This window comes from Vibrio sp. 03-59-1 (assembly GCF_013114135.1).
Lineage (GTDB): Bacteria > Pseudomonadota > Gammaproteobacteria > Enterobacterales > Vibrionaceae > Vibrio > Vibrio cortegadensis.
In genome coordinates, this window is sequence record NZ_VTYA01000010.1 from 1 (window position 1) to 57,671 (window position 57,671).

Below are 57,671 nucleotides of genomic sequence, written 5' to 3' on the forward strand. Positions count from 1 at the left end.
TGTAGTACAGATAGCAGCAGTTAGAGTTGTTTTACCGTGGTCAACGTGGCCGATAGTACCAACGTTTACGTGCGGTTTCGTACGTTCAAATTTTTCTTTAGACACGAGCGTGTTCCTTCCTAGTTATGATTCGCCACGATCATTATTGATCGAGACGCGCCAGAATTTGCTATTTTATGCGCCAACTCTCGTCAGCGCAATATTTGGACGTATGGATTCTTCAAAAAATTGGAGAAATATACATCCTGCTTGTTTAACCACGCTCTGCAATGATTGCATTTGCAACATTTTTTGGCACTTCGGCGTACTCACTAAACTCCATAGAGTAAGAAGCACGACCTTGTGTCGCAGAACGTAAATCAGTTGCGTAACCGAACATGACAGACAACGGAACTTGTGCACGAATTATCTTCAGGCCAGCTGTTCCCTCGTCCATACCTTCGATGAGGCCACGGCGACGGTTAATATCGCCAACAACATCACCCATCCAGTCTTCTGGAGTAGTTACTTCAACTTTCATCACAGGCTCAAGCAGAACTGGTTGAGCTTCGAGAGCGCCAGTTCTGAAAGCCATAGAGGCAGCGATTGTAAACGCCATCTCACTTGAATCTACTTCATGGTAAGAACCATCATACAGTGTCGCTTTAATATCCAATACAGGATAACCAGCAAGAACACCATTGTTCATCTGCTCTTCAATACCTTTCGATACTGAGCTGATGTACTCTTTCGGTACTGTACCATTGGCAATTTCATTTACGAAGACAAAACCTTCACCCGTTTCAGACGGTTCTAGTTTCAGCCATACGTGACCGTATTGCCCTTTACCACCGTGTTCGCGGATAAATTTACCTTCAGCTTTCGCTGTGCCACGGATAGTTTCACGGTAAGCGACTTGTGGATTACCAACATTGCAGTTCACGTTAAATTCGCGCTTCATGCGGTCAACGATGATATCCAAATGCAGTTCACCCATACCTGAAATCAGGGTTTGACCCGTTTCGTCGTCCATATCAACGCGGAATGATGGATCTTCTGCTGCAAGTTTGCTTAACGCAATAGTCATTTTATCTTGATCAGCTTGAGAGCTTGGCTCTACAACGATCTGAATAACTGGATCTGGGAACTCCATGCGCTCAAGAACAATCTTATGGTTCTGATCACACAGCGTTTCACCAGTAGTTACATCTTTTAAGCCAATAATAGCCGCGATGTCACCTGCTCGCACTTCTTTCACTTCTTCACGTTTATTTGAATGCATTTGAACAATGCGCCCTAAACGTTCACGCTGTTTCTTCACCGAGTTGTAAGCGGTTTTTCCACTTTCAACCACTCCAGAATAAACACGTACGAAAGTTAAAGTGCCAACAAATGGGTCTGTCGCAATTTTAAATGCAAGAGCTGAAAATGGTTCATTGTCGTCTGCATGACGTTCAACTTCATTTTCATCTTCATCCAAACCTTGAATTGCTGGAACATCAATTGGAGAAGGCAAATATTCAACAACAGCATCAAGAACAGCTTGTACACCTTTGTTTTTGAATGCACTACCACAAGTGGCCAGTACGATTTCATTATTCAGAGTACGAATTCGTAACGCTTCCTTGATCTCAGCTTCTGTTAATTCACCTTCTTCAAGGTACTTATCCATTAGCTCTTCAGTTGCTTCCGCAGCCGCTTCAACAAGGTTATTATGCCACTCATCTGCCAATTCCTGCATATCAGCTGGAATCTCCTCGTATGAGAAGGTCATGCCTTGATCGGCTTCATTCCAGTTGATCGCTTTCATCTTGATAAGGTCAATTACACCTTTGAAATTCTCTTCCTCACCAATATTTAGGTGAATAGGAACAGGATTAGCACCAAGACGTTCTTTAATTTGTTCTATTACGCGCAGAAAATCTGCTCCGGTACGGTCCATTTTGTTAACAAACACAAGACGAGGAACGTTGTATTTATCAGCTTGGCGCCATACGGTTTCAGATTGAGGTTCTACACCAGATGAACCACAGAAGACGACAACTGCGCCATCAAGTACGCGTAATGAGCGTTCTACTTCAATGGTAAAGTCTACGTGTCCTGGGGTATCGATGATATTGATTCGATGATCTTGGAATTGCGCATCCATACCACGCCAGAATGTAGTAGTCGCAGCTGAAGTGATAGTGATACCACGTTCTTGCTCCTGCTCCATCCAGTCCATGGTAGCCGCACCATCGTGAACTTCACCGATTTTATGAGAAAGGCCAGTATAGAACAGAATACGCTCAGTTGTGGTTGTTTTACCTGCATCTACGTGCGCACAGATACCGATATTACGGTAGCGCTCAATAGGAGTTTTACGAGCCACGATTGTATCCTCATTATGTAGGGACTATTAATATTAAAAATGTAATTTAACAATCACTTTAGAAATATGAATAAACCCTATTTTCTATCTCTTTTTAAATATGGTTTTTAAAAAGGAAAGCTTAGAAAATAAAGAAGTGCTGCAGGCAAGCCCGCAGCACTAAAAAGGTATTACCAGCGGTAATGTGCGAATGCTTTGTTAGCATCAGCCATACGGTGAACGTCTTCACGTTTCTTAACCGAAGTACCTTTGTTCTCAGACGCGTCTAGCATTTCAGCAGCTAGGCGTTGAGCCATAGATTTTTCACCACGCTTACGCGCAGCTTCAACTACCCAACGCATAGCAAGAGCGTTACGGCGAACCGGACGAACTTCTACAGGTACTTGGTAAGTTGAACCACCCACACGGCGAGATTTAACTTCTACCGCAGGACGAACATTTTCAAGAGCTTCTTCAAATACAGCTAAGTGATCTTTACCAGATTTCTCAGCCATAACTTCTAGTGCAGTGTAAACAATTTTCTCTGCAGTAGATTTCTTTCCGTCAACCATAAGGATGTTAACGAATTTTGCCAGCAGCTCAGATTTGAACTTAGGATCTGGAAGGATCTTACGCTGGCCTATAACGCGACGACGTGGCATGGATATTCTCCGTTGTCTTCTTCAGGTTTTTTCCAAAACTTTTCAGAATAATAAATAAAATAGTGTTTGGCCTTACTTAACGCTTTCTTTTTAAAAAAGACGCATTAAGACTTAGGACGTTTAACACCATACTTAGAACGACCTTTCTTACGGTCGTTTACGCCAGCACAGTCAAGTGCGCCACGTACAGTGTGGTAACGCACACCTGGTAAATCTTTAACACGACCACCACGGATAAGAACAACACTGTGTTCTTGAAGGTTGTGACCTTCGCCGCCGATGTATGAAGTAACTTCAAAGCCGTTAGTTAGACGAACACGACATACTTTACGTAATGCTGAGTTCGGTTTTTTTGGAGTAGTAGTATATACGCGAGTACATACACCACGTTTTTGTGGGCACGCTTCTAGTGCTGGCACGTTGCTTTTAACAACTTGCTTTGCACGAGGCTGGCGTACCAACTGGTTAATAGTTGCCATTAAATAGCTCCTGAATTACTTGAAAGTAAGCTTTGTGAAAAATCTAGCCCTATCGATACTTAGTATAAATAGGGACGCAAAATTCTATTCAGCAGTGAGGGGTGTGTCAAGAAATATACAATCAAGATCGCATTTATTTTAGCCATCTAGCAGTGTGCGAGAAATTAGAGTTGGAATTACTCCCATGTCATTGATTGTTCATGCGCAACAGTTAGCTCAACAAACCCTTCAAAATCAACATGTTGAATAAATTCATTTATCGATAAAGTCAAACCTCTGGCCAATGCATCGTTCGAAAGAAAAAAAACTGAAGCTGGACAATTTTTCAACAAAAAATGCGCAAAATGACCTTCATTAATCGCATAAATTGAATCTTCGACCAAAATCACGGCATCTTGATCCGATAAATACGCTAAAACAGAAGGTAATTGATGGGGGGTTTTCACGATATGAAGCATAATTTCATCTCTTAAAACTAGAAGGTAAGGATCTTATTACAACGCTGAAGTTTGGCCGTAATTTCACTTTTGGATAACCACTCAGGTTCTAAAATTGTTGCCGTTTTTAACAACCCCATATGTTCATAACTTTCCTGACAGGCATAGATATTTTCAATCTCGTATAATTCCATCAGTTTGAACGCGCTGATGTAATCTCGTCCTAAAATAACTTCCGGTTGCTGATTTAAAATAAGCTGAGCAACGCCCTCTGCGATAAAAAACACATGGATGTTCTCACTGTATGCAGAGGCCGCCAATAAAGCATCTAAGCCTTCACGCCCTTTGCTTGTCGTATGAGGAGAGCTTTTAAACACAAACGCAATCGACTTCAAAATTGCACCACTCTATCTTGCATCAATAATGCTTCTGCTAATGAGCCTAAGCCACTTTGATTAAAACGACTGGCTAAGTTGTCGGAGTCTAAACCGTGTTGCTTAGACTCACTCTCGCTGACAATACCACGACGTAATGCCGCCGCTACGCAAGTCTCTAACCTTACTGAATGTTGCTCAGCTAACTCTTGCCAATGTTTGACGAGATCAAATTCATCATTCGCTGGCACAGTAAGGCGAGAGCCGTTATTAACACCATCTTGATAAAAAAAGACACTGACCAAATGGTGCCCTTTTTCGAGCAATGCTTGAGCAAACAGATACGCTGTTCTTGCGGATTGACTCCCATAAACTGAGCCATTAACAACCAGTGTATATGTGAGTTTTTCAGCCGCTTGTTGCGCTTTATTTTCAGAGGCCATTACGCCTCTCCATCTTCAACTTTACGCTGGCGAATATACAAATAGACGGTATGTTTTGAGATGTTCAAGCGATCCGCAACACGGTTGATAGCATCTTTAATATCAAAAATCCCTTTGTCGTAAAGTTCCATTACGATTTGGCGATTCTTAGTATTATTCGATACCGATTTATCGGCATTAATATCTTCAATTGTGCGCTCAACCGTTTGGTCAACCAACTCTTCAACATCACTTGCGAAGTTAACTGAAGACGCGGCTTCTTCCGCTTCTTGTGTTGGCATAAACGACTGTAATACTTGGGAGAATGGCGCGTCTAAATTAACGTTAATGCACAATAAACCAATCACTCGCTCTTCACCGTTACGTATTGCAACTGTGATAGATTTCATTAGCACCCCACCCTTTGCACGGGTGAAATATGAACGAGAAAAGTTACGTTTTGAGCCTTCAATATCCTTTAACATTCTCAGCGCTAAATCGGTGATGGGTGATCCGACTTGACGTCCTGTATTTTCACCGTTGGCAATTTTAATCGCCGATGTATTTAGATCTTCTAAAGAGTGCAAAACAATTTCACAGAATGGCCCAATGAGACTGGCAATTCCATCGACCACGGCTTCATAAGATTTAAGAATGATTTTGTCATGCTCACTAAATGGCATCACGGTAACGGATTCCATTTCGAGCAACATATCAGCATTTACTGTTTCTGTGGTTGTCACTTTAAATTAGCCTTAGAACGAAAAATCAACAAATTGATGTAAGTTTATCAGAAAATTTTAATTGCACATCAATGTAACTGGCTAACTAGTGATTTAAAACAACTAATCTCTTACAAAATTAGCGCTATAACCTTTATCTTCCTGCATAAAAAAAGCCTGAATCGCTTCAGGCTTTATTAGAAATAGTGTTTAGATATTACTGAACTGCAGTTTTAGTTCCGTTATCAATGCTCAATAATTCCACTTCAAATACCAGTGTTGAGTTTGCTGGAATCGTTGGCGTATCTTGTGCGCCGTACGCTAATTCTGAAGGGATAACAAACTTGTATTTAGAACCCACTTGCATCAGTTGAACACCTTCAGTCCAACCTGGAATTACGCGGTTAAGAGGGAAGGTTGCTGGTTGGCCACGATCATAAGAGCTATCAAATTGAGTACCGTCAATCAATGTCCCTTTGTAGTGCACTTCAACAGTATCAGTATCTTTTGGTGATTCACCTTCAGCTTTTGACATTACTTGGTACAGCAAACCTGATTCTGTTTTCGTTACGCCTTCTTGTTTTTCGAAGTTCGCACGGAAATCATCGCCCGCTTTCTTTGCTGCTGCTGACTTTTCTGCAGCTTGTGCCTGCATTTTTTCTGAAACGCGCTTGTCTAAAGATTCCAACGCGGCACGAGTATCTTCTTCACTCATTTCAGGGTTACCTGCGAAAACGTGCTCGATACCTTTAAGAACCAACTCTTTATTTAGATCAATACCAATTTCACTCGGTTTATCAATACTTGTGCTCAAGTAGTTTGCGAATGACACGCCAATTGCGTATGCCGCTTTATCATCTTCTGTTTTAAAGTGAACGGTTTTGCCGGCTTCTGCTTGAACTTGCTCTGCTGGTGCCGTTTCTACTTTTGGTGCTTCTTCTTTTTGGCAACCCACTGCTAGCATTACTGTTGCTGCAAGTAGCGACACTTTAAAAATCGATTTCATTTATTTCTCCAAAGATGGACTAGCCATTTGTTATGGTGCACAAATCTCATGTTTAGATGGGTGCATTAAATTGTTGTTCCAATATACTAGTTATATGTCTTTAGACACAAACTGGATTATGAGAGCTGATGCGAATAATTTCTCACTCAATACTATGTGCCATTGTCATCACCATGTTAAATGGGTGTTTTTTTTCGAGCAAAGATGAACAGCGTTGGGAAATTGAACCTCAAGGCTCCACCAGCTTTGCGCTCAGCCGTGATGGGCGGTTTGCGCTACTCTATTCAAAACAGAGCCATTTACTCTTTTGGGATCTTGTTGAAGGAAAGCAACTGGCTCAACTTGGCGAACAAGATCCACAAGCGAATACCGTATCTCGTATTCGCATTTCTGACAATGGCCGTTTTGCGATAACCGCCAGTCAAATAAACTTTGCCGTTTGGGATTTGGCTTGGAGCCAATCTGAAGGGCTATGGTCTATCTCTGATGGTTTAATTCGCGATGTTGATATCGCCAGTAATGGTGACCAAGTTCTACTAGGTTTATCAAATGGTAAAGCTATTTATGTGGACTTAGTCACCGGAAGACGCATAGAGTTCCTTGCGCATAGAGAAAAAATTAATTCTGTTGCGATTTCACCGAATGGTCGCTTTGCGCTTTCTGGAGGGAACGATTACAAAGCCTACCTATGGGATACCCAATCTGGTTTAGTGCTGCGCACCTTTGAACATGATCAGCGCGTGAATCGCGTCGCGCTACAGAGAGATGGCAAACTTGCCTTTACCTCTGATGGCGGAAATGGTGCATTTGTGTGGAATTTAGAAACCGGTGAGAAGGTGTCAGCACTAAGTAGCTTATCACGCCAGCTTATTTTTTCTGCCGCTCGATTTTCTGATGATGGCTCGCAACTCATAACAGGAACGCCCTCTGGCCGAGTGATGGTTTGGGATACAAAAAGCGGTAAACGCACTGATGGTTTTGAAGTCGAACCGCTAAAAGATGCTCGTCCTCCACGCGCAGTGGTGTATGATGCAGCCTTCGATTTACAGCAACGTGTGATAACAGCCACGTCTGCTGGCATAGCTCAAGCTTGGAAACTAGACGATTAATCATGACTGATAAAAACATTCAACAGCTCGAAGACCGCATCAATGATCTTGAGTGCAAACTGGCATTCCAAGAGCAGACGATTGATGAACTCAACGATGCTTTAAGCCAACAACAATTTTTGATCACTCGTATGCAAGATCAGATGAAGTTTGTTGTCGGAAAAGTGAAAAATATGGACTCTTCGAATTTAGCCGATCCAACGGAAGAGACACCTCCACCTCACTATTAATGTGATGAGTCTTGTCTTTACTCCCTGAGTTCTCGATTCGATAAGAAGCTTATTTTATTAGATAAGCTTCTTACATCTAGAGTCAGTAGGGGGGAACAACAAGGAAAACTAAGTCCTATTCATCTGCGTAAATTTTGACACTGAACTTCCCATCGACATCAATACTCGCGCGATACATTCCTGAGCTATTCATTGCAAAGTGGATATCCCCTTGCGCATCAACCGCGATCAATCCGCCCTCTCCTCCCATCGCTTTTAGATCCCCCTGAATAATATTCTCACAAGCCGTGTGTACATTTTCTTTCAAATAACGCATACGAGCAGCCACATCTCCGGCCACCATTTTACGTAAGAAAAATTCGCCCATCCCCGTTGTAGAGACCGCGACATTACCGTTTTCAGCAACCGTACCCGCCCCTATTATGGGTGAATCGCCAACACGACCATATTTTTTATTGGTGATGCCGCCCGTACTCGTTGCGGCCGCCAAGTTACCTTGCTGATCCAGTGCGACGGCTCCAACGGTGCCGTATTTATTATCATCAGGATACGCTGAAACAGTTTGGCTTCCTGTAAGAGGCGATTCTAATTGCGGCTTCTGTTGTTCAACAGAGTGTTCATAAGAGGCTTCTGAAAGCGCAAACAAGCCTTTCTCTTTCATCGATTGAAGCTGCTCATAACGACGGTCGGTAAGGAAGTAATCTTGTTCGGTATATTGGTAGCCCTGATCGAAAGCAAACTGCTCAGCCCCTTCGCCCATCAGTAACACGTGATCACTTTTTCTCATCACATCGCGGGCTAATTCAATCGGATTTCTTATATGGCGAACCCCAGCAACGGCTCCAGCATCCATCTTTTTCCCATGCATCACTGAAGCGTCCATCTCGATGAATTCTTGATGAGTTAACACTGAACCTTTACCAGCATTGAAGTGTGGGCAATCCTCCATCACTTTCACCGCGGCGACAACCGCATCCGCCGCATCACCTTCCGTTTGTAAAATATCATAGCCAGCTCTCACCGATTTCTCTAAGGTGGTTAAAATACCCAACTTTAGCGCGTCACTCATCTGCTCACGCAAAATCGTACCCGCACCACCATGTATCGCGATAGAAAATGGTTGACGCATAAAACACCCTTTTATGTAGAAATATAGCGTTCCGCTCAGTATCAGCAGACTATTCATTAGCACTTAATATCCGTGCCAGCCTGTCATTAGTCAACCTGTCAGGTCAGAAAGGGCCTTAAATTAAAGGCATAAAAAAACCCTCCGAGCTGGAGGGTTTTAGAAATCATTTCAATGCGGAATTAGTGAGAACCACAACCGCCGCCGCCACAGCAGCCTTCTTTCTTCTCGCCGTGGTCGTGATCATGGCCTTCGCCGCCACAACAACCGCCTTCATGGTCGTGGTCATGACCGTGGCCACCACAACCGCCTTCTTGGTGTACATGGCCGTGTTCAGCTTCTTCTGCAGTTGCTTCACGAACTGCTACAACTTCAACGTCAAATGTTAGAGTTTGGCCAGCAAGCATGTGGTTACCATCAACAACAACTTCGTCGCCATCAACTTCTGTTACTTCTACAGGAATTGGACCTTGGTCAGTATCCGCTAGGAAACGCATACCCACTTCAATTTCTTCAACACCTTGGAATACATCAGCAGGAACGCGTTGTACTAGGTCATCGCTGTGTTCGCCGTAAGCATCTTCTGGAGATACTGTCACTGAGAATTTATCGCCTGCAACTTTACCGTCTAACTCTTTTTCAAGACCAGTAATTAGGTTGTTGTGACCGTGAAGGTAATCTAGCGGTGCTTCAACTGTTGATTGATCGACAACCACACCGTCTTCAAGTTTAACTTGATACGCTACGCTTACTACTACGTTCTTTTCAATTTTCATGTGTACTCCAAGGGAATAAAAGCTCTAGATAGTGACAACTAGGCCTAAAGAAGATCATGCTCTTAGGACGAAATAAAGGTCACATAAGAACTTATCCCCACATTATGGGGATGAATTGGCGAAACTCAATCATTCTGGTTTAAAAATACCGATCATTTCTTGTGTCGCATGTTCAGTTTTATCTACAGATTTAGGCTTACGCTGCTCAGTGAAGTCACATTCGACGCACTCAACCAACTCAATATTGTTTTCAATCCACCAGCGAAGGGTGTCTTGCGTTTTACAATTTGGACAACTTGCTCCTGCAATAAAGCGTTTTCTCTGTTTCACGTCTGGTTCCTTTTTCTATTCCCAATAGTTACGAGACTGGCGATCGTTCTCCATCTCATGACCAAATATCTCTTCCAACTCTTTCCGCGCTTCTTTCGATCGCAATGCGAGCTCTTTATCTTCACTGTGCTGAGGCAGTAACTCTTTAAGCATCGAGTTATCTAGCTTTCTAAAATGTGCTTCAGCTCGCTTTGCTTGATAAGGGTGCATACCCAACTCAGTAAGAGCCTGTCGCCCTAAATCAAGTGCCCCTAAAAAGGTCTCACGAGAGTAATTATTAACACCATGATTCATTAATTGGTAAGCCTCTACACGACTGCGAGCACGAGCTAATATTTTTAGACGTGGAAAATGCTGTCGGCAGATATCAACAATTTTCATGATTTCATCAGGAGAGTCAGTACACAGCACAATCGCTTCCGCTTTATCTGCCCCTGCAGCTCGTAATAAATCCAACTGAGTCGCATCCCCATAAAACACTTTATAGCCAAACTTACGCAATAAATGAATTTGGCTCGCATCACTTTCTAATACGGTAATACGGATCTTATTGGCGTACATCAACCGACCAATAATCTGTCCAAAACGACCAAAGCCTGCGATGATCACTCTTGGACTACGATCAACCACATCAGATTGCATCACATCTTCACTGATTTGATTAAGTTCGCGAGCGAAAAACCTGTCTTGTAGTTTAAGCATTAATGGCGTGGTGACCATAGATAAGCTCACCACAACCAATAAGAAAGAGACCTGCTCCCCCGACAAAATACCTTGCGCACTGGCAGCAGTAAAAATCACAAAGGCGAACTCACCACCTTGGCTTAAAATCATCGCCATTCGGCTTCGAGCTTTGGTTTGAATGCCAAAAATACGAGCCAATCCATAAAGCACAAAGCCTTTAAATACGACTAAAGCGGTGACGGCAACCAAGATAGCCAGCGGACTCTCTGCCAACAAACCTAAGTTAACCGCCATCCCTACGGAGATAAAGAACAGCCCCAACAGCAAGCCTTTAAATGGCTCGATCGCTATCTCTAATTCATGACGATATTCACTCTCGGCCAATAGCACACCCGCTAAAAATGTCCCGAGCGCCATCGATAAGCCAATCTTCTGCATCAATACCGCAATACCAATCACCAATAACAGCGCCGCAACGGTGAACAGCTCACGCACGCCACTCATCACTACATACCGAAACAGCGGTCGCAGCAAAAAGTGCCCACCAATCAATAACCCAAAGACTCCGCCGAGCATCCACAACATGTCAGCCCAACTGCCTCCGGTACTCCCTGCTAATAATGGGAGCATAGCCAGCATTGGGATCACCGCGATATCTTGAAAAAGCAGCACAGCAAAACCAGACTGTCCTGCCTCTTTACCACTCAGTTCACGCTCTTCGATAACACGTAGCGCAATGGCGGTAGATGACAAGGCTAATCCCATACCAATCACTAAACTGGTTTGCCAACTTAAGCCGAACATATAAGCGATAGCCGCAATCAATAAGGTCGTAATACAGACCTGTGCGCCACCAAGTCCGAGAATAGGCCCTCGCATCGTCCAGAGTTTTTTAGGGTTCAACTCCAAACCAATTAAGAACAGCAGCAGTACCACACCAAATTCAGAGAAATGAAGAATGGCTTCCACATCACTAATTAACCCTAATCCCCAAGGGCCAATAGCAACTCCGGCTAATAAATAACCCAGAACAGAACCAAGCCCTAAACGCTGAGCAAGTGGAACCGCCACCACCGCGGCAGAAAGAAAAATCACACTACTCTGTAGAAACTCACTAGCCATCCGCATCTCCATCTGTCGCTGATAGTTGTTCAGAAAGCTTGCCTAATGGATCTTGTAGCCAGTGGCGATATCTATCGGCGTGGTGCTCTCTCTCCTTGTCATCAATGTTTCGAGCCCAATGCAGCACTAATGGATCTAACCAGTGCATACGGCATAGTGATGCGGTTAACTCAAATGGCTGTAAAATCTCTTCCAGTGGATACTTGTTGTAACCCTGCGCACCAAACGCGCCTTCTTGACCGCCAGTCGTAATGACACTGCGCCAATATTTACCCTCTAGTGCGCATTCATGGCCAAACGCAAAGCCTTTAGATAGAACGCGATCAAACCACTCTTTTAATAAAGCAGGACATGAATACATATAAAGAGGATGCTGAAACACGATGACATCATGCTCAAGTAGTAACTGGTGTTCGAAATTAACATCGATAAAGAAGTCAGGATAGGTGGCGTAAAGATCGTGCACACGAACATGCCCCAAAGGTTCAATCGCTTTGATCATGGCCTGATTGGCTATCGAACTATGCGGCTCGGGGTGCGCGTATATCACCAATATCTTAAGCGGTGATGCAACTTGAGGTTGGGTATCACTCATTCTTTAACCGTTCTTCCTTGGGTGCTTAGCCTCAACTCAGGATAATTGAAGCCGCTCAGTACTACTCTTTTCGCGCCTAACCGCGTTAAAATCACCGCAATAGACAAGCTACTGACTTGTGATTTTGCCTTGTTATGCATCTAAAATTGCAACACTGAGCAAATAAATCGACTAACCATTTAAAATTAATAAGCTTTTAGACTTTCTTATCCAGAGTTGAGGCTAGTTATCAAATTGTTATATGATTTCTGCATCATAACCCAATTTGTATAATGATCGACTTTTATCTGGTTTCATCCTACTATGCTCACCGCCTAATCACCTCCAATCTCAATGCGATTTTTATGATTACTTTCTCTGATATTCAACTGCTTCGCGGCGGAAAACCATTACTCGACCAAGCATCCGCTACGATTCATCCTGGCGATAAAGTCGGCCTTGTCGGCAAAAACGGTTGCGGTAAATCCACCCTATTCGCTCTATTAAAAGATGAGCTGTCTATAGATGCTGGTACCTTCCACCAACCAAGCCACTGGGAATTAGCATGGGTAGCGCAAGAGACTCCGGCTCTAGAGCGTAAAGCCATAGAGTATGTGATTGATGGAGACAGAGAATATCGCAGCCTCGAAAATGCATTGCTCGAAGCCGAACAAGCCGACAACGGCACTTTGGTTGCAGAGCTGCATGGCAAAATAGAGACGATTGGAGGTTACAGCATTAATGCTCGCGCGGCAGAACTACTCGATGGCCTTGGTTTTAGCCAAGAGCAGATGAGTTGGAATCTTACTCAGTTTTCTGGTGGTTGGCGTATGCGTTTGAACTTAGCCCAAGCTCTGCTTTGCCGTTCAGACCTTCTGTTACTCGATGAACCGACCAACCACTTGGATTTGGATGCGGTCATGTGGTTAGAGCGTTGGTTACAGAGTTACCCTGGCACCTTGATCTTAATTTCTCACGATAGAGACTTCTTAGACCCTATCGTAAACCGAATTATTCATGTCGAAAACCAATTACTCAATGAGTACACTGGCAACTATTCGTCATTTGAAACACAACGTGCTCAAAAGCTGATCTTGCAGCAATCCATGTATCAGAAGCAGCAGAAACAAATGTCGCACATGCAGAGCTACATCGACCGTTTCCGTTACAAAGCGTCGAAAGCTCGCCAAGCTCAGAGCCGAATCAAAGCCTTAGAGAAGATGGAACAAGTGCTACCTGCGCAGTTCGATAATCCGTTCAGCTTTGAATTTAGAGAGCCATCCGCTCTGCCAAACCCAATTTTGATGATGGATGAAGTGTCTGCGGGTTACGACAACAACCTTATCCTCGAAAAGATTCGTTTAAACCTCGTTCCGGGAAGTCGGATTGGCTTATTGGGTCGAAATGGTGCAGGAAAATCAACGCTGATCAAATTACTTTCTGGTGAACTTGAAGCGCAATCTGGCGAATTTAATTACTCTCAAGGTGTGAAGATTGGCTATTTCGCTCAGCACCAACTTGAGACCTTGCATCCAGAAGAGACGCCACTGCAACATATGATGCAGATTGCGCCACAACATACAGAACAACAACTACGAGATTACCTCGGCAGCTTTGGTTTCAATGGCGAAAAAGCCCTTGATAAAGTCGCGCCATTTTCTGGTGGTGAAAAGGCCCGTTTGGTATTGGCACTATTAGTCTGGCAAAAACCAAACTTACTACTGCTCGATGAGCCAACCAACCACCTTGATTTGGACATGCGTCAAGCGTTAACCATGGCTCTGCAAACCTTCGAAGGTGCGATGGTGATTGTCAGCCACGATAGGTATTTACTGCGTGCCACGACCGATGACCTGTATTTAGTTCATGATCGTCAAGTTGCGCCTTTTGATGGTGACTTAGTTGATTACTACAAGTGGTTAACCGATCAACAAAAACTAGAGCGAAAAGAAGCACAAGCTCTCGCTCCAGCAAAAGATAGCGCAAACAGTGCGGCATCAAAGAAAGATCAAAAACGTCGTGAAGCTGAATTTAGAAAGCTGACCGCCCCTATCCGCAAAAATTTAACCAAGCTTGAAGCGAAAATGGATAAATTAGGCGAACAGTTAAGCGAAGCAGAACTACAATTATCAGACACATCACTTTATGATGCAGAAAATAAAGCTAAACTTACTCAAGTACTCGCGCTACAAGCATCAAGTAAATCGGAATTGGAAGAGACAGAGTTAGAATGGATGTCTGGACAAGAAGACCTTGAGTCCATGGAAAAGGAATTTAGTATCGAATGAGCCAAGAGCACGTAAACATATCTTTGACCTTAGAACGCTTATGGCAATTTAGCTTGCAATATTACAGTGTGCGAGAAGTTAAAGAAGCGTGCTTAACGCTCCAAAATCAATTCCACGGGAATGTGAACCTGCTACTACTGCTCAAATGGCTCGACGAACAGCAGGTTGCCTTCCAAGAAAGTGAATGGCATAAGGTACAAGAGTGCCTTGGCCGTTCAGAGTCACTGCTTCATAGTTACCGAGAACTTCGTCGCCATCTCAAATCCCACACACCTGACTCACTCTACCGAGAAGCGTTACAATTCGAATTACAGCTAGAACGACAACAACAGTCTGATCTCGTCGATTGTATTAATGCACTTCGCCTACACAATAACTACAGTGAACCACTGACTCTGCGTTACTGCCGTCAACTCGGCGGTGAACAACTCTATCCCGCCTTTTCAGAACCCGCGCCAAAAATCGCAAATAGCTAGATCCATAACCCATAACCCATAACCCGTGACATTACTATTACCAGATAAACACCACACAACTCGCGGTTAAAGTCCCCATACCGAGGTTAAATCGTTGCCATGCTTTCGGGGTTGATAGCCAACGCCTAATGAATGCACCAAACCCAACCCACACCGATGACGTGTGTACCTGAACAAGTAGAAAAATGATAGATATCGCAGCAATCGACCACCAGTAGTCCTCGCCCGAATACGCAAAGGATCCAACGGCTGTAATCGACATCATCCAAGCTTTAGGATTTAAGTATTGAAACAGAATCGCCTCCCAACAAGTCATCGGTTTGTTTGCCTTACCTTCCCCTTTGCTCATCGCGCTGGAAAAAGCGATTTTCCACGCTAAGTAGAGCAAATAAGCACTGCCGAGGATCTTCAAAGCATCTTGGATCGCTGGATAGGTTTGAAACAATACACCAAGCCCGAGGCCATTCAGCGAAATCAAACTGATCAAGCCAAACCCAATACCGATAAAGTGAGGGATAGACCGACGATAGCCAAAATTAGCACCAGAGGCGGTCAACATGACATTATTTGGCCCTGGCGTGCCTGTCATCACCAATGCAAATAATGCTACCGATAGAAAAAATTGCCACTCCATTGAACACCCCTTGAAATTGTATCGATACAATTATCCATTTAGATAACTAATTGTTGAGTTTTTGTTTCACTTTGCACACAATAACCATAACAATGCGTTTTATTATTAGCAAAAGGTTTATTGTCACCATGACAATTCAAGAAATGACGCTGTCTAAGCAAAGTACAACACCGATGTACAAACAGATCGCTGATCAGCTTTCTAAGCAGATTGATCATGGTGATCTCAAAGCCAACCAAAAATTACCGACTCAACGTAAACTTGCCGACCAATTACAAGTGACGGTTGGTACGATCACTCGTGCCTATGCAGAAGCAGAACGACGCGGGCTTGTCGAAGCAAGAGTAGGATCTGGAACTTTTATTGCCGATAAAAACAAAAGCAGTTGGAGCTTTGAAGAGAGCACCAAAGATCCAGATGAGTGCAATTTTGGCTACAACATCCCGCCAAATATTGAGCGAAGCAACATGCTTAATCAGGCAATGGCGACCCTCTCGCAATCCCCCCAACTGATTGAGCAACTGATGCTGTACCAAAAACCTCATGGATTAGAGTCTCATAAGCAGCAGATTTGCCACTGGCTCGATAGCAAAGGCGTTCACTTATCTCCACAGCAGCTACTATTTAGCTCAGGCGCTCAACATGCCGTTCAAATTGTGATTGATGCTTTCACTCGCGCAGGGGACACCTTACTGGTAGAAAAAAGTACTTATCCCGGCCTCCTCAGTTTAGCGAGGCAGAAACAGCTATCGGTCAAAGGGGTCGAAATGGATGAACAAGGGATAACACCTGCGGGATTAGAAGCGGCTTGCCGACAATATCAAGCACGCTTTATCTACCTTACCCCAACCTTTCAAAACCCGACGACGGCCATCATGTCTCAACAGAGACGACACGAGATACTCGAAGTCTGTAAGCGATATGATCTGCTGGTCATTGAAGATGATGTAAACGGATTACTTGCCGCTGAAGTTTACTCTCCAATGGTGAATCTCGATCCTGAGCAGGTGATCCACATTGGCGCTTTTTCTAAATGCTTAGCCCCCGGATTACGAGTGGGCTACTTACATGCCCCGAAAAAACTCTATCAACCTTTAGTTTCAACCTTGCAAAACCACAGTTGGATGGTGAGCCCTCTATTGACCGCTTTAGCGTGTGAAATGACCGCCAATGGGGATGCAGACAAAACGCTTGATATTATTCGTCAGGAAATGGAGCAACGACTAGCGATAGCCCTTGAATATCTCTCCCCTTTCCAGCCTATGTATAAGCGAGATTGCTTCCATTTATGGTTACCACTCCCAGAGCACTGGCGATTGAGTGATTTCGTCGCTCAAGCCGCTGAAATGGGGGTTGTGGTCAAATCTGGAGAACTCTTTTCCCCTCCAGCAGGCAGTATCTCCCCAGCGGTAAGGCTTGCACTTAGCTCGCCAATCAACCAAGCTCAACTAAAGAAAGGGCTCATTGCGCTTCAAACGCTACTCCACTCCAATCCAATGAATGAGTTTGATTTATGACCATATTCACAGCAGCTAAAGGGCTAAGTAATCCTCACCTGCAGACATTAATGCCGCGCTTTATTCGAAAAAAAGCACTATTTGATCCGCTTTGGCAAACTCTTGATACGCCTGATGGGGATTTTCTTGATCTTGCATGGAGTGAAGACTGGACGACTAAGCAAGCCAAAACGAAACCGGTGTTCATTCTTTTTCATGGACTAGAAGGCTGCTTCAATAGCCCATACGCCAACGGGTTAATGAATGCTTTTGCTCAAGATGGCTGGATTTCAGTCATGATGCACTTTCGTGGTTGCAGCGGAAAACCGAATCGACTAGCAAGAGCCTATCACTCTGGCGAAACAGAAGATGCGCGTCTTTTCTTAAACTATATTCAGCAGCAATTTCCCAACCAACCCAAAGTGGCCATTGGGATCTCATTGGGCGGCAATATGCTAACCAATTATTTAGCCACCTATCGAGATGACCCTATTCTTGATGCCGCAACCATCGTTTCTGCGCCTCTTGATCTTGCAGCTTGTTCTTCACGCATTGAGCAAGGTTTTTCCAAGGTTTATCGAAACTACCTACTCAATTCACTCAAACACAATGCACTCAAAAAGCAGCACTTGTTGAGTGAAGAGATCGGGGTAACCGACAATTGCATTAAACAAGTCTCTCGCTTGTACGACTTCGATGACTTGATCACCGCACCTCTTCATGGATTTAAAAACGCCGAAGACTATTACCAGCAGTGTTCAGGGATCCATAAGATCAAACAGATCACCATTCCAACTCAGTTTATTCATGCCAAAGATGACCCATTCATGACCGATGCGGTGATCCCTCGTTTTGTTCTACCAGAGAATATTGACTACCGATTATTTGAACGGGGTGGTCATGTCGGCTTTTTAACTGGCCACGCACTCAAACCGACCTTTTGGCTAGAAGAGGCCATTCCTGCGTATTACGAAAGCTTTCTAAACCAATCATAAGGCAAACACTGGGATCCGCTCGATCCCAGATAAATGAGTGAAATGTAAATACGGTATTGGTTTTTGGGATCAACTTGGGTATAAAGCCGTCTCGCTTCATATCCTAGCATCCCGCTCCCAACCAAAAATTCAGAGGTATGTATGATCATCCCGTGGCAAGAGATCGAACCTGAAACGTTACAGAACTTAATCAAAGAGTTTGTTCTTAGAGAAGGCACAGATTACGGCGAGTTTGAGTTTTCACTGCAAGATAAAGTGGATCAGGTCATTATCCAACTTAAGTCAGGAGAGGCAAACGTCGTATTTTCTGAACTGCATGAAACCGTTGATATTCAGATTCGAAATCGAGTTTAACCGCATAGCAGACCATGACAGTTCACATTTACGTGTTATAGTGTTACCGATTGCTAACAAGTACGTTACTTCAAGACAAGGTTTGTCATGTCCGCAAAACACCCAATAATCGCAGTGACTGGCTCTTCCGGTGCCGGTACCACAACAACTTCTGAAGCCTTTCGCAAGATGTTCAATATGATGGATGTCAAAGCGGCATGGGTTGAAGGAGATAGTTTCCACCGCTTTACGCGCCCTGAGATGGATGTGGAAATACGCAAAGCCCGAGAACAGGGCAAACACATCAGTTATTTCGGCCCTCAAGCGAATAACTTTCCGGCTTTGGCTGAGTTTTTCAGAGAGTATGGCAATGAAGGCGTTGGCCAAGTAAGGCGTTACCTTCATACATTCGATGAAGCGGTACCCTACAACCAAATGCCCGGCACTTTTACCCCATGGCAGGACATTTCATCTGACTCTGATGTGTTGTTCTATGAAGGATTGCACGGCGGAGTCGTGGATGGCGACATCAACGTTTCACAGCATGTCGATTTATTGATTGGCATGGTACCAATAGTCAACCTAGAGTGGATTCAGAAATTTGTTCGTGATACACGAGATCGTGGCCACTCCAGAGAAGCGGTAATGGATTCGATCGTTCGTTCAATGGATGACTATTTGAATTATATTACCCCTCAATTCTCTCGCACTCATATCAACTTTCAGCGAGTGCCAACCGTTGATACATCAAACCCATTGAATGCAAAAGGCATCCCAAGTTTAGATGAAAGCTTTGTTGTCATTCGTCTACGTGGGATTAAAAATGTTGATTTTCCGTACCTATTAGCCATGATTGATGGCTCCTTCATGTCACGCCATAACACCCTGGTTGTGCCGGGAGGGAAAATGAGTTTTGCCATGGAACTCATCGTGAGACCAATCCTGCAACAGCTGATTGAAACAGGAAAAATTGGTTAGTCATCACGCTTAAATCTCGGTTACTTTTCATACCGTGATCATGTGCACAGTTTTGCGTAGAAGATCGTGGCAATGACACGATTAAAATCAAGAAATGGATTAGGAAAAAGGATACTATTCCTAACCGAAACACAAGATAGCTTGTAGCACTAACAAGAGTGCTCTTATCCTAACGGAACTGCCTACTACTAGGCTTTGCTAATTATGGAAAGCAGCAAGCGTACCCTGCAGAGGAAGTGAGATATTATGGTTCTAGGTAAACCTCAAACCGACCCAACATTAGAGTGGTTTCTTTCACACTGTCATATTCATAAGTACCCATCAAAAAGTACGCTGATTCACGCAGGTGAAAAAGCCGAAACTTTGTATTACATTGTGAAAGGTTCAGTTGCGGTACTAATTAAAGATGAAGAAGGCAAAGAGATGATCTTGTCTTACCTTAACCAAGGTGACTTCATTGGTGAGCTAGGTCTTTTTGAAGAAGACCAAGAGCGTACAGCATGGGTTCGAGCAAAATCTCCTTGTGAAGTTGCTGAGATTTCTTTCAAGAAATTCCGCCAACTTATCCAAGTAAACCCAGACATCCTAATGCGTCTTTCAGCGCAAATGGCAAACCGTCTACAAGTTACTAGCCAAAAAGTAGGTGACTTAGCATTCCTAGATGTAACGGGCCGAATTGCACAAACGCTACTAAACCTAGCGAAACAACCTGATGCAATGACTCACCCTGATGGCATGCAAATTAAGATCACTCGCCAAGAAATCGGTCAAATCGTTGGCTGTTCTCGTGAAACGGTTGGTCGTATCTTGAAGATGCTAGAAGAGCAGAACTTGATTTCAGCTCACGGTAAGACAATTGTAGTTTACGGTACTCGCTAGTTCGCGTTACTGAAAACACTATAAAATTTAAAAACCACCAATATCGCTATTGGTGGTTTTTTATTAGCTAACTTTTACGCCATGCGCTCGTATTAATGATCTAGCCGTTTGTACTCTCAAAGATCTTATCGGCTGACGCTGCAACAAAACCCGTGTACAACTGACCATCATTCATTGGGTAACGTTTCGCAAACTCGTAAAATCCGCCAGGGACAACTTGTTCACTCTCAGTAAATTGGACCAATACGCGATCAGCCATGGTCGATGATTGCTCCAATAGTACTTCAGGTGAGCCTTTAACCTCCCCCCCAGAACCATTAATAACAAACCCAACGCTACTGAGATGATCATTCACCTCTTGAACTTCGCTAAAATCATTTAATTGATTCACACTAACCGTAAAGTGATTAGCACCATAGCCATGAGCCGCTAACCAAGAGGCGTATTCACTCTCTTTTGCTAGAGTTTGGTAATCTTCAAAGCTCAGTTCCCATTGACGGCCGCTGTATAAAAAGTCCTGAGTCTTCAATTGTTGAGCATCCACTTGTTCCACCAGTTTAGCGACGATGGCTTGTAACGCTTCAGAGCACTCTTCCACTTTCAGCTCACTAATAAAGACTTTGGGCTGGTTTGGATCATCATGTTCATAATGCTTGGCAACCAACTTTTTGCTTTCAAATAGATAATCACCACACTCTTTATACCCTAATGCTAAAAAAGGCTTCGCTAAGGTTTCAATCCCAAGAGGAGCAACATTAAACGTTCGAAGTGCGATGTGATCATTAATCAGCTCAGCATCTTCGCGAAGCAATTGATGAACCTTATCCGCAGAAGGGCAAAGGCGTTGAATATAATCTTTCCATAGGGATTCAAATAAAACATCTGGCGTCATGACGCCTCCTTGTTGTATTTATTAGGGTCTGTAGACCGAGTTTGCTGTAGAAAAAAGGTTATCTCATGCTGTATCACTCTGCATTCGATAACCATTTAGTACTGAGTTGAGGTTTCCGCCTACCGTAACCCTAAAGCTCTAGACCAGGGCTAAAGGTGGCAGGGAGTAATGTCTCTTCACCTTCCATTGATGCCATTGGATAAGCACAATAGTCAGCAGCGTAGTAAGCACTTGGTCGTAAATTACCAGAAGCACCGGGGCCACCAAATGGCGCATCACCACTCGCTCCGGTCAATTGGCGGTTACGGTTCACGATGCCCGCGCGAATGTGATCCACAAAGTAATCCCATTCACCATCGTCTGTAGACACAAGTCCAGCAGACAAGCCAAATCGAGTGTCGTTTGCCATTTCAACCGCCGCATCGAGGCTTTCGTAACGAATAACCTGTAGTAACGGGCCAAAATACTCTTCATCTGGTAGCTCGACGATTTGTGTTACATCGATAATACCCGGTGTCACAAATGCCGCCTCTAAGCCTTTCGCAAGCACTAAGCTTTCACCACCTAACGATTGCAGGTTCGCTTGAGCATCCAAAATAAACTTCGCTGCCGCTTCTGAAATTTGTGGGCCCATAAACGGGGCTGGCTCAGAAAACGGTTGATCAACTCGAATCTTTTGAGTCGCACTGATTAACTTCTCAAGAAGTGCATCGCCTTTACTGCCGAATGGGATATACAAACGACGAGCACAGGTACAACGCTGACCTGCACTGATGAAGGCCGACTGGATAATGGTGTATACCGTCGCGTCTAAATCGCCGTATTTATCAGAGATGACCATTGGGTTGTTTCCACCCATCTCTAATGCCAGCATTTTACTTGGTTGCCCTGCAAATTGGCGATGAAGGATATGTCCGGTATTCGCACTGCCCGTAAAGAGCACACCGTCGATTCCTTTCGCATCAGCAAGAGCAATCCCCGTCTCTTTTGCCCCTTGTACAAGGTTAATAACACCAGCAGGCAGACCCGCTTGTTGCCACAGTTTCATCACAAACTCACCTGTCCAAGGCGTCTGTTCTGATGGCTTAAAGACCACGGTATTACCCGCAAGAAGCGCAGGTACAATATGGCCATTTGGCAAGTGACCAGGGAAGTTATAAGGCCCAAATACCGCCATGACACCTAAAGGTCGGTGGCGCAGTACAATTTGATTGCCTGCCGCTTCACGAGAAGCTTCACCCGTTCGCTCGTGATACGCTCGAATTGAGATAGCAATTTTACCCGCCATCGCACCCGCTTCTGTACGCGTTTCCCAAATAGGCTTACCCGTCTCTTTTGCTATGATCTGTGCGATCTCTTCGCTGTTCTCTTTCACTTTTTCAGCAAACGTTAGTACAACCTGTTCACGCTCTGAAAATGAAAGATGCTTCCAACTTTGAAATGCCAAGCGAGCGGATTTAACCGCAGATTCAACTTGAGCGGGAGTGGCACTATCACCATGCCAAATGACATCATTATTGAAAGGGCTGAGTGAAGTCATCGCTTCACCTTGTCCTGCAACCCATTCACCTGCGATCCATTGAGTCATCTTAATTCCTTCTAAATAATTCCTATCCACATAGCCAGCCAATGATTTGTTGACTGGCTATGACAATGAGATAGCTTGTTAATCACATCGCACAATCATTTATCTATTGCGCTAATAACCGAACAAAATCACCTTCATTCACTTCAAGCGCTTCCGCCACCTCAGAGGATAGGATCACACTTTCGCTGGCTAGGTCATACGCACCTTTCGCCGCCACTGCTCGGAAGTTTTCAAACGAGGTATTACCCATCAAGTAAGCTTGTGAACTTGAATGTTCAGCAATCACCACTTTCGCACGAATCGAATCTCGCACAGAGTCGATATTGCGTAAATCACACTCTACTGTTGGGCCAGCATCGAAAATATCAACGTACCCACGATTGGTGAACCCTTCATTTTCAAGTAACTTCAATGCAGGTCGAGTATTTTCATGTACAACACCAATCACATCTTGAGCTTCTTGGCTCAGCAAGTTGATGTAAATCGGCAACTTCGGCATAAGATCAGCAATAAAGCCTTTCTTACCAATTCCGGTTAAGTAATCTGCGAGAGTAAAATCAATCGAAAAGAAGTGATCTTGTAGCCACTGCCAGAATGGCGAGTTGCCATCAGCATCCGATACTCCGCGCATTTCAGCAAAAATCGTCTTTGAAAAACGGTGCGGGTGCTCAGCCATCAGTAAGAAACGGCTCTTAGACATCAAACGACCATTCAACCCTTTACGAAAATCCGGGCGTAAGAATAAGGTACAAATTTCGCTACATCCTGTGTAATTGTTGCCAAAAGTCAGAAGCTTAACTACATTATTCACACCAAGCTTATTCGATGAGTGGACCACCTTACTGATGTGATAAGAGTAAAAAGGGACATCCCAACCAATAGAGGCTTCAATTCCCGTCGTACCCGCAACTTCACCCGTTTCAGTATCAAAGCCCACCATTAGGTAGCCTTCATCACCAGGTTCAGTCACACTTTCTTTGCTGAAGCTGTATTCAGAATGAGTAATTCGATTTGTTAACAGTTCTTCGTTAACAGGAAGAGATGTAAATCCATGTCCAGATTCTACTGCGCATGTATGCAGCGCATCGTAGTCTGATTTTTTTATTGGGCGAACAACCAGCATCAATATTCCCTCCAGATGCAAACAACACAGCCCAACATAACTCCATTAAGTTATTACCACTGGGCCGTGTAAATGAGGCTTTAACGAAAATTAAACTAGAGTGCTGATCGCTTTATCTAGTTTCGCTAAACCTTCTTCTATTTCTTGTTTTGTGATGACTAATGATGGAGTGAAGCGGACAACATTAAGACCTGCAACCAATACCATTAATCCTTCTTTGCCTGCTGCAACGAGTACGTCACGTGCTCGACCTTGCCATTCATCATTCAGCGCCGCCCCAAGCAGTAAGCCCTTACCGCGAACTTCGCTGAATATGTTGTATTTGTCGTTAATTTTCTCTAAACCTGCGCGGAACAGTGCTTCACGCTCTTTCACGCCAGCAAGCGTTTCAGGTTGGCTAACAACATCAACCACCGCTTCTGCGACGGCACACGCTAGTGGGTTACCACCATAAGTAGAGCCATGAGTTCCAACTTTAAGATGAGGTGCCAGTTTGTCCGTTGTCAGCATCGCGCCAATCGGGAAGCCGCCACCAAGAGATTTTGCAGTACTCAGAATATCAGGCGTCACACCAAGACCTTGATAAGCATAAAAATCGCCAGTACGACCATTACCTGTTTGCACTTCATCAAAAATCAGTAGTGCGTTGTGCTTATCACACAGCTCACGAACTGTTTGAACAAATTCTGAAGTAGGAGAAATGATGCCGCCTTCCCCTTGAAGAGGTTCCATCATCACGGCACAAGTACGGCTAGAAATATGCGCTTCTAGCGCGGCTACGTCATTGTAAGGTAGGTGAGTGATATCGCCCGGCTTAGGACCAAAGCCATCAGAATACGCCGCTTGACCGCCCACAGTGACCGTAAAGAAAGTACGCCCGTGGAAGCCTTGTTGGAACGCGATAATTTCAGATTTTTCTTCACCGTGAACATCAGCAGCCCAACGACGAGCCAGTTTCAGTGCTGCTTCGTTTGCTTCTGCACCTGAGTTAGCAAAGAAGACCTTATCTGCAAAGCTGACTTCTGTTAGCTTCTTAGCTAAACGAAGTGCTGGTTCATTGGTCATGACATTACTTAAATGCCACAGTTTGTTTGCTTGTTCTGTTACAGCATTCACCATAGCAGGGTGACAATGACCTAAGCAGCTCACCGCAATACCACCAGCAAAATCGATATACTCGTTACCTTGCTGATCCCAAATTCTCGCGCCTTCCCCTTTCACAGGGATCATTTCCATTGGGTTATAACAAGGCACCATCACCTCGTTAAACAAACTACGTTCTACTTTATTTTCCATTGTCATTGCACTCCTTTAGATACTGCATGCCAGGTAGATGCCTCTCATTTTATGAAATCGATGAGGGTTTCATTATGATGAATATTTTGTTTGGCATTTCTACTAATGCAGCATTGTATTTACATTTAATTAACTATTTCAATAGTAGATTGTTCTTTTACTTGCAGAAATAATAGTTCAAAGCTCACTATATGTGACTACTTATGCAGCAATCAAATCGTTTTATGAATTTTTTTCCGGATAAATTGCGTGCTAGTAATTATTAAATGAGGAAATACAAGGCATAGAAGAGGATCGAGGGATATAGCGCGAATAAACTTGCATAGAATATCCACAATAAAACAGATGAAGAAAATGTTAAGAAAAGTGATCCGAGTCAGGTGTTGGAGCGTAATGAATAGCCAAAAACAGGACTATCGTAAAAGGAAATTTGCCAGTAATTGATGGCCTTGCTCTGTTTTAATGGATTCCGGATGAAACTGAACCGCATCAATCGCGAGGGTTTTATGTTGATAGCCCATGATCTCATCCATACTTCCATCTTCAAGCTCAGTCCATGCTGTCAGTTCAAAACAATCAGGCAACGTACCGTTTTTTACCACGAGGGAATGGTAACGTGTCACGGTCAAAGGATTATTAAGCGTTTTAAACACACTTTTTCCGGTGTGTTTAATGGGAGAGGTTTTACCATGCATAACTTGTCTTGCTCGAACGACTTCACCACCGAAAACTTGAGCAATCGCTTGATGCCCTAAACAGACCCCCATAATCGGTAATTTCCCAGCAAAATGCTCGATTACTTCCAGTGATATACCCGCGTCATTCGGGGTGCAAGGCCCAGGGGAGATCACTAAATGGGTCGGCGCTAACGCTTCAATGCCCGCAATATCGATTTCATCATTACGCACAACGTTCACTTCCGCGCCTAACTCACAAAAATATTGGTATAGGTTGTAGGTAAATGAGTCGTAATTGTCGATGATTAGTAGCATGGGAAGTATCGATTACTCTATAGGAAACAGGCGAATAGATGGTGTATTGTGCAGTACCGAGAGGGAAAGGCAAGTGTTTATCTATATGGCATAGTACTAGCATAATAATGTAGAACAAACATAAACTCAAAGGTCTAGCTCGATAGCTAGACCTTTGTTGTTTACATAATGCTAGGATAGTTAGCCTTATCAATAACTAATAGTTAATTACGGCGACGACGTAAGAAACCAAAGCCGAACAGTGACAATAGAGCACTAAATCCAAACGCACCACCTGAACCGTCGTATGACGGTGTTGTTGGTTTAACATTGCTTGAATCACGCTTCTCGACCGTTACCGCGATAGACTTACTATCAATTACAGTTACATCACCAGCAGCTCTTACCATTTCAGTACGCGTAAGCTTCATGCCAAATGTAAACTCACCTGCGGGAAGACCAACAACGTCAAACATTACGGTTTGATTACCATCTTTCTCTAACTTCACCTTAGGTAAAGCAACACCTTCGGGCATCGGAGAAATAGTAAGTTCTGCTACATCATCTTCCTTCGGAAGTTCAGCGTCACGTTTAGCCGTAATCTCAGCTTTCTCGTCTGCTGTCAGATCATTAAAATTACTTGGCAATTCAGACTGCATAATATTAATAGCGTAAGGAACGTCAGCACGGCTACTCTTAACTGCGATGTTCATACCATCTTCGCCGTACTTATAACCTAATGAGATTAACGCAGGATCATGATCAGAAGAGCGGTATGCCGATTCTTCATAGAATGGGTTTGGTTCATTCTCATCACCACCTTTATACTTATTATTGTAATCGTATAGTGAGGATTCTGGTGCATTAATATGCCAATCAACAGCATCAACCAAGCGATCTTCTAAAGATTTAGTAATCAATAAGTGATCAAGAGAACCCACTTCATCATTATATGAATAGCTCCATGATGTCTCCCCTTCAGCCGTTTTTAGATCCACCGCATTTAAGTAACCAAATGTCTGACTAATTGGCTTAAGAGCATCAATAGCTTGACCCGCAAACTGTGGAGCCTTACCTAAATAAGTATAAGCAGCTGCATAGATCTCTTTACCCGTTGGGTTAGATGTTAGCACTAGCATTGGATCTTCATGAGCGTAAGAGTTCATATCACCAAGCACAACCTGATCACCACCAATCTTAGCCATCTCTTCACCTAAATGAACAGCAGCAGCTACACGGAAGTTTTCACAAGATCCTTGGTAATCATTGTTATTTACATCGCCACTTACAGGATCAAAGCCTTTCCACGTTTCCCAACCAACCCAATCTTCAGCACACGTTGAGCCTTTTGATTTCAGGTGATTGACCGCAACAGTTAGTTGCTTACCGGTATTATGTACTTTGAATGTTGCTGCGACAGTATTACGTTGATAGTTATCGCCGCTTTCACGAACTTCACCTTTCTTATCAACAATCGCTGCACCACTTGCATCCACAACCATAGGAGCGTGTTGCTCTGGCATTGGAATCACTTTACCTGACACCACCGATACTTTTGATGGACGATAAATTATCCCAGTAGTAATTGCGTCAGAGCCTACCGTATCTTGATCATCTAGAATTTGATCGCCATTTTTGTCAAAGCCGACAAAAACATAACGATTATGAATTGAGTTTTGGTTATTACGATCACCATAATCTTCATCGTAATACTTCTCATTAATGGCTTCAAGAAGCTCAATTATTGCACTGAAATCACCAAAGCCATTATTTTCCACTTCCATTAGGCCAACAATATCTGCATCTAAACCATAAACAGCTTCTACGATTTTAGCTTGCTGACGTTCAAATTCTTGTTGAGACTCTGCACCACGATTATCACCGAAGTTATTATCTGAACCGCCATATGGAGAGTTAAAATAGTTCAATACGTTTTGCGTAGCGACTTTAATAGTAAAGCCGTCATCACCGTAACTTTCAGTAATAGAAGGTTTAGATTTGCGATCTGTATTGTGAATAAAGGCAGAACCAGTCACGGTATTTGTAGGAATTAAACGGAATTCATTGAATGAGTAATGAAGCACCCCTTCCAAACCAACCACAGAATCATCTATACGAACATAGTTACTTTTTGAGAAATCTGGGTAGTAAGGAATCTTGCCATTTGCCGCCTTCTCATCACTATCAAGGTAAATACGGTAATCTTTATTCTCTTGAGATTGGCTCTGTGACTCTTCAGATCCAGCTACATGATCTTGGTTTGGTTGGCTGTTTGGACGCTTATACGCTAGTACCATATTATTACGGTAGCTATCATAATCAAAACCGAACGTACGAGAAACGCGCATATTTTGCTCGCCATCTTCAGTTGCATCCATGTCTTGTACAAGCTTAACTGGCATTCCTTCATAGCGTTCAAGAGTTGAACGGAAAGTCACATCATCACTGTCTATACGAACTAAATTTACGGGTGTTGGTACAGCTGGGATATCGTTAACAATTTCCCACACATCGCCTTCTGGTTCTAATGAAGTTACCCCATAATCTTCGATAACCTTGGCAAGAACACACACTTCTTTGCCAACCATATCAGCACTAACAGGAGCTTCTGTTTTTACAAATACACCATCAGAAGTCTTAACATTCGAATCAGCATTATTATCATAAAGGAAAAATCCCTTAACTAAACTAGTTGCAACTGAACTGACAACACCTGTCACAAGGTATTGGTCTGCAGATTCAAAACCTGAGTCGATGAGTGGTGAAGAGTAACCCTCTCCTTGAACCGCTCCAATTGTTGGTTCAGCTAAATTTTCATTCGCTGATCGAGAATCCGAACACGGTGTTGGGAGCGGAGGAGCCGGCGCGAATTCAGGGTTACCTAAGCCGTCAAATGTATCTATTGTCTCTGTAGACCACTGTGTTGCATCATAAATACCCGTAGCTGTCGAGCCAATAATACGTCGTAGTGTTCTATCAGCCCAAACTTTATCACCAGAGTGACTTACAGTACCCATGATGTCATGAATTGCATCAGCATCTGTCGCCTGAGCGATCCACACTGCGTCGTCACCGTTGAAACCAGCAGAATTGTAACCACTGCCTGTCGATTCAACCGCTGTCGAAGCATTCGCGGTGATCGCAGCTTTCAACGCATCGCTCGCATCCGGGTTAATGACAACAATACTCTGTCCAGCAGGAACGGTTACATTTAAGAGTACATTTTCGCCAACAGCATTGTTGATCCTATTTTTGTACTTGCTGTAGAACAAACCGTAGGAACCATCGAATGTGTGATCCGTTGAACCTACATTCGTAATCTCAACAGCTTTATTGTAGCTTGAACCTTCAACATACTCAGTAATGACAATATCGCTAATATCAGCAAATGCAGCACCACTTAGCGCACAACTAATGGCACCAGCTAGAATTGTTATTTTCTTGTTCATATTTTTGTCTCAATTCCTTTAATGATTAGAAGTAAACACGCGCGTATGCGTATGCATCTTGTGCTGCTTCACCGGTATTCATCTCTAAAGCGATGACACTTGATTTGGTCGGTTTGTAGTTCACACCAATCGTTCCCCAAGTACGCTCATCGCCCCAACTGTGATTTTTGGTATCCCAAACTTTGCTGTCAGAATCCCACTTTTCATATTCTTCGAAGTTGTATGATGCAGTGAGTTCCCACTGTGGAGTAAAGATATATTTACCCGAAACTAAGTAACCTTTGTTCTCTTGAGTTTCGTAGTCGTTGAAAACCTTAACATCGTCATCATCGTTGCCATTAGTACAATTTTCAATACAAGTACCAGTACCGATATCCTCTTCTTCAAAGAAGGCATTCACACCAATATGAATTTGTTCGGTTGCAGCAAAACGCGCACCGAAACCAACTAAGCGCTGCTCGCCGTATTTAGATTCACCGTCAGAGCCTGCGCGACCTTCCATTCCAACAACTGCAGAGAAACGCTCGCCAAAGTAGCCAACGTAGCCGTTCACCACTTCACCCAGTTTAGAGCCTGAAGATGACTCACTGTCGTAACTGTATGACGCGCCCACTTTGATAACATCAAAATACAAACCTTCGTATTTCACTGTCATGTCTTGGTCGCCCGCTTCACCCGTCTCTACCGTAGTATCGAAAGTAAAGTCACCCCATTTATCGTAATCATCAAATGCAGTATCCGTTAAACCGGCTTCAATGTAGTGCGAGTAACCTTGAGTTTGGTAAAGGTCATAACCCAAGAACACTTTATCAATCGCTAGAACCATATCGCCAGAACCGTATTTCCAGTTTTCGCGCTCATAATCTAGCTCTAGGCGGTAATGCATTTTTCCATTAAGGCCTTTTACGCCCATTGTGGCAAAAGAGTCATCAATAAAACTCTGGTCTTTATAAAACTCACCGTACTCGTAATCTGCACCAATGTGCCCACCAACGCCTACTTCACCGTAAAGCTTTAGAAAATCACCATTGTCATTTTTATAGATGGTTGCTGCGTTTGCACCGCAAGCAATAAAAAGCGAAGACAACGCAATCGCTATTGCATTTCTCTGGGTCATATCAATGTCCTTGTTGACTCATATTCATTTCGTATGATTATTAGATGTTCGCCTCACCAATAGAGAGCACAAATCAATAAAAGGCATGAATAGACAAATCAAGCTTTCAAATTGACGGCAGCACACATAAACACGCGCGGAGTAAAGGCTCTAAATACTGAGAGAAAGTCGAATATCACACTTTAGTATGACAATAAGAAGTCACATCCATATTTTGTGCGATTGACATCACGCTTGAGAATGCAACTTTATGACGAGAAATATCGTTTCAACAGAAATAGGTATTATTATGAGAATTATCTTTAACAGATTACATTATCTTGAACTAGATCCCGGTTTTATAAATCATACAACTTTGAATAATCAGTAATTTAGCGACACCTAATAAAAAACCACCTAATATAAGGTGGTTTTTTATAAATACTCAAAAAGCGTTAAATCTATGGGCGAGTAACGAATCCGACCGCTTCATACGCTTTTTTCAGCGTGACTGCCGCGCGTTCAGATGCTTTTTCAGCACCAGCTTTCATCACTTCATCCATGTAAGCTCGATCGGCACGGATACGATGATATTCAGACTGGATAGGAGTAAGCATTTCAATTAATGCCGCACCAACATCCTTCTTAAACGGTCCGTACATCTCTACGCCTTGGTATTGAGCTTCGATCTCTTCGAACGTTTTACCTGTTGCCGCAGAGTACAGACCCATTAGGTTCGAAATACCGGCTTTGTTTTCCCAATCATGTGCAATACGTGGTGGAGTTTCGGCATCTGTCTGCGCTTTGTTGATCTTCTTCTGAATCGATTTCGGGTCTTCAAGCAAAGTAATGACGTTCTTACGATTATCATCCGACTTAGACATTTTCTTCGTTGCATCTTGCAGGCTCATCACCCGAGCATTCACTGTTGGAATGTACGGTTCTGGCACTTGGAAAATGCCCTGCTCTTCACTTCCGTATAAATTGTTAAAACGGTTCGCGATATCACGAGCCAATTCTAAATGCTGCTTCTGATCGCTGCCTACAGGAACTTGGTGCGCACCATAAAGTAAAATATCTGCCGCCATTAATACTGGGTAGTTGAACAAGCCAGCATTAATGTCATTAGCGTAACGTTTTGATTTATCTTTGAACTGAGTCATACGGCTCAGCTCTCCCATTTGAGTGTAGCAATTTAGAAGCCAACCAAGCTGAGCATGCTCTGGTACGTGAGACTGAACAAATAGCGTGCTCTTCTTAGGATCAACACCAACCGCGAGACAAATTGCTAATGCATCTAATGTTGCTTCATGCAGCGCTTTAGGATCTTGGCGAACCGTGATCGCATGAAGATCAACAACACAGTATTGGCAATCATAGTCGTCTTGCATCTGTTGCCATTGACGTAGAGCACCCAAGTAGTTACCGATACTTAGTTCACCAGACGGTTGAACACCACTTAATACGATGGGTTTGCTCATAGTTGTGATTCCTTATTACTAACTTTCAAACTGAGAATTGAAATGAATTCTATATTAGATTAAACCGCATTCACTTATGATATACGGTCTTTGCAGTGTACTCATTGGCGAGTATTTTACTAGTCGAAGTTATCAACTTTTCGCCGCTTTAGGCAGAAACCATAACGACATCGACTAATTGTTGAATATCATCGGCGATATAGCCTGGGTTTGAGGCTGAAATTGGCTCGCCATGGTTATAACCATACGTTAAGCCAAATGAAGCACAGCCCGCGTTCTTAGCCGCTAAAATGTCATTTTTTGAGTCGCCCACCATCAACATCTGTTCAGCACTGACGCTGTGTTTTTCAAGTAACCAATTCAATGCAATAGGGTCTGGCTTACGAACCGGAAATGAATCGCCACCGATGACATCGGTAAAGTACTTGGCGATATCATGTTGCGCCAATACCTCTGGCACAAAGACTGATGGTTTATTGGTGACTAACGCCAATATAAAACCCGCTTGGTGCAGTGTTTTCAATGTTTGTTGGACGTTTGAATACAGATGACTCAGTTTATGCCCGCCTTGTGCGTAAAACTCATCGAATCGGATACGAGCATCCGCTTTTAGTTCATCACTCAACTCAGGGTTGATATCCAAGCTTTGGCTTAGCGCACGGCCAATCAAAATATCCGCCCCATTGCCCACATAATCACGAACTTGTTCTTCGGAAACCGCTGGAAAACCTAATGACTGACACGCCTTATCCGCTGCGACCGCTAAATCAGGCACGCTATCAAGCAATGTTCCGTCTAAATCAAAGGCAATAAGTTTAATGTTACTCAGAGTCATGGTGAGCTTCCTAGCGTCGTATTTTGGTTGGAAAACTAAAAAGGAGCGACAGTTCGCTCCTTATATCAAAGGTAATCAAAACAAGTCGTCCGATTACCATCATCTATTTTTACGATTAACGCTTAACTTTTGCAAGCTCTGCACGCATTTCGTCAATCACTTCTTTGTAATCAGGACGATTAAAAATAGCAGAACCCGCAACAAACATATCGGCACCCGCTTCTGCAATTTCACGGATGTTATCTACTTTAACACCGCCATCAATTTCTAAGCGGATTTCACGGCCTGACTCATCAATCATTTTACGAACGGCGCGTAGCTTATCTAACGTGTTTGGAATGAAAGATTGACCACCAAAACCTGGATTCACAGACATCAGTAGGATCATATCCACTTTATCCATGATGTAATCCAAGCAAGAAAGTGGCGTCGCAGGGTTTAGGACAACACCCGCTTTGCAGCCATTTTCTTTTATCAGTTGAAGAGTACGATCGATATGCTCAGACGCTTCCACATGGAAAGTGATCATCGTTGCGCCTGCTTTTGCAAACTCTGGCACAATGCTATCCACTGGCTTAACCATTAGGTGAACATCAATTGGAGCAGTAATACCGTAATCGCGAAGCGCTTTACAGATTGGCGCACCAAAAGTTAGGTTAGGTACATAGTGGTTGTCCATTACATCAAAGTGAACAACATCAGCACCATCAGCGAGTACTTTTTCTACGTCTTGACCAAGACGAGCAAAATCTGCAGAGAGAATAGATGGTGCAATGAGAAAATCTTTCATACCTGACCTCTTAAGGCTAATAAGTTGGCTCACAAAATGTGAGTGAGTTGCGACAAATTTCGGGCGCAATTCTACCTAAGCAATCGTTTAGATCCTAGCTTTGAGGTCATATAGTTGGAGAAATGTTAGCTTTCGCTAGATGGCTCTTGGGTTAAAGCATTCTGCTGATCATGAAAAAGTGCCAATAATTCATCGACTTTATTACGGCTACCACCATTTCGGCTGATGGTACGCTTTACTTTTACCACATTAAGTTCTGCACCATGATACAAACGTCGAGTCAACGTTGTGTCGTGATTGGAGATAAGCACAGGGATCCCACGTTCAAATGCGGCTTTTTCTGCGACATCAGCAAGCGCTGCTTGATCATCGAGCGAAAAACCATTTCCTGCGTATGAGGTGAAGTTGGCCGTTGTCGAAAGCGGAGCATAAGGCGGATCGCAATACACAACACAACCTTTACGTGCTCGACTAAAGGTTTCTGAATAACCTTCACATACAAAGGTCGCTTTCTTCGCTTTCTCAGCAAAGAAGATCAGTTCTTTTTCAGGGAAGTACGGTTTTTTATACGATCCAAATGGGACATTAAACCCACCCTTTTTGTTATAACGACATAGACCATTGAAACCAAAACGGTTCATATACAGAAAAGCCAACGAGCGATAAAAAATATCATCCGTTTGATTAAATTGCGCTCGAACGTCTAGATATACTTCTTTGCGATTATATTCAGGCGTGAAAAAACGTTTTGCTTCCGTAATGTAAGCTTGAGGAGACTCCTTAATCAGATTATACAAATTAATCAGATCAGGGTTAATATCGGCGAGAAGGTAGTGATCGTAATCTGTGTTTAAAAACACGGAGCCAGCCCCAACAAAAGGCTCGACTAATTTACGTGCAGGCGGCAGATGACGCTGTATGTCCTCAACTAGGCCATATTTACCACCAGCCCATTTTAGAAATGCTCTCTGCTTTTTCATTTACCGCTCTACTTACCAACCACAAAATAAGGCTGCGGAATGTAACATATTTTGCCAAGAAGCTCAGTGTTATTTCGCACGTTCTATCTCTCTATGTACTTGATTCATAGATTTAGCCCAAGGACCAAGATTTTGAAGCGCTTTTGGTAGCGTTTCTACCGCATCTCGAGCCAATTGAATGGTTGGATAATCTTGATAGGTCACGATATACCAATCTTGACCATTACGAGCGGTTGGATACACACGAACTTGCTGCTGGATATTGTTATCTTCAATAAATACTTGAACATCATCCATAGAGTTCATTGCGGCAAGCTGAAGTGTATAGCTGCGTGGTGACAAGGCTTTCAGCTCATCTCTCGCAAAGGAGAAGGTGATGACTTTCTTCGGAGCAGCTTTATCTTCATTTACTGAAATCGCGGCTGTTGCGTCTGCAATAGCACTTTGCGTGTCTGCTGCTTCAGTCGAGTCAACAGCAGGCTCTGCTGCTTGTTGTGATCTCTTCATAGCATCCGCGACGGCATTATCAATTACGCTAGTATCAACTGAGCTGGTATCAGCGGCGTCAGTCTCAATCACATCACGACCAATGCTATCGGACTTACCATCTAACAGGGCATCAACCACATCTGATGTGATCACCACTCTCTGTTGAGAAGGCTCTGTAAATCCAACACTTGCTGTTTTGCTTACGACGTTAGGCGGCAATGCTAAAGAATCATCTTCCGCCCCTGCGTAGTTGTCATCCACCTCAGTCTCTTGATTTAGTCGGTTAACCGAGCTCGATGCAGATAAGCTCGCCTCAGGTTCTGAGACGACCGTTAACTCTAAATTGGGTACAATGGCTTGCTCAGGATCTTCTGGCATTGGCTGACTTAACAACCACCAATAACCACCACCAATCATGATGATGAGCAACAAGACGACCATCGCAATTCGAACTGGCGAACCTACCATTGCCTGAATAATAATCCTTTTTTCCACTTTCAGATCCCCCAAAGCCATTAACTCACCAGGTAATGGTTTTGTTTTTTTGAATGCTGAACGAACTCGTTTCTCCATATCATCAGCAACATAACGTACCACTAATGATTCAAAAAACTGTTCGGCCTCCCTGGCTGACAATGCATCAATTTCAATGTCGATCGGTTTATGTTCTTGCCCATAACTTAAGCGAGTAAGTAATGGATCTAAACAGTTCGATTCCGTAAAGAGAACGACATTGATATTCCACAAGCTATTATGCTGCGCTTCTAAAACCAATAGCCATAGTTCAGAAACTAAGATTTCACTCAACAAATGAGCATCATCAATCACGATCACCACATCGACAGCATCACCATCTAACAGGCGTTGTAGGCTATCAACGAGAGGATCGTGTTGATTAAATAAGGGATCAGAGACTAACTGACTCAGCAACATCGCACGGTGTTGCTCATCATTTTGGCTCGGATGACAAAGTAACAAACATTGGTTTTGATCTTGAGCCCACGCTTCTAAATAACGTTGGGCTAACCAAGATTTACCTGAACCTTTACCACCATCTACGGTAATCAAATTAGAACCAAAGTTCGTCAAGAGCTGCAGTCGTTCTAGCAACTCTATCTGAGATTCTAATTCTAATACTCGCATTTCATGAGCCAAACTCATCTAACATCCCTACTGGCTAGGTATTCGCAATTATGGATTGATTGCGATATAAAAGCACAAACAAGAAGGACGTTCACTCACCCCGATGATGCGAGAAAAGCAAAGAGTCCATCATTATTATATGTTGCGGCAAAAATCGATTGCTTGCTGAATCATCGCCTCAGGAACATCAGAGACCACACTTGCACTTCCGATTCCTGTCGGTAGAACTAAGCGAAGTTGCCCTGAAAGGACTTTCTTGTCTCGCATCATATGTTTCATAAAATCATCAAAAGACATGCTTTCTGGCGTATGTATTGGTAACTTCGCCTTCTTCAGTATAGAGATGATTTGTTCAAGCTGCTGCTGAGAAATAAGACCTTGTAACTGCGCGGTTTTCGCCGCCATGACCGTTCCTGAAGAAACCGCTTCACCATGCAGCCAATTACCATAACCTAGTTCCGCTTCAATCGCATGACCAAATGTATGACCTAGGTTCAATAACGCTCTGATTCCAGACTCTTTTTCATCTTGTGCAACGACTTCAGCTTTAATTTCGCAACAACGTGCAATTGCCGTAATCAGTGTCTCTTCATCCAGACGATATAAATCCTCTAAATGCTCATCCAACCATGAGAAGAATTCGTCATCATAAATAATGCCGTATTTAATCACTTCCGCCATGCCCGCTGCGAATTCACGCTCAGGTAACGTTGATAAGCAGTTGATATCGATAATGACAGACTGAGGTTGATAAAAAGCCCCAATCATATTTTTACCCATAGGATGGTTAACGGCTGTTTTTCCGCCAACAGAAGAGTCTACTTGCGACAAGAGTGTCGTTGGTATTTGAATGAAATCGACACCACGCTGATAACACGCAGCCGAAAATCCCACAAGATCACCAATCACTCCGCCACCTAATGCGATCACAACAACATCTCGTCCATAGTTGCCATCCAGCAAATAGCTCATCACTGAATTAAACGTATCAAGACTTTTGTATTGCTCACCATCAGGAAGTTCAAGCAGAGAGGCTTGGCATCCAACGTGTTCAAGTAAAGATAGGATTTTATCCGCATACAAAGGCCCGACGGTCACATTGCTGATCACGACGACTTTTTGTTTTGCCGACAAATAAGAAAGGTACGCCGGGTCGTCAAATAACCCGGCGCCAATAGAAATAGGGTAGCTACGCTCTGCTAGATTGACCGTAATCCGTTCCATGGTTTGATCTCCAAAAAATGAACTTAACGTTCTTCTAGCATTTTTACGATCTGGTTGGCTACCACTTTTGCACTTTGATCGTCAGTACGAACCGTATAGTCCGCCACTTCATCATAAAGTGTATTGCGTTCCACTGCTAAGTCTTCTAAAACTTCGCGTGGGTTGTCAGTTTGAAGTAAAGGACGCTTCTTGTCGCGGTTAGTGCGAGCAAGTTGCTTTTCTATCGTTGTCTCAAGATATACAACGATACCACGTGCAGATAGACGGTTACGGTTTTCTTTGCTCATCACTGAACCACCACCTGTCGCAAGAACAATACCCTGTTCTTGAGTCAAATCGTTGATTACAGATTCTTCGCGTTTACGGAAACCTTCCTCACCCTCAACATCGAATACCCAAGCGATATCAGCGCCAGTGCGCTCTTCGATTACAGTATCAGAGTCCAAAAACTCCATATGAAGTTGGGATGCTAGGTGTCTACCTATTGTACTTTTGCCGGCGCCCATCGGGCCAACAAGAAAAATATTGCGTTTCTCAGCCATGTTTAGCAGTAATTTACAACGTTAATTCAATGACATCGCCACAAGGTGTTCAGTATAAAAACTGAAATAATAAAGGCCTGTGGCACCAATTCCTCACAGATATCTCGTGATAAGACCCGAAATTATCAAGGTATGATGCCACTAATGCAAATTATATTTTGATCTATGGCGTAAATTTTAGCAGTTATTGCACTACAACCTTAGGTGTAACGAAAATTAAAAGCTCACTTTTCCCAATGTTTTCATAGCTTCGGCGGAAAAGTGCCCCTAATAATGGCAAGTCTCCAAGCAGTGGAACTTTATCGACGCTATTGACCACGCTGTGCTGAAAAATCCCCCCTAAAACCACAGTTTCCCCATTATTAACCAGAACTTGAGTTCCAATTCTCTGTGTATCAATGGCAATTGCCTCTCCCGTTCCCGTTTTCACCACTTGGCCCGGACGATCCTGGGTTACACTCAAATCGAGCACCAAACGATTATCGGGCGTGATCTGTGGCGTCACCTTTAAACTTAGAACCGCTTTTTTAAATGATACCGATGTCGCTCCACTCGACGCCGCTTCTAAATATGGAATTTCGGTACCTTGTTCAATGTAAGCTGGTTTTTTATTGGTGGTGATTAAACGAGGGCTAGAAATAATTTCGGCTTTTGACTCTTGCTGCAATGCCGAAAGCTCTAAATCCAACAGCGTATCCGATCCTAATTTCGCCACCTGGAACGCAATACTCGAAGCATTAGGCGATGTGGCGGCAAGGTTCACACTCAAAAAGTCATCAATACTGACGCCGCCACTGCCTTCATCACCACCATCGCTACCGCCATCACTGCCACCGCCATCGTAAATACCGATAGCGCCTAAGTTACTTTCAAGCGAACCACCAATTGTTGTAGACCCATTAGTGGATGAGAACCCCCAACGAACCCCAAGTTCATCAAGGTTGCCCTCTTTGACGGTCACGATCCTAGCTTCAATTTGAACTTGCTTCACCGGAATATCCAGTGAGGCAACAATGCTGCGTATCACTTCAATATTCTCTGGCAACTCTCGTATCAATAATGAATTGGTTCTTTCGTCAATCGTAAGGGACCCGCGCTCAGACAGCATCGTGATTTCCCCCTCCCCCATGATCATCTCAGCGATATCTGATGCTTTAGCAAAGTTGATGGTGAGGATTTCTGATTTAAGCTCAATAAGTTCATCATTCATGCGTAGCTTTTCTAGTTCCCGCTGCTCACGAAGATCCAACTCTTCTTTAGGCGCTACAAGAATGACACTACCTTCGACTCTTTTATCTAACCCTTTAACTTGTAGAATAATATCAAGCGCTTGCTGCCATGAAACTGAATCTAAACGCAGCGTTAAGTTGCCAGATACCGAATCTGACACCACCAAATTAAAATCATTGTAATCGGCAATCAGTTGCAATACGTTTCGTACTGCAATATCTTGGAAATTAAGTGAAATCAACTTCCCCTCTTTATCTAAAATACTCTGTTTCTTTTCGGGTACGGGCTCTATAACAGGACTCACCGTCACTTCTAGAAAACGATCTTTTAACGCATAACTGTACTGATAATCTTCCGATACGCGAATGTCGAGCTGTGTGTTGTGTTTATTGCGCGATACCTCGATATTATTTACTATCGTCGAGAAATCTTTTACATCAATAATATTGAGCTGCTCATCCGATACCTGAGTATTAATCAGCTCAACTTGTAACCCTTGAGGCGTACTTTTCAAAGTATCGACCTTTGATTTCTCTCCATTCAAATAACCTCTCTTCACATCCACCACAATGGAGCGTGAGCTTAATTCAACAATAATGACTGCTTCTTTGTCCTTATTCAGTTTAAAGTCAATATTTTGTAGCTCGTTGAGTGTCAGGTCAGCTGCGCCTGCCGTTGAGGCCAAGCACAGTGCACCAACGATGGCGCTTCGAATAAACCAGCGCATTAATATCTCTATTCCATTCATCATATTTACGTCTCAATCCTAAAACTATTTCAAACCTAAACTATTTCAAATTTAAGCTATTCAAACCTAAGTCATTTAAATCTAAGCTGCTTCAAATCTAGGCTACTTCAATGCCAACTTAACATGACGCTTATACCAGCAGCCCAAGCCATCAGGCAGCGTCTCATTAATTAATAAGTACTTCGCATTCACTTGAATCACTTGGCCATTATTGAGGCCCATGTACTGCCCATTTTTGACTTTCTCAACGCTTCCTAATGGCGTCTGCACAAGTCCCGATATCGCACCACCAGATCCCATCACTCCTTTTAGGCGTAATTTTCCAATCGGATAACGCTCCAACCGACCCGACTTAGAGCGAGATCTGGGCTGCCAGCAATCCGTCTTGACCTTAGGCTGAGTGTGAACCACAGCTTCTTTGGGTAGAACGAAGGGTTCTCGCCCCATTCGCTGTGTATAGGACTGCACGGATAATTGAGCCGCGGGTTCAAGCTGAATGGCTTGTTTACGCACTTGCCGCTCAACTTGCTGGACGTATTCATCTAATGGCTCATGATTTGCCTTACAACCCATTATGAGTAGAGGGAGCACACAGAGTGCCCATATAGGGTTAGGGTTAGCCTTCACTTTTCACCTCCGGTTTGAATTGGTAGGTATAGGCTCGAACTCGAAAATGCAAAGTACTGCTCTCTTGACTGACCCTTTGCCAATCTACGTCATCAAAACTGATGATCCTTGGCAGTTTGGCAATCGCTTCAGCAAAGTCACCTATGTCGTGATAACTACCCGTTAACTCAATATTCAGCGGTAAGCGATACAGAAAATCCTGATTTTGCTTCTCACCCCAATCGATTCGAGTAAAGGTTAAGTCATGGTCCAACCCAAGCTCATTCACCGATGCCAACATGCTCGCTAGCTCTTTCTGCACGGGTAGCTGTTGCAACAGGTAATCGTAACGACTGGTCAACTCCGTAAGTTGAGACTGCAACATTGGCAACACAGCCACTTTATTGGCCTTGATGTGCAAGGTAGATTTAAGCGTTTGTTCCTGCTGCTTTAGTTGTTGTAAATCCTCATTTTGAGGCACCCAATAGAACCACGCTCCGACACCTTGAAGTACAAGGATCAGCACTAAAAGCACCAGTGACTGAGCAACCAGCGGCCACTCAGTGATTTCGTCCATATCAAGCTCTTGGAAGTTAACCATGCGATCCTCCTAATTTAGCTTGCGAAGCCACCAGCTCGTCAGTTTCTGTCTCTTTCTTTTCCTCAGACAAATTAAAAGTGAACGACACATTGAAGGTTTGAAAATCGATCCCAAAACGCTTTTTGCCCAATACGATTGAGTGCATCTCTACATCGACCAGCAATGAAGAACGCTCTAAATTATCGAGCATCGTTGCCAAGCGAGCGGTGCTATCACTGATCCCTGATAGCTCAAGCTCCTGACCATTCATTTTGATTTTATCGACATACACCCCTTCAGGAATCAGTTGAGCAATTAAGTTCATGAACTCCGTCGTTTTATTTCTCCCTCTCTGCAGTTTTTCAACCATGTCTAAACGCGTCATGATCGAATCATGCTCCTGCTTCACCACATCCAGAGCATCAATTTTAGAATCTAACTGGGCGATATATTGCTTAAGGTAAGTCAGCCGCGCTTGTTGCTGGCTCTTTTGATCAGAGAAATAGAGGCCCCCACCCCACTGAATGCCAACTGCCAGCAAAAAGCTTAGAATGACTAAACCGAAAAACCGGCGACGATGCTGTGCGCGCTTTGCCTCCCTCCACGGCAATAGGTTTACCCGATGTAATGCATGACTACTGTCTAACATGAGCCGCCTCCATCCATTGAATCCCACTCACCGCCAACCCCGCAGCTGTGCTGTATACCTGGCTATCTGCCCTAAGCACCTTCCGTTTCGATGTCTTATCCTCAAACAGACTAAAAAGGTTTAAAATTTCACAATCTAGGCTCAATTCTCGACTCAAATGCTCCGACAGCATGGGAATGTTTGCCCCTCCTCCAGACAGCCAGATACCCTCCACCGTTTTCTGATTATTCACCGATGCATAAAGTTGAAGCTGTCGCCGAATCCGCTCAAATACTTCTTGGAAAAATCGGTCTACGTTATGATCGGAAGCGGCATCAAGTGATGGGTTGTCATCTAAAGATTTGGCGTGGCGAGTCCCATAAGCGATATCCTTATGGAAAGGCGATTTTCCCTCAGGAATGCTGCATAGCGAGATCTGTGTTAAACCGACATCCACCAGCATCCAATTTTTCTTATCTGGATGTTGATGCGCGAGCAACTGCCACACTTGCAGTAAACTATGAGCCTGAACGTCCACCACATAAGGTGTCATTCCTGCCTTCAGTACTACTTCAGCACGGCTTGCTACCACCTCTTTACGAGTCGCGTACACTTGATAGCTCGTCATCGAAGCGTGAAGGGGAGTTAGTGGTATTCGAGAGACCGAATCGATTGACGCTGGCAGAGTGCCCGCTTTAAGCCTATGTTTATCATCAAGTTTGATAAAATCTAAACTGACCTCTTCAATCGGAAATGGAGACTGCTGGGAAAAGGCTTGATAAAGCGCGAATTCGAGCTCTCTATCTTGTAGCTCACTGTCGATTTGCAACACCTTGCTGATTACGGCATTGTCCGGGATCGAAATAGCTACTTGACGACTAAATAGAGGTAGCCCCTTTCTTAGTTCGTTTAATTTCTTTACAATTTTCTGATAATTCAGGGTGTGGTTATCAGCGACAATACCATCTGTAATAGGCAACTCTTGATAACTCATCAGAGCATAACGTCCACCCATTGATTTCAGTACTACCGCTTTAATGCTGTGATGCCCGATATCAATACCAGTAATTAATGATTTACCCATACAACTTAGCTCCAGTGTATTACTTAGCTCAAAAAGGTTGTGAATATTGGTTAAATAAGCGTTAATTAACACCAGAGCTAAATATTTAGCCTAGAGTACAAGGGTTTACAGCCCGGCAGCCTCAACTAATCAGGGATTATCCGGTGAAGTTCATAAAGCGATTGTTCATATTTTCATTTATTTGCACCATTCTTGGAGTGAGTACAATTTTTGGGTTCTACTTATACGTGAAACCAGAGTTGCCAGACGTTGCGACATTACGCGATGTAAAACTCCAAACACCGATGCAGGTCTACAGCCAAGATGGCAAATTGATCTCTCAATTTGGTGAGAAAAGACGTATCCCTCTGAAACTAGAAGAGATGCCACCAGAACTGATTGAGGCGATTATCGCGACCGAAGATAGTCGTTATTATGATCACTTTGGATTTGACCCCATTGGTATCACCCGCGCGGCGATCACTGTGATTGCATCTGGCAGCGCAAAACAAGGTGCCAGTACCATCACCCAGCAACTCGCTCGAAACTTTTTCTTAACTAACGAGAAAAAGATCATGCGTAAAATCAAAGAGATTTTTATCGCAGTCCACATTGAGCAGTTGCTTTCCAAACAAGAAATTCTGGAACTTTACCTCAACAAAATTTACCTCGGACACCGCTCTTATGGTGTAGGAGCTGCCGCGCAAACCTATTTTGGTAAAGAGCTAAAAGATCTTTCACTTGGTGAAATTGCTCTCATTTCAGGTTTACCAAAAGCGCCATCCACAATGAACCCGATCTATTCGGTTGAGCGTGCGACTCATCGTCGTAATGTTGTATTAATGCGAATGCTAGATGAGCAGTACATCACTCAAGAGCAGTATCAAGCGGCTCGCGCAGAGGTGCTCACATCGAAGTTCCATGGTGCTGAAATTGAACTCAGTGCCCCTTATGTGGCAGAAATTGCCCGAGCATGGATGGTAGAACGCTACGGTGAAGAGGCTTATACCTCTGGAATGAAAGTGTATACAACCGTTGATTCTACACTGCAAAAATCAGCCAACACGGCTGCGATTAATAACCTTATCGCTTACGATGAACGCCATGGATATCGCGGTGCGGAGCGCACTCTGTGGACACCAGAACAAACAGCTTTCGATACTGAACAAATAGAAAAATCACTGAAGTCACAGCCAACCTATGGTGAATTGGTTCCTGCTGTCGTGACTAAGGTCGAGCCGAAATCGGCAACGATCTGGGTCAAAAACAGAGGTGAAGAGACGATCACTTGGCAAGGTATGAATTGGGCTCGTAAATTCATGACCGACGACCGTCAGGGGCCAGCACCACAAAGTGCGACTGACATTCTAGCGACAGGTGAACAAATTTGGGTTCGAGCGGTGACGTTAGCTCAAGCCGATTCGAAACCAACATCAGAAGAAAACGCCGATAGCACTATGGTTGAATGGCGCTTAAGCCAAGTGCCGAATGCGAATACGGCCTTTGTGGCAATGAACCCAGAAAATGGCGCTGTACTCTCTTTAGTCGGTGGCTTTAACTTTGTACACAACAAATTCAATCGAGCGACTCAATCGGTTCGACAAGTGGGCTCCAGTATCAAGCCATTTATCTACTCTGCCGCGATAGACAAAGGATATACACTTGCCTCTTTAGTCAATGATGCGCCGATCAACCAATGGGACAAAAGCCAAGGCACCGCATGGCGACCAAAAAACTCGCCACCAACGTACATTGGCCCAACTCGTTTACGCATTGGTTTAGCACAATCGAAAAACGTCATGGCAGTACGAGTATTGCGTAATGTTGGCTTAGATGAAACTCGTGAATACCTCACTCGTTTTGGATTTGATATTGACCAAGTGCCTCGCTCAGAGACCATTGCATTGGGCGCGGGCAGTTTAACCCCAGTTAAAATGGCGCAAGGCTACTCTGTTTTCGCGAACGGCGGTTATTACGTTGAGCCTTACTACATTAATCGTCTTGAAGGGCCTTATGGAGATGTCATTTTTGAAGCGACACCAACCACCGTATGCCGACAAGATTGCTTAACTGATAGCAATACGAATGACACTAATGATCTCGCTCTACAAGATAATGAGTTCAATGAACAAGATATCTTGCCTGACGGAGAGCAACCTAAATACGCACCACAAGTGATTTCTGAACAAACGGCGTTCTTAGTTCGTGAAATGATGTACAGCAACATTTGGGGGGGTGGTAACTGGCGAGAAGGAACGGGCTGGAACGGAACCGGTTGGCGCGCTCAGCCGCTTAAACGCCGTGATATTGGCGGAAAAACCGGAACCACCAACGACTCAAAAGATGCATGGTACAACGGCTATGGCCCAGGCATTGTTGCCACCGCTTGGGTCGGTTTTGATAACCACAATCGTAAACTTGGAAAATCAAAACCCAATAAGAACCTTGGAAAAGATCAAATCAGTGGCGGTGAAGCGGGAGCTAAAACAGCGCAACCTGCTTGGGTGAGCTTCATGCGAGTGGCATTAGAAAACACGCCAGCACAACGCAAGCAGCTACCTGAAAACATTGTTCGCGTTAGAATCGACCGCGAAACCGGACTGTTAACCAACAAGTTTGATGGCTCATCCATGTTTGAGTACTTCTTAAAAGGCACAGAGCCAACGGATTATGTGGAAGAGAACTTGGGTGACAATATCTACTCAACTTCAGACTCAACAGAGAGTGAAGCGCTTTTCTAATTACAGGTTAAACGTACTTAGTAAGTAAATAACCAAGCAATCAAAGCCAGTGATGATTTACCTCACTGGCTTTGTTCTTTTTACGGCGACCCAAAAATCGCCCCCGCTTACTCAAATTCAGGTAAGCAAGATTCAATTGCAGAAGAGAGTTGCTCAAAACGCTTTCTCAATGGCGATCCAGGACGATAAGCGAGAACAATTTTACGTGATGGTTCAGGGTTAACGGCTTTTAAATAACACACACCATCTTTCACTTTTTCCTTCGGCAAGCAGAGCTGAGGAAGTAAGGTGATCCCCGCCCCTGCCGCCACCATGTTTCGTAACGTCTCTAGACTGGTTGCTTTGAAACGTTCATCATCTTTTGCTCCTGCAGCAAAACAGAAGCCTAGCGCCTGATCTCTTAGGCAGTGACCATCGCCTAAACTCAGCACCGTTTTGCCATTCAACGCCAACATATCCAGTTGATCTAATTCCGCCCACTCATGATCGCAAGGCACCGCAATACTCAATGGTTCATTGTAAACCTCAAGCTCCTTAAACGGAGCCGTCTCAGCAACAGAAGCCAACACCAAGCAATCTAACTTCCCCTCTTCTAATTGACGGACAAGCTGATGAGTTTGAGCTTCATGCAAATACAGCTCTAACTCTGGAAACTGCTCTTTCAACTGAGGCACAATCTTAGGGAGTAAGTAAGGCCCCACGGTCGGAATAAAACCAATATGCATCGGGCCTGACATTGATTCCCCTTGCCCACTAGCTAGCTCTTTAAAGGTTTTGACTTCACTTAATATTCTTTTCGCTTGCTCCACCAACTGCAATCCAGAATCAGTAAAAAGAACCTTCTTTGGGCTTCGTTCTGTTAATTTTGTACCAATTTCATTTTCCAGTTTTTTTATCTGGCCACTTAATGTCGGTTGGCTAACAAAACACGCCTCTGCTGCTTTACGAAAATGCTTATGTTCGGCTAAAGCTACTAGGTACTCGAAATCACGAATGTTCATAAAACCGTTTTCCTGTTTGAATTCATACTTGATAGGAAATATCTATCAAAACCATAGCACCAAACGATTAGAACTATCAAAGCAAATCTTCAATAATAGCTTCAACAAAACGGAACGATGAAATAAAACGTTCCAAACTCATTAAAGAAAATTGAAAAGGAAACATTATGTTTGCATCTAAAGAAGGCCAAAACGTACCACAAGTCACTTTCCCAACTCGCCAAGGTGACGCTTGGGTAAATGTAACTAGCGACGAGCTATTCAAAGATAAAACCGTCATTCTATTTAGCTTGCCGGGTGCATTTACTCCAACATGTTCATCAAGCCACTTACCACGTTACAACGAGCTATTTTCTGTATTTAAAGAGCATGGCGTTGACGAAATTGTCTGTGTTTCAGTAAACGACACGTTTGTAATGAACGCGTGGAAAGCTGACCAAGAAGCAGAAAACATCACCTTCATTCCAGATGGTAATGGTGAGTTCACAGATGGCATGGGCTTACTTGTAGACAAGAACGAGATTGGCTTTGGCAAACGTTCATGGCGTTACAGCATGCTAGTGAAAAATGGCGTGGTAGAAAAAATGTTCATCGAACCAAACGAACCTGGCGACCCGTTCAAAGTATCTGATGCCGATACCATGCTGAACTACCTTGCACCAAACCATAAAGAGCAAGAGTCTATTACGGTATTTACTAAACCTGGCTGCCCTTTCTGTGCGAAAGCGAAACAAAACTTGATTGATAACGGTCTTCAATATGAAGAAGTTATTTTAGGCAAAGACGCAACAACGGTAAGCCTACGTGCAATCACTGGTCGCACAACCGTTCCACAAGTTTTCATTGGTGGTAAACACATCGGTGGTAGCGAAGAGCTTGAAGTGCATCTAGCAAAATAACGCTTAATAACTTTAAACCATTGCTTACAACTTGAATCGGTTTCTGGCTCACCTTAAGCGGTCGCCAGAAATCAATTCATCATGGTAAGCCATACAAAACATTCTATTGAAGTTAAGTAAACAGCCAGAGAACTCATTATGAAACAGATAAACGTTGATGTAGCCGTCATTGGTGGTGGCACCGCAGGACTTGGATCTTACCGAGCAGCAAAAGCGCACACAGATAGTGTCGTGATGATCGAAGGCGGTCCATACGGCACAACTTGCGCCCGTGTTGGTTGCATGCCTTCTAAACTACTGATTGCCGCGGCAGAAAGCGTTCATCAAATCGAGAAAGCACCAGCCTTTGGAATTCATCCGCAAGGTGAAGTTGTGATCAACGGCCGAGAAGTCATGGACAGAGTCAAACGTGAGCGAGACCGTTTCGTTGGCTTCGTACTAGAAGGCGTCGATGAGATCCCAGCTGAGGATAAAATCTCTGGCTACGCAAAATTCGTCGATAACACCACCTTAATTGTTGATGACCACACGCAAGTCAACGCCAAACGCATTATTATTGCGACAGGTTCACGACCTGCCTACCCTGGCGTTTGGAATGAACTTGGCGATCGTTTAGTGATTAACGATGATGTGTTTGACTGGGATGATCTGCCTCAAGCAGTAGCCGTATTTGGCCCAGGTGTTATTGGTTTAGAACTTGGTCAAGCTCTGCATCGTCTTGGCGTAAAAACCAAAATCTTTGGTCTAGGCGGTCAAGTCGGTCCAATTACCGATCCTGAAGTGATGGCTTACGCCAATAAAGCTTTCCAAGAGGAGTTCTACCTTGATGCTGACGTTAAAGTCGAAAGCATGAAACGTATTCCTTCGCCAACGGGTGAAGGTGATGACAAGGTTGAAATCCAGTTCATCAACCATGACGGCGAACTTGAAACCTTCATTGTTGACTACGTGCTTGCAGCAACTGGGCGTCGTCCAAATACCGATAAGTTGGCGATTGAAAACACAGGAATAGAACTCGACGAACGTGGTGTTCCAACCGCCGATCATTACACACTGCAAACCTCCGTCGGCAGTATTTTTATTGCTGGTGATGCAAGTAACCAAATGCCACTGCTTCACGAAGCGGCTGATCAAGGTCGTATTGCAGGCGATAATGCAGGACGATTCCCTGATATTCGAGCGGGACTACGCCGTTCAGCCATTTCAGCGGTATTCTCTGATCCACAAATTGCGATGGTTGGTGAAACGTACAAACAAATCACCACACGCTTAGGGACTTGTGGCTGCTTTGCAACAGGTGAAGTGTCATTTGAAGGGCAAGGTCGTTCACGTGTCATGCTGCGTAATAAAGGTTTGCTGCATGTGTATGGCGAACAAGGGACTGGCCGATTCTTAGGCGCTGAAATGATGGGACCGAATGCAGAACACCTCGCTCACCTATTAGCATGGGCGCATCAGAACAAAATGACCGTATCTGAAATGCTAGATATGCCATTTTATCACCCGGTTATTGAAGAGGGTGTACGTACTGCACTGCGTGATTTAAATGCCAAACTGCATTTAGGTCCAGAGATGATCAAACATTGCTTAGATTGTGGCCCTGGTTGTTAATACCTCCGTTCGCGGTTAATAATTCCGTTCACGGTTAATCACATCATGCTTTAACACTGCAGAGGCTTAACCACTCTGCTGTCAGATAAAAACGACGATGCTTTGGTTTCGTCGTTTTTTTATTCTTAAAAAGCAGCCACTCGGTAGCAAGATAAGAAAAAAGCGCAGACAAACAGACAACAGGGTAAAGCCGGAATATAATTGAGTTCTTACTTTCACTTGAGCGGAACCCATGGCTTGTAATGATTGCCGAAGCGCTTGGTTTTGGAAAAAAATCGGACGCTGCCAACGCTGTATGGATCAACTCACCGTCCTATCCGTTCTATGCTGGATTGTCTGGTGGTTTGGATTTAAAGAGGCGCCCACCAGTATTGAATCAATCACATTGATCATGGCGGGGTTTGCTTTTAATGCTTTATTGTTTCTCCATTTATGGATGAAGTATGTGATCTTTCCTTGGAGAGAAAGGAAGCATAAAAAATAAAAGGATCATGGTAGGCCGAAAGCTTAGCTCTCTATTCAGGTGCAGATTCAAGTCCCATTCCAAACCCAGATCGCAGATAGAAAAAAGCCCCTAATCCAAATTGGTTAGGGGCCTTCTTAGATTCTTCTAAGAAAAAGCAGTGGTACAATTAAGACTGCCGCTTTTTCAGTTAGTTCAAAAAATATAAAATTTATTTGTTAGCATTTGCTAATTTTAAATAATAATCTATAAAATCAAACCTTTAACAATAGAAAAATCGCAAAAATAATCCTTACGAATTACCCTTAGGAAGATCTCTTTGATCGATCTTCTTCTGTGCTTGCTCAACCGCATAAGCCACTTGCTTCGGTGATACCCCACCTAATGCCGAACGTTTTTCTAAGCATGACTCTATGGTCAAAATCTCATACACATCCTGCTCAATCACAGCAGAAAACTCTTTCATTTCGGCAATTGATAACTCTTCTAGTGCACAGCCTTTTGCAATCGCAGCAACAACCGTCACACCAACGATATGATGCGCTTCGCGGAAAGGAATGCCTTTTGCCACCAAGTAGTCCGCCAACTCTGTTGAGTTCGCATAACCTTGCTGTGCCGCTTCCAACGTACGCTCACCATTCACTTGAATGCCATCAAAACAGAGAGCCGCCATTTCCATGCAGTCATGCCAAGTATCAAGCGCATCAAACAGCCCTTCCTTGTCTTCTTGCATGTCTTTGTTGTACGCCAATGGCAGGGCTTTAACGGTCATCATCATTGCCGCTAATGAGCCATATACTCGACCTGTTTTGCCACGGATCAACTCAAGCGCATCTGGGTTCTTTTTCTGTGGCATTAAAGATGAACCTGAAGTCACCGTATCCGCCAGTTCAATAAAGCCAGATTCACCTGAATTATAGAAAATCATATCTTCAGCCAGACGAGAAAGGTGCAACATGGAGATAGAGGCAACTGACATAAGCTCCATCACATGATCGCGATCTGAAACCGAGTCGAGTGAGTTACGCGTTGCTCGGCGGAAACCTAAATCATGGGCAACTTGTTCACGATCCATTGGGTAAGCCGTCCCCGCAAGCGCACCTGAACCGAGTGGACACGTGTCCAAACGTTTCATCGCGTCACTCAGACGAGAATAATCACGGTCAAACATCTCAACATACGCAAGACACCAGTGAGCGAATGTCACAGGTTGTGCTCTTTGTAAGTGAGTATAACCCGGCAGAACGGTCGCTTGATGCTGCTGAGCAACATTCACTAGTTGAGCTTGTAGTCGATCCAAAGTGATTAGCAACTGCTGGCTTTGCTGACGACACCATAATTTCAAATCCGTCGCGACTTGGTCGTTACGTGAACGGCCAGTATGAAGTTTTTTACCTAAATCACCGACCTTACCAATGAGCTTCTGTTCGACCCAACTATGAATATCTTCAGCATCAGAGTGTAAAATTTGTGCCGGATCTTCTAAAACTTCATGCTTGAGTTCATTTAAAGCGAACTCTAGAGACTGCTGCTCTTCTTTTGTCAGCACATCGACCGAAAGCAGTGCTTTAGACCAAGCGATAGAGCCAACAATATCTTCTTCCGCCAAACGGTAATCAAAACGAAGTGAGTCATTAAAATCTTTGAATCTAGTATCTGCTGCTTGGGTAAATCTTCCGCCCCATAATGCCATTGCTCTTCTCCATTGAGTTTACGTCTTTATATTTTCTATCGCGGTTGAGGCTTAGTGTGTGATGAGAAGCCATAAAATTCATACCGCGTAGATACAAATAGAACCTAGAAGATAGCTTCTAGGTTCTAACGATTTAATCTAACCTAGGTATCGCGTTATTTTTTTGCCTGTTTTAGCGCACGGATACGGCTAGACAGTGAGTAAAGACGGATGAAGCCACCCGCATGGCTTTGGTCATACACTTCATCTTCACCAAAAGTCGCAAACTCTTCACAGTACAAGCTGTTTTCAGAACGCTTCTGAGTCACCGTTGCGTGACCTTTATAAAGCTTGATCACCACTTCACCGTTAACGTCTTTCGCTAGCTCTTCCGTTGCCGCTAAAATTGATTTACATAACGGAGTAAACCAACGTCCATCATATACAAGATGAGATGCTTTCACACCGAGCTCCTCACGGAATTCGAATGCACTTTTATCAAGCACCAGTTGCTCTACTGCACGCAACGCTTCCATCATAATGGTGCCACCCGGAGTTTCGTAGCAACCACGAGATTTCATTCCAACAAGACGGTTTTCTACAATATCAATACGACCAATACCGTGTTTCGCCCCTTTCTCGTTGAGATAAACCAGCGCGTTGTATGGCGTCATCGTCTCACCATCAACTGCTACAACTTCTCCGTTCTCAACTTTTAGAGTCACATACTCAGATTCGTTTGGCGCTTGTTCTGGATCAACGGTCCAAGCCCAGCAATCTTCATCCGGTGCATTCCACGTATTTTCAAGCACGCCACCTTCTGTCGAGATATGCCACGCGTTAGCATCACGAGAATAAATTTTTGTCAGCGAAGCTGTACAAGGGATATTACGCTCAGCAAGGTAATCAAGACACTCTTCACGGCTCACAAGATCCCACTCACGCCAAGGGGCAATAACATGAAGCTCGGGAGCAAGCGCCGCAAATGCGCCTTCAAAACGAACTTGGTCATTACCTTTACCAGTACAACCATGACACAACGCATCAGCACCCACTTTACGAGCTAACTCAACTTGTGCTTTCGCAATAATTGGACGCGCCATTGACGTACCAAGTAGGTATTTACCTTCGTAGTAAGCGCCTGTTTTTAGCGTTGGGAAAATGTAATCGGCGACCATCTCTTCTTTTAGATCGGCAACATAACAAGCACTTGCGCCTGATGCGATGGCTTTCTCTTCAATGCCTTGTAACTCTTCATCGCCTTGACCCACATCTGCCACGAATGCAACCACTTCACAGTCATAGTTCTCTTTCAACCATGGAATGATCACAGATGTGTCTAGACCGCCTGAATACGCTACTACTACTTTATTTACGTTAACTTTGCTCATGTTCTTACTCCTATTGCCCGGGCTGCACTTTGGCGGTCAGTTCCTCGGGGTATATCCATATTTATTATAAAATCTATAATTCTTTGATTGGGTGGTTAGTTTGTCATTAACAATTAAAAACTAACTCATCGGGGTAAAAATTGAGTTCCAATGTTTTCACCTGCAAATAGTTGGGCTAGTTTGTCTGGGTAGCGCCATGTTGCAACTTCAACTGGTCGTCCCAAATCACTGGCTGCTTGTAGCGCCGCCTCAACTTTTACAACCATTCCGTCCGTGACTACTTTGCCAGTAATCAGTGCGTCAGCTTGTTGATGATTCAAGCTCGAAATGAGATGGCCTTTACCATCTAACACACCACTGACATCAGAAAGAAACACAAGCTCTGCATCCAATGCGCCTGCAACGGCAACGGCGGCTTGGTCAGCATTCACATTCATCATCTGCCCTTCAGACGTAAGCCCAATAGAACTGATGATCGGTAATGCGCCCGTAGAAAGCACCGCTTGTAATACATTGGCATTACCCGGTTTTGCCTTACCTACTGCACCCAATTCAGGGCTAAGCTCTTCCACCACACATAGACCGCCATCGGCTAAGCTTAACCCTACTGCATTAATTCCATCTTTTACCGCCTGACCTTGAAGCAGCTTATTTGCTGTTCCGGCTAGCGCACCTACCACCATAGGGATCTGATCGTAAGGTGTGACACGTAAACCTTGGACTTTCATCGTCTCAAGCTTGAGCTTCGACATTAAGTCATCTACCAAATAGCCACCGCCATGAACGATGACGATAGGTCGCTGAGCTCGTCGCTGGTACGCGGAAATCGCACCAAATAATTTGCTAAGTGTCTCTGTGCATGAAAGGGCTGCACCACCTAACTTAATTACTAATGACTGCTCGTTTTGACTCATATCGTGCTTCCTTAAACAAGTGCTGTTAATGGTTTAAAACCATAGTGAATATTTAAACATTGCATCGCCTGGCTAGAGGCTCCCTTTAGCAAATTATCTATCGCTGATACCGCAATAATATGTTGCCCTTGCACCTTCCAACCTATATCGCAGAAAGGTGTGTTTTCTACATCTTGAATTCTCGGTATGTTATCTAACAAGCGAACCGCAGGTTTATCCTTATATGCTTGTTCAAATGCTTGCTGAACATCCGCGTCAGTCACATCCTGTGCTAACTTCATGGTGATCGTCGCTAAGATCCCACGTTTAAAATTGCCAAGGTGCGGAGTAAAAATCACATCACAACCCAAATGATTGGCAATTTCAGGTTGATGACGGTGATTAAATATCCCGTAAGGCTGTAGACTCACTTCGCAAAAGCTATTGGTCATACTTGCTTTACGCCCTGCACCTGTCACACCGCTGGTTGCATTAATCACAGGCCACTGAGCCGTATCAATTAAACCAGCATCAACCAATGGCTTAATTGCGAGTTGTGAAGCGGTCGGATAACAACCCGCTACTGCAATCAACTGAGACTGTTTGATTTCCGCTTCATTCCACTCGGCTAGCCCGTAAGCTGCACTGTCTAACCACTGTGGGTACTGATGCTCAAAACCATAAAAATCCTGATAAAAACGTTCGCCTTTCACCCTAAACGCGCCAGATAAATCAAAAACTTGGCAACCTTGTTCTAAAAATATAGGTGCTAAATCGTGACTCACTTCATGAGCAGTCGCGAGAAAAACCACATCGGACTCCGCCGCTACCGCTTGTGGATCAAGCAGAGGCTGAACGGGCATATCAATCAAACCCAAAAGCTTGCCATGTAAAGCGGCTATTGGCTTTCTTGCATCAACGCTATTGGCTGAAACATATAAACCTGCTAGCGTAAGCTTTGGGTGTTTATTAACCATCAAAGCAAGCTCTGCTCCGGTATATCCGCTTGCTCCGATAATTGTGGTTTTCAACATCTCAACACATCCAATTTTTAAGGTAATCGACGATCTTAAAACTGATTATTAATACAAAAAATTCAGCTTTTATTGATTTTTTATTCAGTAATAATGCTTTAATATGTGTTTTACCGTCTTATATAATTTCTGTCAACAGTAGAAGTGAAGATAATATGCAATTACCCAGTTTTATAGAGGTCTACAGAGGCCTAATTTCGACATCCTCGATCAGTTCAACCGATTCAAGCTGGGACGAAGGAAATGCAAAAGTCATTGAAAAATTGGCGACTTGGCTAAAAGATATTGGATTTGAAGTCGAAGTCATCGAAGTCGAGCCCGGCAAGCACAACCTCATTGCAAAAAAAGGCGCAGGGGAAGGTGGATTACTACTGGCAGGACACAGCGATACGGTTCCCTTTGATGAAGGGCAATGGAGCTTTAACCCTCACGAACTCACCGAATCGAATAATCGCTTTTACGGTTTAGGTACCGCTGATATGAAAGGCTTCTTCGCTTTTATTATTGAAGCGGTCAAGAAGGTAGATTGGAGCAAACAGACAAAGCCTCTTTATGTGCTTGCGACCTGCGATGAAGAGACCACCATGTTGGGCGCACGCCACTTTACTGAAAGCGCCCCTTTCAAACCGGATTACTGCATCATTGGCGAACCTACAAGCTTAGTGCCTATCCGAGGTCATAAAGGTCATGTCGCCAATGCCATTCGAATCACAGGGCGCTCAGGGCACTCTTCCGATCCCGCGTTAGGGGTCAATGCTATCGAGATCATGCATGAAGTGATGTTTGCCTTAATGCAACTGCGTGACAAATTGGTCAAAGAGTATCATCACCCCGGATTTGCCATTCCAAGCCCAACACTCAATTTAGGTCATATCCATGGAGGAGACAGCGCCAACCGAATCTGTGGCTGTTGTGAACTTCATTATGATGTGCGCCCTCTGCCTGGGATCAGTTTAGATGGATTAGATAACTTACTACGAGATGCGCTTAAAGAGGTTGAAGCGAAATGGTCAGGCCGAATTGAGATCACGCCTTTGCATGAACCCATCCCCGGTTATGAATGCCAACATGATCACCCATTTATCGCTGGCGTCGAGTCGATATGTGACACCCCCTCAGCCACAGTGAACTACTGCACGGAAGCGCCTTTTCTTCAACAGTTGTGCCCAACCTTGGTGTTAGGCCCCGGTTCAATTGATCAAGCGCACCAACCTGACGAATTTCTTAGTTTAGATTTTATTGATCCCACAATTAATATTTTGTCTAAGGCAATGCATAAATATTGTTTCTAAACCTTTCCATATTTCTCTTAATGAAATTATTTTCCTCTATATAATTTCGATTTTTAAGCCAAAGTGAGTGTATTCATCTCACTTTGAGCTTGCTAACTCCCGATTATGTAATAAATTTTCACCTCAGTAGTGAAAATGAATAGAATTCCCAGCCCATTTCATCGTTGCAGTTAATAATTGCAAACTTAGTCTGCTTTATTTGACTACATACAGCACTTTTCGCTAGATTGTGTACTTAACAAGGAACAATGGATGTAATTAATTTACGAGGCAGGATGACAATGAACGAAAAATACGCCGCGCTCAAAAGCAACGTGAGCATGTTGGGCCGCTTGTTAGGTAACACTATTCAAGAAGCTCATGGTGACATTATTCTAGAGAAAGTAGAGACTATCCGTAAGCTTTCTAAATCCGCTCGAGCAGGGAATCAAGCCGATCGCGACGCTCTTATTGAAGAGATCAAGAATCTGCCAAATGAGCAACTGACTCCAGTAGCGCGCGCTTTCAACCAATTTCTAAATCTGACCAATATGGCAGAGCAATACCATACAATTTCACGCCACTGCGAAGAACATGTATGTGAACCCGACGCCATTAACTCGCTATTCTCAAAATTAACTCAAAATAAAATTAGCAAGTTAGATGCAGCGCAAGCGGTTCGAGATTTAAATATTGAGCTCGTACTCACCGCACACCCAACAGAAATCACTCGTCGAACCATGATCAATAAACTGGTCAAAACCAATGAGTGTTTATCAAAACTAGAACTGAGCGATCTCTCTTCTAAAGAGCGCCATAAAACAGAACGCCGTTTAGAGCAATTAATCGCTCAAGGTTGGCACTCTGATGTCATTCGTAAGCAACGACCTACACCATTAGATGAAGCTAAATGGGGCTTTGCTGTGGTTGAAAATTCACTGTGGGAAGCGGTACCGGAATTCCTACGTGAACTCGATGAACGTGTAACGGGTTATCTTGGCGAAGGTCTACCGATTGATGCTCGCCCTGTGCATTTCTCATCATGGATGGGTGGCGATCGCGATGGTAACCCATTTGTGACTCACTCAATCACGCGTGAAGTTCTACTTCTATCTCGCTGGAAAGCCGCCGATCTTTATCTTGGCGATATTCAAGAGCTGATCAGCGAACTATCAATGACCAAGTGCAATGATACCGTTCGTCAATTAGCGAATGATGAGCACGAACCTTACCGTGCCATTTTGAAACGCATTCGCACACTACTGCAAGACACTATCGAAGTGCTTGAAGCGAAAATTAACGGTAAAGAGGTGCCAAACAAAGCGATTCTTGAGCACGTTGATGAGCTATGGGAACCGCTGTTTGCGTGTTACCAATCTCTGCAAGAGTGTGGCATGAATGTGATTGCGGGAGGTTCACTACTCGATACCTTACGTCGCATCAAAGCCTTTGGGGTTCACCTCGTTCGCCTAGACATTCG

General features: G+C 43.8%; 53 protein-coding genes and 1 pseudogene (1 of these 54 running past the window's edge). 15 read left to right on the forward strand and 39 right to left on the reverse strand.

From position 1 onward, the window contains the following. The 9 genes from F0249_RS11485 to fkpA form a co-directional block, all read right to left on the reverse strand. Window positions 1-105 (reverse strand): GTP-binding protein (locus tag F0249_RS11485; protein WP_238928544.1); only part of this gene is annotated, 105 nt, incomplete at its 3' end. Window positions 106-253: 148 nt separating this feature from the next. Next, window positions 254-2,350 carry an elongation factor G gene (fusA, locus tag F0249_RS11490; RefSeq protein ID WP_113797154.1) on the reverse strand — a complete coding sequence of 699 codons (2,097 nt, stop codon included), beginning with the start codon at window positions 2,348-2,350 and terminating at the stop codon, window positions 254-256. 170 nt (window positions 2,351-2,520) lie between these two features. Further along, the gene (gene rpsG, locus F0249_RS11495) at window positions 2,521-2,991 is read right to left on the reverse strand and encodes a 30S ribosomal protein S7 (protein WP_012604916.1); all 471 of its coding nucleotides are present in this window, start codon (window positions 2,989-2,991) and stop codon (window positions 2,521-2,523) included. Window positions 2,992-3,095: 104 nt separating this feature from the next. Beyond that, window positions 3,096-3,470, reverse strand: a complete 375-nt coding sequence (rpsL, locus tag F0249_RS11500; RefSeq protein WP_012549145.1) for a 30S ribosomal protein S12 — start codon at window positions 3,468-3,470, stop codon at window positions 3,096-3,098. 176 nt (window positions 3,471-3,646) lie between these two features. Continuing rightward, window positions 3,647-3,928, reverse strand: a complete 282-nt coding sequence (gene tusB, locus F0249_RS11505) for a sulfurtransferase complex subunit TusB (protein WP_171756765.1) — start codon at window positions 3,926-3,928, stop codon at window positions 3,647-3,649. Window positions 3,929-3,945: 17 nt separating this feature from the next. Continuing rightward, entirely contained in the window at window positions 3,946-4,302 is a 357-nt protein-coding gene (gene tusC, locus F0249_RS11510; RefSeq protein ID WP_017053172.1) for a sulfurtransferase complex subunit TusC, read from the reverse strand. After that, a complete protein-coding gene (gene tusD / locus F0249_RS11515) occupies window positions 4,299-4,724 on the reverse strand; it encodes a sulfurtransferase complex subunit TusD (RefSeq protein ID WP_017053171.1) in 426 nt (141 codons plus the stop codon). The genes tusC and tusD overlap by 4 nt, the downstream gene beginning before the upstream one ends. Then, window positions 4,724-5,446 (reverse strand): transcriptional regulator, encoded by a 723-nt coding sequence (locus F0249_RS11520; RefSeq protein ID WP_017053170.1) that lies wholly within the window; start codon window positions 5,444-5,446, stop codon window positions 4,724-4,726. Before F0249_RS11520 ends, tusD begins: the two co-directional genes overlap by 1 nt. Window positions 5,447-5,642: 196 nt before the next feature. Then, window positions 5,643-6,431 (reverse strand): FKBP-type peptidyl-prolyl cis-trans isomerase, encoded by a 789-nt coding sequence (fkpA, locus tag F0249_RS11525; protein WP_017053169.1) that lies wholly within the window; start codon window positions 6,429-6,431, stop codon window positions 5,643-5,645. A 128-nt stretch (window positions 6,432-6,559) separates the two neighbouring features. On the opposite strand from fkpA, the gene F0249_RS11530 reads away from it, so the two are divergent. Both F0249_RS11530 and F0249_RS11535 read left to right on the forward strand, forming a co-directional pair. Further along, on the forward strand, window positions 6,560-7,540 hold the full coding sequence (locus tag F0249_RS11530; RefSeq protein ID WP_113797160.1) for a WD40 repeat domain-containing protein: 981 nt from the start codon (window positions 6,560-6,562) through the stop codon (window positions 7,538-7,540). A 2-nt stretch (window positions 7,541-7,542) separates the two neighbouring features. Further along, window positions 7,543-7,770, forward strand: a complete 228-nt coding sequence (locus tag F0249_RS11535) for a SlyX family protein (protein WP_017053167.1) — start codon at window positions 7,543-7,545, stop codon at window positions 7,768-7,770. A gap of 115 nt (window positions 7,771-7,885) precedes the next feature. Here F0249_RS11535 and F0249_RS11540 read toward each other — a convergent pair whose 3' ends face one another. The 5 genes from F0249_RS11540 to kefG form a co-directional block, all read right to left on the reverse strand. Continuing rightward, on the reverse strand, window positions 7,886-8,899 hold the full coding sequence (locus F0249_RS11540; protein WP_171756766.1) for an isoaspartyl peptidase/L-asparaginase family protein: 1,014 nt from the start codon (window positions 8,897-8,899) through the stop codon (window positions 7,886-7,888). A gap of 179 nt (window positions 8,900-9,078) precedes the next feature. Continuing rightward, window positions 9,079-9,672 carry a peptidylprolyl isomerase gene (gene slyD / locus F0249_RS11545; protein ID WP_017053165.1) on the reverse strand — a complete coding sequence of 198 codons (594 nt, stop codon included), beginning with the start codon at window positions 9,670-9,672 and terminating at the stop codon, window positions 9,079-9,081. A 129-nt stretch (window positions 9,673-9,801) separates the two neighbouring features. Beyond that, the gene (locus tag F0249_RS11550; protein WP_017053164.1) at window positions 9,802-10,002 is read right to left on the reverse strand and encodes a YheV family putative zinc ribbon protein; all 201 of its coding nucleotides are present in this window, start codon (window positions 10,000-10,002) and stop codon (window positions 9,802-9,804) included. Between the two features lie 15 nt (window positions 10,003-10,017). After that, entirely contained in the window at window positions 10,018-11,814 is a 1,797-nt protein-coding gene (kefB, locus tag F0249_RS11555) for a glutathione-regulated potassium-efflux system protein KefB (protein ID WP_171756767.1), read from the reverse strand. Beyond that, window positions 11,801-12,403, reverse strand: coding sequence for a glutathione-regulated potassium-efflux system ancillary protein KefG (kefG, locus tag F0249_RS11560; RefSeq protein WP_171756768.1), 603 nt, complete (start codon window positions 12,401-12,403; stop codon window positions 11,801-11,803). The genes kefB and kefG overlap by 14 nt, the downstream gene beginning before the upstream one ends. A gap of 344 nt (window positions 12,404-12,747) precedes the next feature. Between kefG and F0249_RS11565 the strand changes: the two genes are divergently transcribed. Beyond that, window positions 12,748-14,670: an ABC transporter ATP-binding protein gene (locus tag F0249_RS11565; protein WP_171756769.1), complete on the forward strand. Its 1,923-nt coding sequence runs from the start codon at window positions 12,748-12,750 to the stop codon at window positions 14,668-14,670. Beyond that, window positions 14,667-15,146, forward strand: coding sequence for a TIGR02444 family protein (locus tag F0249_RS11570; RefSeq protein WP_171756770.1), 480 nt, complete (start codon window positions 14,667-14,669; stop codon window positions 15,144-15,146). Before F0249_RS11565 ends, F0249_RS11570 begins: the two co-directional genes overlap by 4 nt. Before the next feature lie 37 nt (window positions 15,147-15,183). Here the strand turns inward: F0249_RS11570 and F0249_RS11575 are convergent, their stop codons facing one another. Then, window positions 15,184-15,780: a LysE family translocator gene (locus F0249_RS11575; protein WP_113797171.1), complete on the reverse strand. Its 597-nt coding sequence runs from the start codon at window positions 15,778-15,780 to the stop codon at window positions 15,184-15,186. A 128-nt stretch (window positions 15,781-15,908) separates the two neighbouring features. On the opposite strand from F0249_RS11575, the gene F0249_RS11580 reads away from it, so the two are divergent. The 5 genes from F0249_RS11580 to crp all read left to right on the forward strand — a co-directional run bounded on the left by F0249_RS11580 (window position 15,909) and on the right by crp (window position 20,461). Next, entirely contained in the window at window positions 15,909-17,297 is a 1,389-nt protein-coding gene (locus tag F0249_RS11580) for a PLP-dependent aminotransferase family protein (RefSeq protein ID WP_171756771.1), read from the forward strand. After that, entirely contained in the window at window positions 17,294-18,271 is a 978-nt protein-coding gene (locus tag F0249_RS11585; RefSeq protein WP_171756772.1) for a hydrolase, read from the forward strand. The genes F0249_RS11580 and F0249_RS11585 overlap by 4 nt, the downstream gene beginning before the upstream one ends. Before the next feature lie 141 nt (window positions 18,272-18,412). Next, window positions 18,413-18,625 (forward strand): YheU family protein, encoded by a 213-nt coding sequence (locus tag F0249_RS11590; RefSeq protein ID WP_017052557.1) that lies wholly within the window; start codon window positions 18,413-18,415, stop codon window positions 18,623-18,625. A gap of 87 nt (window positions 18,626-18,712) precedes the next feature. Continuing rightward, the gene (locus tag F0249_RS11595) at window positions 18,713-19,582 is read left to right on the forward strand and encodes a phosphoribulokinase (protein WP_171756773.1); all 870 of its coding nucleotides are present in this window, start codon (window positions 18,713-18,715) and stop codon (window positions 19,580-19,582) included. A 246-nt stretch (window positions 19,583-19,828) separates the two neighbouring features. Further along, complete coding sequence (gene crp / locus F0249_RS11600; protein ID WP_004729651.1) at window positions 19,829-20,461, forward strand: cAMP-activated global transcriptional regulator CRP; 633 nt, start codon at window positions 19,829-19,831, stop codon at window positions 20,459-20,461. Window positions 20,462-20,561: 100 nt separating this feature from the next. Here the strand turns inward: crp and F0249_RS11605 are convergent, their stop codons facing one another. The 19 genes from F0249_RS11605 to pilM all read right to left on the reverse strand — a co-directional run bounded on the left by F0249_RS11605 (window position 20,562) and on the right by pilM (window position 43,236). Further along, on the reverse strand, window positions 20,562-21,353 hold the full coding sequence (locus tag F0249_RS11605; RefSeq protein ID WP_171756774.1) for a DUF1338 domain-containing protein: 792 nt from the start codon (window positions 21,351-21,353) through the stop codon (window positions 20,562-20,564). A 130-nt stretch (window positions 21,354-21,483) separates the two neighbouring features. After that, the gene (astD, locus tag F0249_RS11610) at window positions 21,484-22,941 is read right to left on the reverse strand and encodes a succinylglutamate-semialdehyde dehydrogenase (RefSeq protein WP_171756775.1); all 1,458 of its coding nucleotides are present in this window, start codon (window positions 22,939-22,941) and stop codon (window positions 21,484-21,486) included. A gap of 103 nt (window positions 22,942-23,044) precedes the next feature. Continuing rightward, a complete protein-coding gene (astA, locus tag F0249_RS11615; protein WP_113797184.1) occupies window positions 23,045-24,064 on the reverse strand; it encodes an arginine N-succinyltransferase in 1,020 nt (339 codons plus the stop codon). Window positions 24,065-24,154: 90 nt separating this feature from the next. Beyond that, window positions 24,155-25,366 (reverse strand): aspartate aminotransferase family protein, encoded by a 1,212-nt coding sequence (locus F0249_RS11620; RefSeq protein ID WP_029203370.1) that lies wholly within the window; start codon window positions 25,364-25,366, stop codon window positions 24,155-24,157. Window positions 25,367-25,773: 407 nt separating this feature from the next. Beyond that, entirely contained in the window at window positions 25,774-26,352 is a 579-nt protein-coding gene (locus F0249_RS11625; protein ID WP_017052563.1) for an aminodeoxychorismate/anthranilate synthase component II, read from the reverse strand. A 203-nt stretch (window positions 26,353-26,555) separates the two neighbouring features. Further along, entirely contained in the window at window positions 26,556-29,780 is a 3,225-nt protein-coding gene (locus F0249_RS11630; RefSeq protein ID WP_171756776.1) for an ExeM/NucH family extracellular endonuclease, read from the reverse strand. 25 nt (window positions 29,781-29,805) lie between these two features. After that, a complete protein-coding gene (locus F0249_RS11635; protein WP_171756777.1) occupies window positions 29,806-30,897 on the reverse strand; it encodes a porin in 1,092 nt (363 codons plus the stop codon). A 440-nt stretch (window positions 30,898-31,337) separates the two neighbouring features. Beyond that, window positions 31,338-32,357 (reverse strand): tryptophan--tRNA ligase, encoded by a 1,020-nt coding sequence (gene trpS / locus F0249_RS11640; RefSeq protein WP_171756778.1) that lies wholly within the window; start codon window positions 32,355-32,357, stop codon window positions 31,338-31,340. 148 nt (window positions 32,358-32,505) lie between these two features. Then, window positions 32,506-33,192 (reverse strand): phosphoglycolate phosphatase, encoded by a 687-nt coding sequence (locus F0249_RS11645; RefSeq protein WP_017052569.1) that lies wholly within the window; start codon window positions 33,190-33,192, stop codon window positions 32,506-32,508. Window positions 33,193-33,307: 115 nt separating this feature from the next. Further along, window positions 33,308-33,982, reverse strand: a complete 675-nt coding sequence (gene rpe / locus F0249_RS11650; RefSeq protein WP_017052570.1) for a ribulose-phosphate 3-epimerase — start codon at window positions 33,980-33,982, stop codon at window positions 33,308-33,310. Window positions 33,983-34,107: 125 nt separating this feature from the next. Then, on the reverse strand, window positions 34,108-34,962 hold the full coding sequence (locus tag F0249_RS11655; protein ID WP_136996025.1) for a Dam family site-specific DNA-(adenine-N6)-methyltransferase: 855 nt from the start codon (window positions 34,960-34,962) through the stop codon (window positions 34,108-34,110). A gap of 69 nt (window positions 34,963-35,031) precedes the next feature. Beyond that, entirely contained in the window at window positions 35,032-36,612 is a 1,581-nt protein-coding gene (locus tag F0249_RS11660; protein ID WP_171756779.1) for an SPOR domain-containing protein, read from the reverse strand. A 117-nt stretch (window positions 36,613-36,729) separates the two neighbouring features. After that, on the reverse strand, window positions 36,730-37,818 hold the full coding sequence (aroB, locus tag F0249_RS11665) for a 3-dehydroquinate synthase (protein ID WP_171756780.1): 1,089 nt from the start codon (window positions 37,816-37,818) through the stop codon (window positions 36,730-36,732). 23 nt (window positions 37,819-37,841) lie between these two features. Beyond that, window positions 37,842-38,360 carry a shikimate kinase AroK gene (aroK, locus tag F0249_RS11670; protein ID WP_017052574.1) on the reverse strand — a complete coding sequence of 173 codons (519 nt, stop codon included), beginning with the start codon at window positions 38,358-38,360 and terminating at the stop codon, window positions 37,842-37,844. A 184-nt stretch (window positions 38,361-38,544) separates the two neighbouring features. Next, complete coding sequence (locus F0249_RS11675; protein WP_171756781.1) at window positions 38,545-40,341, reverse strand: type IV pilus secretin PilQ; 1,797 nt, start codon at window positions 40,339-40,341, stop codon at window positions 38,545-38,547. A 99-nt stretch (window positions 40,342-40,440) separates the two neighbouring features. Then, window positions 40,441-40,911: a pilus assembly protein PilP gene (locus tag F0249_RS11680; protein ID WP_171756874.1), complete on the reverse strand. Its 471-nt coding sequence runs from the start codon at window positions 40,909-40,911 to the stop codon at window positions 40,441-40,443. Between the two features lie 43 nt (window positions 40,912-40,954). Continuing rightward, a complete protein-coding gene (locus F0249_RS11685; RefSeq protein WP_017052577.1) occupies window positions 40,955-41,545 on the reverse strand; it encodes a type 4a pilus biogenesis protein PilO in 591 nt (196 codons plus the stop codon). Beyond that, the gene (locus F0249_RS11690) at window positions 41,538-42,173 is read right to left on the reverse strand and encodes a PilN domain-containing protein (protein ID WP_171756782.1); all 636 of its coding nucleotides are present in this window, start codon (window positions 42,171-42,173) and stop codon (window positions 41,538-41,540) included. Before F0249_RS11690 ends, F0249_RS11685 begins: the two co-directional genes overlap by 8 nt. Further along, window positions 42,160-43,236, reverse strand: a complete 1,077-nt coding sequence (pilM, locus tag F0249_RS11695; protein WP_171756783.1) for a type IV pilus assembly protein PilM — start codon at window positions 43,234-43,236, stop codon at window positions 42,160-42,162. The genes F0249_RS11690 and pilM overlap by 14 nt, the downstream gene beginning before the upstream one ends. A gap of 143 nt (window positions 43,237-43,379) precedes the next feature. On the opposite strand from pilM, the gene F0249_RS11700 reads away from it, so the two are divergent. Beyond that, window positions 43,380-45,956, forward strand: a complete 2,577-nt coding sequence (locus F0249_RS11700) for a penicillin-binding protein 1A (RefSeq protein ID WP_136996020.1) — start codon at window positions 43,380-43,382, stop codon at window positions 45,954-45,956. A gap of 107 nt (window positions 45,957-46,063) precedes the next feature. Here F0249_RS11700 and oxyR read toward each other — a convergent pair whose 3' ends face one another. Next, window positions 46,064-46,957 (reverse strand): DNA-binding transcriptional regulator OxyR, encoded by an 894-nt coding sequence (gene oxyR / locus F0249_RS11705; RefSeq protein ID WP_171756784.1) that lies wholly within the window; start codon window positions 46,955-46,957, stop codon window positions 46,064-46,066. A gap of 167 nt (window positions 46,958-47,124) precedes the next feature. Here oxyR and F0249_RS11710 point away from each other — a divergent pair, with 167 nt between their 5' ends. The 3 genes from F0249_RS11710 to F0249_RS11720 all read left to right on the forward strand — a co-directional run bounded on the left by F0249_RS11710 (window position 47,125) and on the right by F0249_RS11720 (window position 49,951). Then, window positions 47,125-47,856 (forward strand): glutathione peroxidase, encoded by a 732-nt coding sequence (locus F0249_RS11710; protein WP_017052582.1) that lies wholly within the window; start codon window positions 47,125-47,127, stop codon window positions 47,854-47,856. Between the two features lie 138 nt (window positions 47,857-47,994). Next, window positions 47,995-49,467: a dihydrolipoyl dehydrogenase gene (locus F0249_RS11715; protein WP_113797209.1), complete on the forward strand. Its 1,473-nt coding sequence runs from the start codon at window positions 47,995-47,997 to the stop codon at window positions 49,465-49,467. A 232-nt stretch (window positions 49,468-49,699) separates the two neighbouring features. Beyond that, window positions 49,700-49,951, forward strand: coding sequence for a DUF3624 domain-containing protein (locus F0249_RS11720; protein WP_029203375.1), 252 nt, complete (start codon window positions 49,700-49,702; stop codon window positions 49,949-49,951). 292 nt (window positions 49,952-50,243) lie between these two features. Here F0249_RS11720 and argH read toward each other — a convergent pair. From argH to argC, 4 genes and pseudogenes are all read right to left on the reverse strand, one after another. Continuing rightward, window positions 50,244-51,623, reverse strand: a pseudogene (gene argH, locus F0249_RS11725) (argininosuccinate lyase); the annotation flags it as partial. Between the two features lie 155 nt (window positions 51,624-51,778). After that, window positions 51,779-52,993 carry an argininosuccinate synthase gene (locus F0249_RS11730; RefSeq protein ID WP_017052586.1) on the reverse strand — a complete coding sequence of 405 codons (1,215 nt, stop codon included), beginning with the start codon at window positions 52,991-52,993 and terminating at the stop codon, window positions 51,779-51,781. Window positions 52,994-53,118: 125 nt separating this feature from the next. Then, window positions 53,119-53,907 carry an acetylglutamate kinase gene (gene argB, locus F0249_RS11735; protein ID WP_171756785.1) on the reverse strand — a complete coding sequence of 263 codons (789 nt, stop codon included), beginning with the start codon at window positions 53,905-53,907 and terminating at the stop codon, window positions 53,119-53,121. Window positions 53,908-53,918: 11 nt separating this feature from the next. Further along, a complete protein-coding gene (gene argC, locus F0249_RS11740; protein WP_017052588.1) occupies window positions 53,919-54,920 on the reverse strand; it encodes an N-acetyl-gamma-glutamyl-phosphate reductase in 1,002 nt (333 codons plus the stop codon). Between the two features lie 155 nt (window positions 54,921-55,075). On the opposite strand from argC, the gene argE reads away from it, so the two are divergent. After that, entirely contained in the window at window positions 55,076-56,212 is a 1,137-nt protein-coding gene (gene argE / locus F0249_RS11745) for an acetylornithine deacetylase (protein ID WP_171756786.1), read from the forward strand. A gap of 281 nt (window positions 56,213-56,493) precedes the next feature. After that, window positions 56,494-57,671: the beginning of a phosphoenolpyruvate carboxylase gene (gene ppc / locus F0249_RS11750; RefSeq protein ID WP_029203376.1), read on the forward strand. The gene runs 1,453 nt beyond the window's last position; only the first 1,178 of its 2,631 coding nucleotides appear in the window; the start codon lies at window positions 56,494-56,496; its stop codon lies beyond the right edge, outside the window.

Coding starts and splice junctions, on each gene's coding strand:
- rpsG (WP_012604916.1), bottom strand. CDS start 2,991: ATGCCACGTCGTCGCGTTATAGGCCAGCGTAAGATCCTTCCAGATCCT.
- rpsL (WP_012549145.1), bottom strand. CDS start 3,470: ATGGCAACTATTAACCAGTTGGTACGCCAGCCTCGTGCAAAGCAAGTT.
- tusB (WP_171756765.1), bottom strand. CDS start 3,928: ATGCTTCATATCGTGAAAACCCCCCATCAATTACCTTCTGTTTTAGCG.
- tusD (WP_017053171.1), bottom strand. CDS start 4,724: ATGGCCTCTGAAAATAAAGCGCAACAAGCGGCTGAAAAACTCACATAT.
- fkpA (WP_017053169.1), bottom strand. CDS start 6,431: ATGAAATCGATTTTTAAAGTGTCGCTACTTGCAGCAACAGTAATGCTA.
- F0249_RS11530 (WP_113797160.1), top strand. CDS start 6,560: ATGCGAATAATTTCTCACTCAATACTATGTGCCATTGTCATCACCATG.
- F0249_RS11535 (WP_017053167.1), top strand. CDS start 7,543: ATGACTGATAAAAACATTCAACAGCTCGAAGACCGCATCAATGATCTT.
- F0249_RS11540 (WP_171756766.1), bottom strand. CDS start 8,899: ATGCGTCAACCATTTTCTATCGCGATACATGGTGGTGCGGGTACGATT.
- slyD (WP_017053165.1), bottom strand. CDS start 9,672: ATGAAAATTGAAAAGAACGTAGTAGTAAGCGTAGCGTATCAAGTTAAA.
- kefB (WP_171756767.1), bottom strand. CDS start 11,814: ATGCGGATGGCTAGTGAGTTTCTACAGAGTAGTGTGATTTTTCTTTCT.
- kefG (WP_171756768.1), bottom strand. CDS start 12,403: ATGAGTGATACCCAACCTCAAGTTGCATCACCGCTTAAGATATTGGTG.
- F0249_RS11565 (WP_171756769.1), top strand. CDS start 12,748: ATGATTACTTTCTCTGATATTCAACTGCTTCGCGGCGGAAAACCATTA.
- F0249_RS11570 (WP_171756770.1), top strand. CDS start 14,667: ATGAGCCAAGAGCACGTAAACATATCTTTGACCTTAGAACGCTTATGG.
- F0249_RS11575 (WP_113797171.1), bottom strand. CDS start 15,780: ATGGAGTGGCAATTTTTTCTATCGGTAGCATTATTTGCATTGGTGATG.
- F0249_RS11580 (WP_171756771.1), top strand. CDS start 15,909: ATGACAATTCAAGAAATGACGCTGTCTAAGCAAAGTACAACACCGATG.
- F0249_RS11585 (WP_171756772.1), top strand. CDS start 17,294: ATGACCATATTCACAGCAGCTAAAGGGCTAAGTAATCCTCACCTGCAG.
- F0249_RS11590 (WP_017052557.1), top strand. CDS start 18,413: ATGATCATCCCGTGGCAAGAGATCGAACCTGAAACGTTACAGAACTTA.
- F0249_RS11595 (WP_171756773.1), top strand. CDS start 18,713: ATGTCCGCAAAACACCCAATAATCGCAGTGACTGGCTCTTCCGGTGCC.
- crp (WP_004729651.1), top strand. CDS start 19,829: ATGGTTCTAGGTAAACCTCAAACCGACCCAACATTAGAGTGGTTTCTT.
- F0249_RS11605 (WP_171756774.1), bottom strand. CDS start 21,353: ATGACGCCAGATGTTTTATTTGAATCCCTATGGAAAGATTATATTCAA.
- astD (WP_171756775.1), bottom strand. CDS start 22,941: ATGACTCAATGGATCGCAGGTGAATGGGTTGCAGGACAAGGTGAAGCG.
- astA (WP_113797184.1), bottom strand. CDS start 24,064: ATGCTGGTTGTTCGCCCAATAAAAAAATCAGACTACGATGCGCTGCAT.
- F0249_RS11620 (WP_029203370.1), bottom strand. CDS start 25,366: ATGACAATGGAAAATAAAGTAGAACGTAGTTTGTTTAACGAGGTGATG.
- F0249_RS11625 (WP_017052563.1), bottom strand. CDS start 26,352: ATGCTACTAATCATCGACAATTACGACTCATTTACCTACAACCTATAC.
- F0249_RS11630 (WP_171756776.1), bottom strand. CDS start 29,780: ATGAACAAGAAAATAACAATTCTAGCTGGTGCCATTAGTTGTGCGCTA.
- F0249_RS11635 (WP_171756777.1), bottom strand. CDS start 30,897: ATGACCCAGAGAAATGCAATAGCGATTGCGTTGTCTTCGCTTTTTATT.
- trpS (WP_171756778.1), bottom strand. CDS start 32,357: ATGAGCAAACCCATCGTATTAAGTGGTGTTCAACCGTCTGGTGAACTA.
- F0249_RS11645 (WP_017052569.1), bottom strand. CDS start 33,192: ATGACTCTGAGTAACATTAAACTTATTGCCTTTGATTTAGACGGAACA.
- rpe (WP_017052570.1), bottom strand. CDS start 33,982: ATGAAAGATTTTCTCATTGCACCATCTATTCTCTCTGCAGATTTTGCT.
- F0249_RS11655 (WP_136996025.1), bottom strand. CDS start 34,962: ATGAAAAAGCAGAGAGCATTTCTAAAATGGGCTGGTGGTAAATATGGC.
- F0249_RS11660 (WP_171756779.1), bottom strand. CDS start 36,612: ATGAGTTTGGCTCATGAAATGCGAGTATTAGAATTAGAATCTCAGATA.
- aroB (WP_171756780.1), bottom strand. CDS start 37,818: ATGGAACGGATTACGGTCAATCTAGCAGAGCGTAGCTACCCTATTTCT.
- aroK (WP_017052574.1), bottom strand. CDS start 38,360: ATGGCTGAGAAACGCAATATTTTTCTTGTTGGCCCGATGGGCGCCGGC.
- F0249_RS11675 (WP_171756781.1), bottom strand. CDS start 40,341: ATGATGAATGGAATAGAGATATTAATGCGCTGGTTTATTCGAAGCGCC.
- F0249_RS11680 (WP_171756874.1), bottom strand. CDS start 40,911: ATGGGTTGTAAGGCAAATCATGAGCCATTAGATGAATACGTCCAGCAA.
- F0249_RS11685 (WP_017052577.1), bottom strand. CDS start 41,545: ATGGTTAACTTCCAAGAGCTTGATATGGACGAAATCACTGAGTGGCCG.
- F0249_RS11690 (WP_171756782.1), bottom strand. CDS start 42,173: ATGTTAGACAGTAGTCATGCATTACATCGGGTAAACCTATTGCCGTGG.
- pilM (WP_171756783.1), bottom strand. CDS start 43,236: ATGGGTAAATCATTAATTACTGGTATTGATATCGGGCATCACAGCATT.
- oxyR (WP_171756784.1), bottom strand. CDS start 46,957: ATGAACATTCGTGATTTCGAGTACCTAGTAGCTTTAGCCGAACATAAG.
- F0249_RS11710 (WP_017052582.1), top strand. CDS start 47,125: ATGTTTGCATCTAAAGAAGGCCAAAACGTACCACAAGTCACTTTCCCA.
- F0249_RS11715 (WP_113797209.1), top strand. CDS start 47,995: ATGAAACAGATAAACGTTGATGTAGCCGTCATTGGTGGTGGCACCGCA.
- F0249_RS11720 (WP_029203375.1), top strand. CDS start 49,700: ATGGCTTGTAATGATTGCCGAAGCGCTTGGTTTTGGAAAAAAATCGGA.
- F0249_RS11730 (WP_017052586.1), bottom strand. CDS start 52,993: ATGAGCAAAGTTAACGTAAATAAAGTAGTAGTAGCGTATTCAGGCGGT.
- argB (WP_171756785.1), bottom strand. CDS start 53,907: ATGAGTCAAAACGAGCAGTCATTAGTAATTAAGTTAGGTGGTGCAGCC.
- argC (WP_017052588.1), bottom strand. CDS start 54,920: ATGTTGAAAACCACAATTATCGGAGCAAGCGGATATACCGGAGCAGAG.
- argE (WP_171756786.1), top strand. CDS start 55,076: ATGCAATTACCCAGTTTTATAGAGGTCTACAGAGGCCTAATTTCGACA.